The 57671-nt window shown below is 73.1% G+C and carries 53 protein-coding genes (2 of these 53 running past the window's edge); 32 read left to right on the top strand and 21 right to left on the bottom strand.

Annotated elements, in window-relative coordinates:
- Positions 1 to 598, top strand: the 3' end of a protein-coding gene (locus O7598_RS17480) for a helix-turn-helix transcriptional regulator (protein WP_269692402.1). It extends 2186 nt beyond the left edge of the window; 598 of the gene's 2784 nt are visible here — the last part of the coding sequence; its start codon lies off the left edge, out of view; it ends in the stop codon at positions 596 to 598.
- A 67-nt stretch (positions 599 to 665) separates the two neighbouring features.
- Here the strand turns inward: O7598_RS17480 and O7598_RS17475 are convergent, their stop codons facing one another.
- The 3 genes from O7598_RS17475 to O7598_RS17465 form a co-directional block, all read right to left on the bottom strand.
- Positions 666 to 1379: a 4'-phosphopantetheinyl transferase family protein gene (locus tag O7598_RS17475; RefSeq protein ID WP_269692401.1), complete on the bottom strand. Its 714-nt coding sequence runs from the start codon at positions 1377 to 1379 to the stop codon at positions 666 to 668.
- A 235-nt stretch (positions 1380 to 1614) separates the two neighbouring features.
- Positions 1615 to 2223 carry a DedA family protein gene (locus O7598_RS17470; protein ID WP_269692400.1) on the bottom strand — a complete coding sequence of 203 codons (609 nt, stop codon included), beginning with the start codon at positions 2221 to 2223 and terminating at the stop codon, positions 1615 to 1617.
- Positions 2220 to 2348 carry a hypothetical protein gene (locus O7598_RS17465; protein WP_269692399.1) on the bottom strand — a complete coding sequence of 43 codons (129 nt, stop codon included), beginning with the start codon at positions 2346 to 2348 and terminating at the stop codon, positions 2220 to 2222. Before O7598_RS17465 ends, O7598_RS17470 begins: the two co-directional genes overlap by 4 nt.
- 183 nt (positions 2349 to 2531) lie before the next feature.
- On the opposite strand from O7598_RS17465, the gene O7598_RS17460 reads away from it, so the two are divergent.
- From O7598_RS17460 to O7598_RS17440, 5 genes are all read left to right on the top strand, one after another.
- Positions 2532 to 3722, top strand: a complete 1191-nt coding sequence (locus O7598_RS17460) for a cellulose binding domain-containing protein (RefSeq protein ID WP_269692398.1) — start codon at positions 2532 to 2534, stop codon at positions 3720 to 3722.
- Between the two features lie 21 nt (positions 3723 to 3743).
- Entirely contained in the window at positions 3744 to 4871 is a 1128-nt protein-coding gene (locus O7598_RS17455; RefSeq protein WP_269692397.1) for a glycoside hydrolase family 53 protein, read from the top strand.
- A gap of 18 nt (positions 4872 to 4889) precedes the next feature.
- Positions 4890 to 5522 (top strand): M23 family metallopeptidase, encoded by a 633-nt coding sequence (locus tag O7598_RS17450; protein WP_269692396.1) that lies wholly within the window; start codon positions 4890 to 4892, stop codon positions 5520 to 5522.
- Between the two features lie 149 nt (positions 5523 to 5671).
- Positions 5672 to 7618 (top strand): elongation factor G, encoded by a 1947-nt coding sequence (locus O7598_RS17445; protein ID WP_269692395.1) that lies wholly within the window; start codon positions 5672 to 5674, stop codon positions 7616 to 7618.
- 94 nt (positions 7619 to 7712) lie between these two features.
- Positions 7713 to 8582 carry a hypothetical protein gene (locus O7598_RS17440; RefSeq protein ID WP_269692394.1) on the top strand — a complete coding sequence of 290 codons (870 nt, stop codon included), beginning with the start codon at positions 7713 to 7715 and terminating at the stop codon, positions 8580 to 8582.
- A gap of 20 nt (positions 8583 to 8602) precedes the next feature.
- Here O7598_RS17440 and O7598_RS17435 read toward each other — a convergent pair whose 3' ends face one another.
- Positions 8603 to 11200, bottom strand: coding sequence for an ABC transporter permease (locus tag O7598_RS17435; RefSeq protein ID WP_269692393.1), 2598 nt, complete (start codon positions 11198 to 11200; stop codon positions 8603 to 8605).
- Positions 11197 to 11985, bottom strand: a complete 789-nt coding sequence (locus O7598_RS17430) for an ABC transporter ATP-binding protein (protein ID WP_442929866.1) — start codon at positions 11983 to 11985, stop codon at positions 11197 to 11199. Before O7598_RS17430 ends, O7598_RS17435 begins: the two co-directional genes overlap by 4 nt.
- Before the next feature lie 111 nt (positions 11986 to 12096).
- Between O7598_RS17430 and O7598_RS17425 the strand changes: the two genes are divergently transcribed.
- Together O7598_RS17425 and O7598_RS17420 are read left to right on the top strand one after the other, a co-directional pair.
- Positions 12097 to 13290: a sensor histidine kinase gene (locus O7598_RS17425; protein WP_269692392.1), complete on the top strand. Its 1194-nt coding sequence runs from the start codon at positions 12097 to 12099 to the stop codon at positions 13288 to 13290.
- Positions 13278 to 13937 carry a response regulator gene (locus O7598_RS17420; protein ID WP_269692391.1) on the top strand — a complete coding sequence of 220 codons (660 nt, stop codon included), beginning with the start codon at positions 13278 to 13280 and terminating at the stop codon, positions 13935 to 13937. Before O7598_RS17425 ends, O7598_RS17420 begins: the two co-directional genes overlap by 13 nt.
- A gap of 57 nt (positions 13938 to 13994) precedes the next feature.
- On the opposite strand, the gene O7598_RS17415 is transcribed toward O7598_RS17420, so the two are convergent.
- The 3 genes from O7598_RS17415 to O7598_RS17405 form a co-directional block, all read right to left on the bottom strand.
- Entirely contained in the window at positions 13995 to 14276 is a 282-nt protein-coding gene (locus tag O7598_RS17415) for a hypothetical protein (protein WP_269692390.1), read from the bottom strand.
- Positions 14277 to 14337: 61 nt separating this feature from the next.
- Positions 14338 to 14781 carry an OsmC family protein gene (locus O7598_RS17410; protein ID WP_269692389.1) on the bottom strand — a complete coding sequence of 148 codons (444 nt, stop codon included), beginning with the start codon at positions 14779 to 14781 and terminating at the stop codon, positions 14338 to 14340.
- 101 nt (positions 14782 to 14882) lie between these two features.
- Positions 14883 to 16178: an alpha/beta hydrolase family protein gene (locus tag O7598_RS17405; protein ID WP_269692388.1), complete on the bottom strand. Its 1296-nt coding sequence runs from the start codon at positions 16176 to 16178 to the stop codon at positions 14883 to 14885.
- Positions 16179 to 16336: 158 nt separating this feature from the next.
- On the opposite strand from O7598_RS17405, the gene O7598_RS17400 reads away from it, so the two are divergent.
- Positions 16337 to 17185 carry a hypothetical protein gene (locus O7598_RS17400; RefSeq protein ID WP_269692387.1) on the top strand — a complete coding sequence of 283 codons (849 nt, stop codon included), beginning with the start codon at positions 16337 to 16339 and terminating at the stop codon, positions 17183 to 17185.
- A gap of 13 nt (positions 17186 to 17198) precedes the next feature.
- On the opposite strand, the gene O7598_RS17395 is transcribed toward O7598_RS17400, so the two are convergent.
- The 5 genes from O7598_RS17395 to O7598_RS17375 form a co-directional block, all read right to left on the bottom strand.
- Positions 17199 to 19169 carry an acyl-CoA dehydrogenase family protein gene (locus O7598_RS17395; RefSeq protein ID WP_269692386.1) on the bottom strand — a complete coding sequence of 657 codons (1971 nt, stop codon included), beginning with the start codon at positions 19167 to 19169 and terminating at the stop codon, positions 17199 to 17201.
- Positions 19170 to 19252: 83 nt separating this feature from the next.
- Entirely contained in the window at positions 19253 to 20665 is a 1413-nt protein-coding gene (locus O7598_RS17390) for an alpha/beta hydrolase (protein ID WP_269692385.1), read from the bottom strand.
- A gap of 151 nt (positions 20666 to 20816) precedes the next feature.
- Positions 20817 to 21491, bottom strand: a complete 675-nt coding sequence (locus O7598_RS17385; RefSeq protein WP_269692384.1) for an HAD family hydrolase — start codon at positions 21489 to 21491, stop codon at positions 20817 to 20819.
- Between the two features lie 98 nt (positions 21492 to 21589).
- Positions 21590 to 22879 (bottom strand): GAF domain-containing protein, encoded by a 1290-nt coding sequence (locus O7598_RS17380; RefSeq protein WP_269692383.1) that lies wholly within the window; start codon positions 22877 to 22879, stop codon positions 21590 to 21592.
- 68 nt (positions 22880 to 22947) lie between these two features.
- Positions 22948 to 23898, bottom strand: coding sequence for a hypothetical protein (locus tag O7598_RS17375; protein WP_269692382.1), 951 nt, complete (start codon positions 23896 to 23898; stop codon positions 22948 to 22950).
- 168 nt (positions 23899 to 24066) lie between these two features.
- Between O7598_RS17375 and O7598_RS17370 the strand changes: the two genes are divergently transcribed.
- Genes O7598_RS17370 through mnhG form a run of 6 tightly spaced genes read left to right on the top strand, consistent with a single transcriptional unit; the run spans position 24067 to position 30190 of the window.
- Complete coding sequence (locus O7598_RS17370) at positions 24067 to 26901, top strand: Na+/H+ antiporter subunit A (protein WP_269692381.1); 2835 nt, start codon at positions 24067 to 24069, stop codon at positions 26899 to 26901.
- Positions 26898 to 27359, top strand: a complete 462-nt coding sequence (locus O7598_RS17365) for a Na(+)/H(+) antiporter subunit C (RefSeq protein ID WP_269692380.1) — start codon at positions 26898 to 26900, stop codon at positions 27357 to 27359. The genes O7598_RS17370 and O7598_RS17365 overlap by 4 nt, the downstream gene beginning before the upstream one ends.
- Entirely contained in the window at positions 27356 to 28927 is a 1572-nt protein-coding gene (locus tag O7598_RS17360; protein ID WP_269692379.1) for a Na+/H+ antiporter subunit D, read from the top strand. Before O7598_RS17365 ends, O7598_RS17360 begins: the two co-directional genes overlap by 4 nt.
- Positions 28924 to 29526 (top strand): Na+/H+ antiporter subunit E, encoded by a 603-nt coding sequence (locus O7598_RS17355; protein ID WP_269692378.1) that lies wholly within the window; start codon positions 28924 to 28926, stop codon positions 29524 to 29526. Before O7598_RS17360 ends, O7598_RS17355 begins: the two co-directional genes overlap by 4 nt.
- Positions 29523 to 29786, top strand: coding sequence for a monovalent cation/H+ antiporter complex subunit F (locus O7598_RS17350; RefSeq protein ID WP_269692377.1), 264 nt, complete (start codon positions 29523 to 29525; stop codon positions 29784 to 29786). The genes O7598_RS17355 and O7598_RS17350 overlap by 4 nt, the downstream gene beginning before the upstream one ends.
- Entirely contained in the window at positions 29783 to 30190 is a 408-nt protein-coding gene (gene mnhG / locus O7598_RS17345; protein WP_269692376.1) for a monovalent cation/H(+) antiporter subunit G, read from the top strand. Before O7598_RS17350 ends, mnhG begins: the two co-directional genes overlap by 4 nt.
- A gap of 40 nt (positions 30191 to 30230) precedes the next feature.
- Here mnhG and O7598_RS17340 read toward each other — a convergent pair whose 3' ends face one another.
- On the bottom strand, positions 30231 to 30533 hold the full coding sequence (locus O7598_RS17340; protein WP_269692375.1) for a TraR/DksA family transcriptional regulator: 303 nt from the start codon (positions 30531 to 30533) through the stop codon (positions 30231 to 30233).
- Positions 30534 to 30776: 243 nt separating this feature from the next.
- Here O7598_RS17340 and O7598_RS17335 point away from each other — a divergent pair, with 243 nt between their 5' ends.
- Complete coding sequence (locus tag O7598_RS17335) at positions 30777 to 31007, top strand: potassium transporter TrkA (RefSeq protein ID WP_269692374.1); 231 nt, start codon at positions 30777 to 30779, stop codon at positions 31005 to 31007.
- A 6-nt stretch (positions 31008 to 31013) separates the two neighbouring features.
- On the opposite strand, the gene O7598_RS17330 is transcribed toward O7598_RS17335, so the two are convergent.
- The gene (locus tag O7598_RS17330; protein ID WP_269692373.1) at positions 31014 to 32231 is read right to left on the bottom strand and encodes a PucR family transcriptional regulator; all 1218 of its coding nucleotides are present in this window, start codon (positions 32229 to 32231) and stop codon (positions 31014 to 31016) included.
- Between the two features lie 127 nt (positions 32232 to 32358).
- Between O7598_RS17330 and O7598_RS17325 the strand changes: the two genes are divergently transcribed.
- Positions 32359 to 32547 (top strand): hypothetical protein, encoded by a 189-nt coding sequence (locus O7598_RS17325; protein ID WP_269692372.1) that lies wholly within the window; start codon positions 32359 to 32361, stop codon positions 32545 to 32547.
- A gap of 15 nt (positions 32548 to 32562) precedes the next feature.
- On the opposite strand, the gene O7598_RS17320 is transcribed toward O7598_RS17325, so the two are convergent.
- On the bottom strand, positions 32563 to 33606 hold the full coding sequence (locus tag O7598_RS17320) for a polyprenyl synthetase family protein (RefSeq protein ID WP_269692371.1): 1044 nt from the start codon (positions 33604 to 33606) through the stop codon (positions 32563 to 32565).
- A gap of 7 nt (positions 33607 to 33613) precedes the next feature.
- Positions 33614 to 34030, bottom strand: coding sequence for a hypothetical protein (locus O7598_RS17315; protein ID WP_269692370.1), 417 nt, complete (start codon positions 34028 to 34030; stop codon positions 33614 to 33616).
- A gap of 214 nt (positions 34031 to 34244) precedes the next feature.
- Between O7598_RS17315 and O7598_RS17310 the strand changes: the two genes are divergently transcribed.
- From O7598_RS17310 to O7598_RS17280, 7 genes are all read left to right on the top strand, one after another.
- Positions 34245 to 34535: a hypothetical protein gene (locus tag O7598_RS17310; RefSeq protein WP_269692369.1), complete on the top strand. Its 291-nt coding sequence runs from the start codon at positions 34245 to 34247 to the stop codon at positions 34533 to 34535.
- Between the two features lie 2 nt (positions 34536 to 34537).
- On the top strand, positions 34538 to 34999 hold the full coding sequence (locus O7598_RS17305) for a barstar family protein (protein WP_269692368.1): 462 nt from the start codon (positions 34538 to 34540) through the stop codon (positions 34997 to 34999).
- Positions 35000 to 35209: 210 nt separating this feature from the next.
- Positions 35210 to 36208, top strand: a complete 999-nt coding sequence (locus O7598_RS17300) for a hypothetical protein (protein ID WP_269692367.1) — start codon at positions 35210 to 35212, stop codon at positions 36206 to 36208.
- Positions 36209 to 36459: 251 nt separating this feature from the next.
- Complete coding sequence (locus O7598_RS17295) at positions 36460 to 38010, top strand: phenylacetate--CoA ligase family protein (protein ID WP_269692366.1); 1551 nt, start codon at positions 36460 to 36462, stop codon at positions 38008 to 38010.
- Between the two features lie 2 nt (positions 38011 to 38012).
- Positions 38013 to 38453, top strand: coding sequence for a DUF4188 domain-containing protein (locus O7598_RS17290; RefSeq protein ID WP_269692365.1), 441 nt, complete (start codon positions 38013 to 38015; stop codon positions 38451 to 38453).
- On the top strand, positions 38450 to 39532 hold the full coding sequence (locus O7598_RS17285; protein ID WP_269692364.1) for a GNAT family N-acetyltransferase: 1083 nt from the start codon (positions 38450 to 38452) through the stop codon (positions 39530 to 39532). The genes O7598_RS17290 and O7598_RS17285 overlap by 4 nt, the downstream gene beginning before the upstream one ends.
- A gap of 1 nt (position 39533) precedes the next feature.
- Positions 39534 to 40541 (top strand): nitroreductase, encoded by a 1008-nt coding sequence (locus O7598_RS17280; RefSeq protein ID WP_269692363.1) that lies wholly within the window; start codon positions 39534 to 39536, stop codon positions 40539 to 40541.
- 1 nt (position 40542) lies between these two features.
- Here the strand turns inward: O7598_RS17280 and O7598_RS17275 are convergent, their stop codons facing one another.
- The gene (locus O7598_RS17275) at positions 40543 to 41586 is read right to left on the bottom strand and encodes a LacI family DNA-binding transcriptional regulator (RefSeq protein WP_269692362.1); all 1044 of its coding nucleotides are present in this window, start codon (positions 41584 to 41586) and stop codon (positions 40543 to 40545) included.
- 414 nt (positions 41587 to 42000) lie between these two features.
- Here O7598_RS17275 and O7598_RS17270 point away from each other — a divergent pair, with 414 nt between their 5' ends.
- The 7 genes from O7598_RS17270 (at position 42001) to O7598_RS17240 (ending at position 54326) form a co-directional block, all read left to right on the top strand.
- Positions 42001 to 43389 (top strand): glycoside hydrolase family 43 protein, encoded by a 1389-nt coding sequence (locus tag O7598_RS17270; RefSeq protein WP_269692361.1) that lies wholly within the window; start codon positions 42001 to 42003, stop codon positions 43387 to 43389.
- A 15-nt stretch (positions 43390 to 43404) separates the two neighbouring features.
- Positions 43405 to 44769 (top strand): glycoside hydrolase family 43 protein, encoded by a 1365-nt coding sequence (locus O7598_RS17265; RefSeq protein ID WP_269692360.1) that lies wholly within the window; start codon positions 43405 to 43407, stop codon positions 44767 to 44769.
- A 38-nt stretch (positions 44770 to 44807) separates the two neighbouring features.
- Positions 44808 to 46130 carry a cellulose binding domain-containing protein gene (locus tag O7598_RS17260; protein WP_269692359.1) on the top strand — a complete coding sequence of 441 codons (1323 nt, stop codon included), beginning with the start codon at positions 44808 to 44810 and terminating at the stop codon, positions 46128 to 46130.
- 75 nt (positions 46131 to 46205) lie between these two features.
- Positions 46206 to 47504: a cellulose binding domain-containing protein gene (locus tag O7598_RS17255; protein ID WP_269692358.1), complete on the top strand. Its 1299-nt coding sequence runs from the start codon at positions 46206 to 46208 to the stop codon at positions 47502 to 47504.
- 22 nt (positions 47505 to 47526) lie between these two features.
- Complete coding sequence (locus O7598_RS17250) at positions 47527 to 50349, top strand: glycosyl hydrolase family 95 catalytic domain-containing protein (protein ID WP_269692357.1); 2823 nt, start codon at positions 47527 to 47529, stop codon at positions 50347 to 50349.
- Between the two features lie 108 nt (positions 50350 to 50457).
- Positions 50458 to 52101: a cellulose binding domain-containing protein gene (locus O7598_RS17245; protein ID WP_442929865.1), complete on the top strand. Its 1644-nt coding sequence runs from the start codon at positions 50458 to 50460 to the stop codon at positions 52099 to 52101.
- Between the two features lie 194 nt (positions 52102 to 52295).
- The gene (locus O7598_RS17240; protein ID WP_269692356.1) at positions 52296 to 54326 is read left to right on the top strand and encodes a family 43 glycosylhydrolase; all 2031 of its coding nucleotides are present in this window, start codon (positions 52296 to 52298) and stop codon (positions 54324 to 54326) included.
- Between the two features lie 59 nt (positions 54327 to 54385).
- Here the strand turns inward: O7598_RS17240 and O7598_RS17235 are convergent, their stop codons facing one another.
- Entirely contained in the window at positions 54386 to 55102 is a 717-nt protein-coding gene (locus O7598_RS17235; RefSeq protein WP_269692355.1) for a hypothetical protein, read from the bottom strand.
- Between the two features lie 73 nt (positions 55103 to 55175).
- Here O7598_RS17235 and O7598_RS17230 point away from each other — a divergent pair, with 73 nt between their 5' ends.
- Positions 55176 to 56003 (top strand): PIG-L family deacetylase, encoded by an 828-nt coding sequence (locus O7598_RS17230; RefSeq protein WP_269692354.1) that lies wholly within the window; start codon positions 55176 to 55178, stop codon positions 56001 to 56003.
- 18 nt (positions 56004 to 56021) lie between these two features.
- On the opposite strand, the gene O7598_RS17225 is transcribed toward O7598_RS17230, so the two are convergent.
- Together O7598_RS17225 and glnA are read right to left on the bottom strand one after the other, a co-directional pair.
- Positions 56022 to 57161, bottom strand: a complete 1140-nt coding sequence (locus O7598_RS17225) for a carboxylate-amine ligase (RefSeq protein ID WP_269692353.1) — start codon at positions 57159 to 57161, stop codon at positions 56022 to 56024.
- Between the two features lie 156 nt (positions 57162 to 57317).
- Positions 57318 to 57671 carry the end of a type I glutamate--ammonia ligase gene (glnA, locus tag O7598_RS17220; RefSeq protein WP_269692352.1) on the bottom strand. Its footprint extends 1071 nt past the window's final position, so only the last 354 of its 1425 coding nucleotides appear in the window; the start codon falls outside the window, past its right edge; it ends in the stop codon at positions 57318 to 57320.

Below are 57671 nucleotides of genomic sequence, written 5' to 3'. Positions count from 1 at the left end.
CGCCGAGGCCCTGCTGCGGATGGGCCGTCCCGGGCCGGCCCGCAAGCTCGTCGACGAGCAGCTCGCCCGCTGCGGCAAGGACGCGCCACGAGTGCACGGGATGGCGATGCGCCTGCTCGCCGCGACCAGCGAGCTGCGGCACCGCCCGATGTTCCTGCGCCAGGCCGTCGATCTGCAGACCGCCGGCGGCGACGAGTACGAGCTGGCCCGCGCCCTGGCCGACCTCACCGAGGCCTACCACGTGCTCGGGGAGTCCCGCCGCGCCGGCATGATCGCCCGCCGGGCCCGCGCGCTGGCCGACAAGGCCCAGGCCCAGCCGCTGCTCAAGATGCTCACCCGGGGAGGGAACTGGGACGAGTCCGAGTCGATCGCCCAGCCGCTGAACCCGGCCGGTGGCGCCGCCATGCTCAGCGACGCCGAGCACCGGGTCGCGGCCCTCGCGGCGGAGGGGTACACCAACCGCGAGATCTCGATGAAGCTCTACATCACCATCAGCACCGTCGAGCAGCACCTCACCCGTACCTATCGCAAGCTGAACGTGACCCGCCGCACCGACCTGCCGGCCAACCTCAACCTCGACTTCTCCGTCGCGGGCTGAACCGCGCGTACCACGACGACGGCCGCGCCCGGAGGGGCGCGGCCGTCGTGGTGTTCCCGGTGGTGGCTCAGGTGGACCGGCGGGTGGCGACCCGACGACCGACGGGGTGCGTCCGGGGGACGGTGGGAGCCAGCACGGTGATGGCGGTGATGATGAGGCCGTTGCGCACCAGCCAACGGCCGGAGAAGCCGGTCAGCTTGCGGCCCTGCACCCACGGCGCGGTGACCAGGAGGCCGGCGGTGAACGTGCCGGAGAGCGGGTCGAGCACCACCTTCGCGTCCTCGAAGTCCAGCCAGCGCCCGGTCAGCGGGAACCAGGCCTTGTAGACCGACTCCTTGGCGCTGAACAGCATCCGGTCCCACGACACGGCGGGGTGGTCGTGCTGGAGGACGGCGATGCGGTCGCGTTCCTCGGGCAGCGAGACGGCGGCCAGGATGCCGTTGGCGAGCGGCTCGTCCGGCTCGGCGTCGATGCCGACGGTGGTGACCCTCTCGCGCTCGGCGACCACGGCGCCGCGATAGCCGGCGCAGTGGGTGATGCTGCCGACCAGGCCCTCCGGCCACTGTGGCTCACCGCGGGCGCCGGGCAGGATCGGCGCGGGTGGCCGGCCCAGCCGGCCCATCGCCTGGCGGGCGCACCACCGCGCGGTGGTGAATTCGCGGCGTCGCTTGTCGACCGCCATCCGGATGACGGCCTCCTCGTCGTGGAAGAGGGTGGCGTCCGGGGGGTCCACGAACGTGTCGACGGCCGTCACCGCGGCCGGGAGAATGGACTCGATCATGGCTTCCTCCGTGCCGGAGAAACGGTTCCGGGGTCAGCGGCGCTCCGGCCGGCACGGAGGTGTGCCGGTTGCGGGATCGTGCTGACAGGTGTCACGCCTCGACACTATCGACGCTGGTGGCGCCGGGGAACGCGGCGCAGGCCATTCACGGGCCGCTCACGCCTGGCTAAGGGAGTGATGCCGCCGGCTAGGGGCCGGCGGCACCCGCCCACGGCCGGGCGCGCGACGGGCCGAGTCAGCGGACCCGGTCCGAGCGGCGGGTCAGCCGCCGCCCGGCGTAGGCGAGCGTGAGGAGGATCGCCGCGGCGACCAGGTACCACTGGAACCGGTGCAGGTCCACGACGAGCGCGCGCAGGTGGTCACCGGCCAGGTATCCGCCGGTGGTCCACAGCCCGACCCAGGCGGCGGCGCCGAGGGCGTTGTAGGTCACGAAGCGCCGCCAGGGCATGCCGGTGGTGCCGGCGACGACGCCGTTGAGCTGCCGCAGGCCGTCGACGAAACGGGCGGCGGCGACGAGTTTCGGGCCGTGGCGGCGCATCACCGCCTCCAGCCGGGCGAACCGGTCGGGGTCGAGACGCAGGCGGCGGCCGTGGCGCAGGACGAGCCGGCGACCGCCGAAGCGGCCGATCAGGTAGCCGACGCTGTCGCCGAGCACGGCGGCCAGGAACGCGGTGGCCGCCACGCCGACGACGCTCAGCCGGCCGTGGGCGGCGTATCCGGCGGCGAGGACGATCGCGGTCTGCCCGGGGGTGGGAACGCCGAAGCCCTCCACGCCCACGAGCAGGGCCACGCCCGGGTAGCCGTAGTGGGCGACCAGGTCGGTGAGGACATGGAACGGGCTCACCGGGCTGCCGTGCCGACCTCGCCGGCCCCGGCCCGGCGAGCGATCAGGCAGCCCGCCGCGACGCCGAACGGCGTCAGGACGCCCGGCAGCGCGGCGTGCGGACGGGTTCCGTGCGCCGGCGACACGATCAGCTCATTCCCGCCCCGGCGAGCAGTATGCCCGGCCGGACCCGGAAGATCGGCGGCGTTCGCGGTCGAGCCCTCGTAACCGCCCGCCGCTGACCGCCGCTGCGGGGGAGCGTCCGGCGGGGCCGACCGAGGCGTGAGATGCGTTGGCGATCATCGATGTGTTGGCGGCATCGTCGAGGCATGACAGGCGTCTCCCCGTCCTCGCCGATCCGCCGACTGCGACCCGGCCCGCTGGCCGCCGTCGCGCTGACGACGGCGGTGCTCGGCACCGCCCTGGGCGTCGCGCCCGCGGCCGGCGCGGGCACCGCGGCGCCCGCCGCGTACCCCGTGGTCGCCCCGGCGCCCGGCGGGGTCGCGGTGTCCGCCGCGGAGCCGAGCGGAACCGCGCCGCCGACGCCGACCGTGTCGCTCAGCACGCCGAACACCTCGCCCTTCCCGCCGAGCGCGCCCACGAACCTGACCGCCGGCCCGGTCCGGACCGGGTCGGTCACCCTCACCTGGACCGCCGCCAGGCCCGGTTGCTGCGCCGTCGTCGGCTACGACATCACCTACTACCAGGCGTTCGACGACGTCATCTACAGCGCCGCCGTCGGTGCCGTCACCACCACCACGATCACCAACTACCTCCAGCCCGGCCGGCAGTACTCGTTCCGGGTGGCCGCCCGCGACAGCCTCGGACACCGCTCGGCCTCGACGGACACGCTGACCGTGGTCACCCCGGTGACCGACACCGGCCCGGACACCACCCCGCCGAGCGCCCCGCAGAACCTGACCGTGGGCGAGGTGACCGCCTCGACCGCCAGGCTGTCCTGGTCGGCGTCGACGGACGACGTCGGCGTGGTCGGGTACAACGTCTACCGCTTCGACGGCTGGTTCTCCTCGACGCTGGTCGCCACCGTGCCGGGGACGACGTACACGGCGTCGCTGCCGCCGCCGACGCCGCTGACCAACCTGTACTACGTGCGGGCCCGGGACGCGGTGGGCAACGTGTCGATCGCGTCCAACACGGTCACCCTGCCCACCACGTCCACCCCGACGCCCCCGCCGCCGTCGACCTGCCGGGTGACCTACCGCAACCAGTCCGAGTGGCAGGGCGGTTTCGTGGCCACCGTGACGGTCCAGAACACCGGGTCGGCGCCGGTCGACGGCTGGACCGTGACCTTCGGCTTCCCCGGTGACCAGCAGGTCACCTCGGGCTGGAACGCCACCCTCGGCCAGACCGGCCCCACCGTCACCGCCCGCAACGTCGACTGGAACCGCGTCCTCGCGCCGAACGGCTCCGCGACCTTCGGCGTGCAGGGGCGGTGGAGCGCCAGCGACGCGCCGCCGACCGGCTTCTCGCTCAACGGCGCCGTCTGCGCCGTGGGCTGAGCGCTCGTGAGAAGGAGTCCCGTGAGCACACCCCCGCGCCGCCTTCGGGCCCTGATCGGGGCCGTCACGGCCGTCGTCCTCGCCGTACCCGCGATGCTCGGCGGCGCCCCCGCGCCCGCCGCGGCCGCGAACACGCTCGGCATGCGCGGCGCCGACATCTCCTCGTTGCAGCGCAGCCTGGACCTGGGCGCCCGCTACTACGACGCCGCCGGCGTCGCCCGTGACCCGCTGGACATCCTGAGGTCCGTCGGCGTCAACTACGTCCGGCTGCGCGTCTGGAACGACCCGGTCAGCGGTTACAACAACAAGAGCAGGCTGTTGGCCCAGGCGCGGGTGGCCAAGGCGAAGGGCCTGAAGGTGCTCGTCGACTTCCACTACTCCGACACCTGGGCCGACCCGGGCAAGCAGTACAAGCCGGCCGCCTGGGCCGGCCACGGCCTGAGCCAGTTGCGGACCGACGTGTACGCCTTCACCTACGACGTCTGCACCAGCCTCCGGGGGCAGGGCACGCCACCGGACAGCGTGCAGATCGGCAACGAGATCAACGTCGGGATGCTGTGGAACGAGGGCAAGGTCGTCAACAACGACTTCGCTCCGCTGGCCGGGCTGCTCAAGCAGGGCTACGACGCGACCAAGGCGTGCGGCAGCGGCATCCAGGTGATGATCCACACCGCGGACGCCGACAGCAACGCCAACGCCCGCTGGTTCTACGACGGCATCCGTGCCCAGGGCGTGCGGTGGGACATCACCGCGCTGTCCTACTACTGCATGTGGCACGGCACCCTGGCGAACCTCTACGACAACATCGTCGACCTGCGCGGCCGTTACGGCAAGCCGGTGGTGATCGTGGAGACCGCGTACCCCTTCACCCGGAACAACGCGGACAGCGAGCCGAACGCCATCGGCGACGCGACCTGCGACGGCATCGGCGCGACCTGGTCCGGGCAGGCCCAGGAGTTCGACTGGGTGCAGAACACGGCCCGCAACGCGGGAGCCGTCGGCGTCTTCTACTGGGAACCGACCTGGTACGCGGTCCGCGGCAACGGCTGGGACCCGGCGAACATCAACGGCACCGGGAACCAGTGGGACAACATGGCGGTCTTCGACTGGTCCGGGCGGGTGAACCCGGGCGTGCGCTGGACGCCCTGATCCACAGCCGCGCGTGTCATGCTTCCCACGGTGACCGCCGAGCCTCCTGAGCATCCCCGCCGCCGGGCGACCCGCGTGGCGTCGGCCGTCGGCGCCCTCGCGGCGCTGGCCGCCGGCGCGGCGATCGTGGTGCCGCTGCTGTCGCCACCGGGCCCACGGCCGGCGTTCCAGCTCCCGGTGGCCTGCGGCGAGACCTGGCGGCTGTCCACCTATCCCGGCCACGACGACTACGACGTCGACCTCTTCCCGACCACCGGTGCGGCGTGGGGGCGGCCGGTGCTGGCCTCCGCCGCCGGCACGGTCGACGTGGCCGGGATCAACGGCTCGCTCGGCGGTCGTACCCCGCAGGACCCCGACGGGCCGAAGGGCCGGGGCGGCGGCTACTGGGTCACGATCGACCACGGCGGGAAGTGGCAGACGCAGTACCTGCACCTGCTGGAGCCGCCGCTGGTCACCGCCGGCCAGCGGGTGGCCCGTGGCGAGCAGCTCGGGCGCGTCGGCAGCACCGGCAACTCCGGCGCCCCGCACCTGCACTACGAGCAGCGCCGCGGCCGGGCGAAGGTGGAGACCCACTTCGACGGCGTGCCGTCGGGCATCACGTCCGACGACCGCGAGTACACGGTCCGGCGCACCAGCGCGAACTGCCCGTAGGGCCGGTCGCCGGACGCCGAAATCGGTGGCGACGGTCGCCGTCGGCATGTGAACCTGGAGCCGACCACCACCACGAGGAGTGACGATGCGAGCAGATTCCACGCCCCGGACCCTGGACCGTCCTACCGTGGAGTTCTGCCTTGGCGTTGTTGAATCTCGGAATCGTCGCCCATGTTGACGCCGGAAAGACCAGCCTGACCGAACGGCTGCTCTACGAGGCCGGTGCCGTCGCCCACCTGGGCAGCGTCGACGCCGGCACCACACGGACCGACTCGATGGAGTTGGAGCGCCGGCGCGGCATCACCATCCGGGCCGCCGTCACCTCGATCACGATCGGCGACCTGCGCGTCAACCTGCTGGACACCCCCGGCCACCCCGACTTCATCGCGGAGGTCGAGCGGTCGCTGGCCGTGCTGGACGCCGCCGTGCTCGTGGTGTCGAGCGTCGAGGGCGTCCAGCCGCAGACCGTCGCCATCTGGCGGGCGTTGCGTCGCATCGGCGTACCGACGGTGTTCTTCCTCAACAAGGTGGACCGCCGCGGTGCCGACGTCGACCGGGTCACGGCCCAGGTGCGCCAGCGGCTCGGCGCCCGCCCGGTCGTGCTCACCACCGTCGCCGGTCAGGGCGCGGGCGACGCCCGGGTACGCGCCGTCGACCTCGACGCCGAACCGGTGGTGGAGGCCGTGGCGGAGATCGACGACGCGGTGGCGGCGCGATGGCTGACCGACGAGCCGGTGCGGGTGCGCGACGTCCGGCGCGCCATCCGGAACGCGGTACGCAACGGCGGGATCAGCCCGCTGGCGTGCGGTTCGGCGATCACCGGCGCCGGGGTACGGCAGCTGTGCCGCCTCCTCGCCGATCTGCTGCCGCGCGGCGAGGAGCGGGACGGCCCGCCGGCGGGGACGGTCTTCGCCGTCGACCGGGACGGCCAGGGCCGGCGGGCCTGGCTGCGGTTGTGGTCCGGGCAGCTGCGCGTGCGGGACCGGGTGCGCCTGGCCGGGACCCGCCCCCAGACGGTCACCCAGATCGCGGTCATCGAGCCGGACGGCGTCCTGGTGCGCCCCGCGGTGTCGGCCGGGCAGATCGCCGCGGTGCGCGGCCTGTCCGCCCGGATCGGCCAGCACATCGGGGACCCGCCGCGGCGGCACGCCTACCGGTTCCCGCCGCCGACCCGGCAGGCGGTCGTCGAGCCGGTCCAACCGGAGCAGCGCCTGGCGATGTTCGCCGGCCTGGCCGAGCTGGCCGACGAGGACCCGCTGGTGGACCTGCGGCTCGACGAGCAGCGGTCGGAGGCGGTGATCCGCCTGCACGGCGAGGTGCAGAAGGAGGTGCTGGCCGCCCTCATGGCGGACCGGTACGGCGTCCGGGTGCGCTTCTCCGGCACGCTGACGGCCTGCATCGAACGGGTCGCCGGCGTCGGCTGCGCCGAGGAGCGGGTGCGTGAGCGCGGCAACCCCTACCTGGCGGGCCTGGGGTTGCGCATCGAGGCCGCGCCGGTCGGGCACGGCGTCGAGTTCCGCGCCGGTGTCGAGCCCGGCCGCCTGCCGCCGGCCTTCGTCGCGGCCACCGAGGAGGGCGTACGGGCCGCGTTCCGGCAGGGCCGGCACGGCTGGCCGGTCACCGACTGCACGGTCACCATGACGGCCTCGACGTACTGGCCGCGACAGAGCAGGCCGCACCAGAAGTTCGACAAGTCCATCTCGACCGTGGCGGCGGACTTCCGCAACCTCGCCCCGGTCGTGGTGGCCGCGGCGCTGCGCGCGGCCGGCACCCGGGTGTGCCAGCCGATCGAGCGCTTCGACGTCAACCTTCCGCAGCACGCGGTGGAGGCGGTGATGGCGTTGCTCGGCCGGCGGGGAGCGGTCGTCCACCACACCGCCGTCGCCGGCGGGTACCTCGACGTGAGCGGCACCCTGCCGTCGGCGCGGATCCCGGAGGTGGTGGCCGCGCTTCCCGACCTCACCGGTGGTGAGGCCGTCCTGACCACCACCTTCGACCACTACGCGCCGGTCACCGGGGAGGAGCCGCCGACGCTGCCCCGGCGCGGGCCCGATCCCGGCGATCGGGAGGCGTGGTTCCGTGCCGTACCCCGATAGGCCGGTCGAGGGCGTCGTGCGTCGTCGACCCCAGGAGGAAGGGCCTGGTCAGGGGCGCGCGGCTCCCGGACCGGGCCGTGACATGATGGCGCCCATGGGAAAGCAGAAGCATGTCGGCGACGCGACCGGTGACGGCGCCGACGCGCGGCTCGCCCTCGCGCGGGATCCGGCCACGCCACAGATGACCCTCATCGATCTGGCGTCCGACGCGTCGGCCGAGGTCCGCAAGGCGGTCGCGACCCGCGCCGACGCGCCGGCGCAGGCGCTGCGACCGCTGACCCGGGACCACGACCGGCACGTCCGGGAGGCCGTGGCGAGAAACCCGTCGACCTCGGTCGGCAACCTCCTGCGACTGGTCAAGGACGCCGACCGGTGGGTCCGCTGGGCGGTCGCCGGCAACCCGGCCTGCGACGAGTCGGTTCGTCGGGTGATGGCGGAGGCCCCCGACAAGGAACTGCGCGGTCTCCTCGCGGAGACGCGCGAGCTGGAACCCGAGGTGGCCGCGCGGCTGGTCGACGACGTCTCACCGGAGGTACGGGAACGGCTCGCCACCCACACCCACGACCCCGACGTGATCACGGCCCTGATGGCCGATCGCACCGCACGCGTACGCAAGGGGCTCGCCCGTAACCCGCGCACCACCGCCGCCCAGCGCAGCGCGCTCGCCCGGGACCCGGTGGTGGACGTCCGCGTCGCGCTGGTGCTCGCGGTCGAGCTGGACGAGGCGGATCTGCGACGCCTGCTCGACGACCGCTCGGTGCAGGTCCGGACGGCGATGGCGCGGTCGGAGATGATCCCGCCGCACATCCGGCAGGAGCTCGGTCGCGATCCCGACGAGATGGTCGCCGGCGTCGCGCGGGACTTCCGCCCCGGGTCGGGAAACGCCCCGGTGGTACGGGCCGCGCGGGCGGGCCACCAGTCCTCCGGCAGCGGTCGGGGCCGGCCGGGCGGTGCCCGGCGCTGAGGAGGACGGGCGGGGCCGCCTCACTCGCGACCGCCGATCGCCTCGACCGGTGGGAGCCGCATCGTGATTCGGGTCGCTGTCGTCAGCGCACCCCAGGACAGCGTGGTCGTCAGCGCCACGATCGCGGCGAGGCCGCCGACCGGGATGCCGGGGACGGGCGACCTCGTCAGCGCGAGGCTGAAGCCAACCAGCGGCGCAACGGTTGCCAGCAACCCGAGCGTCAGCGCCGCGACGATCACGATCCGGGCCTCGCCGTTCATCATCGCCCGGACCTGGCGGGCGCCGGCGCCGACGAGTCGTAACATCGCGAACTCCCTAACCCTCGCCGTCGTCGCCATCACCAGCGTGTTGACCACGGTGATGGCGAGGTAACCCAGCAGCACGGCCTGGAACATCAGGTTGAGCGCCCAGTCGCCCGCACCGGCGACGCCGGGCGCGGTCGCGAACGCCTCGCGGCCCTCCACCCGCACTGTCGGAAACGGCCGTACGGCGTCGCGCAGCGCTTCGGCGAGCGCCGCCGCGCCTGTTCCGTCCGCGGCCCTGACCAGCACCGCGGTGTAGACCCGCGAGGTGGTGTGCGCGACGACGAGGTCGTGGGGCAGGGTGACGTCGCCGAAGCCCAAGCCGTTCTCGTAGATCGCCAGGACCCGTGGCCTGACCACGGTCCCGTCGCCGAGGTGCAGCTCGACCGTCCCGCCGACCTCTGCGTGGGTGGTCCGCGCCGCGATGCGGCTCAGCGCCACGGTCTCGCCCCGCAGGCCCGCGATGTCGCCCCGGAGCACCGCCAGGTCCATGCTCCGCGCGAGCCCGTCCGGGGTGACCCCCTGCGCCGCGTAGACCCTGGTGGTGACGCCGTCCTCGGCGGGAAACGTCACCAGCACCTGCGTCCGCGCCACGGGCGTCACCACGGCGACCCCGGCCGCGCCGCGCACCGCGTCCACGACCTGCGGCGCCATCCCGGAGGACGCGGTCAGCACGCGGTCGGCCCGCAGCCCGCCGTCCACCTGCCGCTGCGCGCCGGCGGTCGTCGTGGCGGCGCCGCACACCTGCATTGCGGCCAGGGCCACGCCCATGGCCAGCGGCGTGGTGGCCGCGCCGAGCCGCCGCCAGCCGGCTCGCGCGGCGGCCCCGGCAAGGTACCCGCCGGCCGAGGTCGGGGGGTTCAGCAGACGGCCGAACACGCGGAGGAGGCCACGCAGCAGCAGCGGTCCGAGACACCCGAGCGCCGCGACGAACACCAGCACCGCGCTCGCCGCGGTGTCGGGGACCGAGTCGCCGGCCGAGGCGACGTCAGCCACGGTCAGCAGCAGCCCCAGCGGGACGAGCAGGACGCCGACGAGCACCCGGAGGCGGCCGAGCCTCGGCGGTTCGGCCTCGGCCTCCCCGAGCGCCTCGACCGGGCTGAGCCGGGCCGCCCGGCGGGCGACCAGCCAGCCGGAGAGCCTCGCCCCGACCAGGCAGAGGAGCAGCGCGGCGAGGGTGGGCGCCGGGTGCACCCGCATCGGGAAGTCCGGCGGCATGGCGCCCGCGCGGACGAACACCTCGCGCATCCCGAACGCGAGCGCGATGCCGGGAACCGTGCCGACCAGGGCGCCCGCCAGCGCCACCAGTGTCATCTCGGCGCCGACCATCCGGCGGAGCTGACGGGGCGTCGCGCCGATCGCGCGCAGCAGCGCCAGTTCGCGGCGGCGCTGCCGCAACGACAGCCCCAGCGTGCTGCCCACCACGAACATCACGATCAGCACCATCGTGCCGCCGAAGGACGCCGCGGTCTCGACCACAAGCGTCCGGGCGTCGCCGACGTCCAGGAACTCCACGTCACCGCGCCCCGCGCCGGTGTGGACCACCGCCTGCGGCACGGCGGCGCCGATCCGTGCGGCGAGCGCCTCCGGTGTCACGCCGGGCGCGGCGAGCACGCCGACGGCGTCCACCCGGTGCGGACGCCCGGACAGCTCGCGCGCCCGGTCGTCGGTGAAGAAGACGGCGGACTGACGACGCAGCCCGTCCCCGGGTGGCTCGGCGACGCCCACCACCCGGTAGGACGACGGTACCGAGCCGGACACGATCCGCACGGTGGCGGCCGGCGCCACGCCGACGCGGTCGGCAAGCGCGGCGTCGAGCACCACTTCGTCGGGCCCGGCGGGCGCCCGGCCCCGGCCGATCCGGAACGGGCCGAGCGCCGCGGCCGACCAGCCGTGCCCGAGGAGTTCAGGGCCGCCGTCCACCGCGTCGCCCGGCACGTCGAGCCGGTCGATCGCCACGTTCACGTCGCCGATCGCGGACGCGACGCCGGGCACCGCGGCCACCGTGGCCACCGTGCCGGCGGGCAGCGTGACGCGCTCGCGGTAGCGGATCTCGGACGTCTCGTCCAGCCGGAAGGACTGCGGGGCGCCCAGGACCACCGCCGCGCCCGAGTACCGCTCGGGGGCCACGCCGGCGCCGAGGCCGGACATGAGCAGGGTGCCGCAGGCGGTGATCAGGGCCGAGCCCGCGAGGAGCGCGACGAAGGAGCCGGCGAAGCCGCCCCGGCGGCCCCGGACGGTGCTCCAGGCCAGTGACAGGTCGCGGGGCAGCGGCACCCCCACCAGACGGACCAGCCGTCGCACCCGGCGGATCACCCGGCGCTCCGCCGGGCCAGGCGCGCGGCGACCTGCTCCGGGGTGGGGCGGGTCAGCTCACCCGCGAGCCGGCCGTCGGCCAGGAAGACCACCGCATCGGCGTACGCGGCGGCGACCGGGTCGTGCGTGACCATCAGCACCGTCTGGCCCATGGCGTCCACCACCCGACGCAGCAACGCCAGGACCTGCGTGGCGGAGCGGGTGTCCAACGCGCCGGTCGGCTCGTCCGCGACCACCACGTCCGGGCGGGTGATCAACGCGCGGGCGATCGCCACCCGCTGCTGCTGGCCGCCCGACAGCTCGTGCGGGCGTCGGGAGTGGTGCTCGCCGAGACCGACCGCGGTGAGCACCTCCCGCAGGAACCCAGGATCGGCGCGGCGGTCCGCGAGTCGCAGCGGCAACGTCACGTTGCCCTCGACCGTCAGCGAGGCCAGCAGGTTGTACGCCTGGAAGACGAAACCGATCCGCTCCCGCCGCACCTCGGTGAGGCGGGACTCGCTCAGGCCGCCGAGTTCGAGGTCGCCCAGCCGGACCGAGCCCGAGGTCGGCCGGTCCAGGCCGGCCGCGCAGTTGAGCAGCGTGCTCTTGCCGGATCCGGACGGGCCCATCACCGCGGTGAACGTGCCGCGCGGGAACCCGACCGTCACCGCGTCCAGGGCGGGCACGGTGTTCCGCCCCGATCGGTACCGCTTGGACACCGACTCCAGGCGCACCGCGTACGCCGGGGTCCCGGTCGTCGCGGCCCGCGCGCCGCCGCCTTCCGACGGATCTCTCGTTGATCTCACGTCGTCCGACGGTAGGTCCGCCGGCGGCCCGGACCGATACCCCGTGCCACCGGACAGGAGGTACAGCCAGCTGTAGTGACGCGGTGGCCGGCAGCGGGCAGACTCGGCACCGTGCCGGAGTCGCGAGCTTCCCCGCAGGTGCCACGTGGGCGGTGGACGCGGACGCGTCGCGCCGCCGTCTACCTGGTGGGTTCGCTGTTCTCCGCCGTCGCCACGCTGCTCGCCCTGCCGCTGCTGTGCGTCCCACGACTGGCCCGGCTGTGGGCGGGGTGGCACCGGGACCGCGCGGGACGGCTGCTCGCGCCGGAGTCGGCACCGACGCCCGCCGGCCACCCGGCCGGCCACACCGCCCGCGCGCTGCTCTGGCTGCCGGTGAACGTGCTGACCGGGGTGGCGCTCGGCCTGACGGCGTTGCTGTGCGTCGGCAACATCGCGGTCGCGGTGATCGCGACACCCCTCTGGTGGGCGTTCAGTCCGCCGGAGCGGCCACGGCTCTTCGTCGACGTCCCGGTGACCGACTGGACGACCGCGCTCACCCTCGGTCCGTTGCAGATCGGTGTGCTCATCGCCGTGGCGTACCTCGTTCTCCCGCCGCTGGCCGACGCCCACGCCCGGATCTGTCTCGCGGTGGCCTCGCCGGGCCCGACGGACGAGCAGCTCGTCGAACGGGTCGCCGTGCTGACCCGCACCCGCGCGGACGTGCTCGACGCGCACGGCGCGGAGCTGCGCCGGATCGAACGCGACCTGCACGACGGCACCCAGGCCCGCCTCGTGGCCATCGCGATGCGGCTCGCCGTGGCGCGGCAGGCGTTCGCCGGCGAGACGCGCGACGATCAGCTCGTGGCGGAGCTGCTGCGGGACGCGCACGAGGGGACCGAGGAGGCGATGACCGAGCTGCGGGAGGTGATCCGGACGGTGTATCCGCCGATCCTCGCCGACCGGGGCCTCGACGGCGCGCTGACCGCCGTGACCGGCCGTTGCGGCGTGCCGACCCGGCTGGACATCGGCGACCTCGGGCGGGTCCCGGCGGCCACCGAGGCCATCATCTACTTCGCCGTCGCCGAGGCGCTCACCAACGTCACCAAGCACAGCCGGGCGAGCGCGGCCGGCGTACGGGTCCGGCGCGCGGCCGACCGGTTGTCGGTGGTGATCACCGACGACGGCGTCGGCGGCGCCGACGACCGACGGGGCACCGGCATCGCCGGGATCCGGCGTCGGGTGCTCGCCCTCGACGGCACCGTGGACCTCGACAGCCCGACCGGCGGCCCGACGACCGTCACCGTGGAGCTGCCGTGCGGGTGGTGATCGCCGAGGACAACGTCCTGCTCTCCACCGGCCTGGAGCTGTTGCTGGGCCGCGCGGGCTTCCAGATCGCGGCCGTCGTCGACGACGCGGCCGGCTTCCTCACGGCGGTACGCCGGCACCGACCCGACGTGACGATCGTCGACGTCCGGCTGCCGCCGTCCTTCCGCGACGAGGGGATCCGGGCCGCCCTGGAGGCCCGCCGTGAGCACCCCGGCCTGCCCGTCCTGGTGCTGTCGCAGTACGTCGAGCAGCAGTACGCCGCCGAGCTGCTGTCCACCTCCGGTGGCGGCGTCGGCTATCTCCTGAAGGACCGCGTCAGCCGGGTGGACGGCTTCGTCGACGCCCTGCGCCGGGTCGCCGACGGTGGCACCGCGATGGACCCGGAGGTCATCGCGCAGCTCGTGCACCGTGCGGGCGACCCGATCGCCGCCCTCACCGCCCGCGAACGAGAGGTGCTCGCGCTGATGGCGCAGGGACACGACAACACCGCCATCGCCCGGCACCTCGTCGTCACCGACAACGCCGTCCACAAGCACATCGGAAACATCTTCGCCAAGCTCGGCCTCGCCGTCACCGACAGTGGCCACCGCCGCGTCCTCGCGGTTCTCGCCTACCTGAACGCCGCAGGCGGTCCGCCCGGCGCCTGACCGGTCGGGCGGGCGGCACCCGGCCGTCGAACGGGCCGACGGAGGAGACCCCACGCCTCAGTCGTCCTCAAGGTGTCCGGTGACCGGGTCGACCTGGGCGAGGAAGTCACGGATGTTCGCCACGTGCTCGTCGAGCGACAGGTCCGGGGTCGGGCTCACCCCGAACCCGTAACCGGGGTCCGGCCCGTTGAGCCACGCGTAGTCGGTGCCGCCGAACTCGTCGGCGCGGATCGTGAACAGCTCGCCGTCGACGTCGAGCGTGACCGAGGCGGCGTCGACCGGGCCCTCGGGCGCGGGACACCTGCCGGGGACGGCCGGCGGCCCGCCGTCGCCGCTCACCCGGCACCCCTCGGCGCCGTCGAGCGGGTCGCCGACGGTCGGGTGCCGCCGCCCGTCGACATCAGTTCTCGGGAGGGCCGGCGACGTCGACGACCGTGACCGGGGTGCCCAGCTCGACCGTGCGGGAGACGGTGCAGAGCCGGTCGTGCGACTGGCGCAGTGACCGGGGCAGCGCCTCGCGCGCCCGGTCGCCGTCCGGTCCGTCGGGGAAGGTCACGGTGAACTCCACCCGGAGGTCCCGCATCCGGTTGCCACCCGACTCGTCCTTGATCTTGTCGCCGCTGACCACGATCGAGAACTGGGTCGGCTCGGCGCGGCGGCTGGTGATGTGGTCGACGTCGACGGCGGTGCACCCGCCGATGGCGGCCAGCAGCAGTTCCACCGGCGTGAAGCTGTCGCCCTGGCCCGAGCCCATGGAGAGGGATCCGCCGCGGGCGTTGCGGACGGTGTAGCTCGCCAGGGCGGTGCGCTCGATCTCCACCGAGCGGAAGGTGTCGTCACTCATGACAGCGAACTTACCGAGGCCCGCCGTCGGATGCCGTGACCGGCTCGGCGACCCGGCGCAGCACCGGGTCGCCGACCTTCCGGGCCGGTTGTGCTCCCAGGTCAACGGACGAAGACTAGGTCCGGGAGGCACCGGGACGGCCCGTCCAGCACACGACCGTCGCGACCCCGCAGCCACCTGTCGAAGAACGCGGCGACGAAGGTCTCCTCGGTGTGGACGGCCCGGGTCGGGTCGACGTCCCCGATCGCGGCGGTGACGAAGCTGTCGGGGAGGTCGAGCTGGCGGGCGATCTGGGGGAGCAGCGGCACGGTGTCCTTGTAGGAGTCCTCGCTCTTGGCCCCGGCGAGGTGCAGGTCGACGCGCCAGCCCGTGCTGTTGTTCCACAGCATCGACCACGACGGTGTCCGGTGGTGGTCGGTGCCGGAGTCGCCGACGAGCAGGAACGGTCGGTCCAGGCCCTGCCGGGCCACCGGCCACAGCCCGATCGGATCCGGGATGATCGGTGACTCGATGCTGCCCCCGAGGTCGACCGCGGCCCGGATGCGGGGCTCCTCGCGCATCGCCTGCAGGGCGGTGAGCCCGCCCGCGGACACGCCGAGCATCCCGGTCCGGCGCAGGTCCAGCGCGCCGGCCACGCCGGCGGGAAGTGCCCGTCCCTCCGCGTCCGGGTTCGTCCCGCGGTCCAGGGCCGCCAGCTCATCGAGCACGAAGCGGGTGTCGCCGAGCCGCACGTCGAACACCCGGGCCGCCAGCCGCTGGAAGTCGTCGGGCTGCTGGGCCTCCTCGAACAGCTGCGCCAACCGGCCGGTCACCACCCGGCCGCCCGGGAACTCCACCTCGGACGCCTCGTAGGTGTGGTCGACGGTCACCACCACGTACCCGCGGCTGGCCAGATCCTGCACCAGCGTGGTCGCCCAGGTCCTCGGGTCACCGGCGCCGGGGGAGTACAGCAGCACCGGGAACGGCCGGCGGTGCCGGGCCACCGGCGCGCCGCGGTGGCCGCCGGTCCGGGTCGCGGCGAAGTCCACCCGCCCGGCCGGGATGCCGTACAGGCCGGACGCGGCGCCGTCGGCGCCGCCGAAGTGCGCCGCCGCGCCCGGCGACATGTGCGGCGCCCGCGGGAGGGCGCCCACGTCCCGGGCCGGGTACCAGAGGCTGACCATCAGTTCGCGGTACGGCACGTCGTCCGTCCACTGGTCGGTGCGGGACCTGTCGACCAGGTGCAGTTCCGTCGTACCGACCGGGTACGGGCCGGTCGGCGCGGGCAGGGTCAGCCGAGCCGGTCGGTCGGTTCCCGGCGAGGCCGGTGGCGCGGCGGACGACGGCGTCGCGGCGGTGATCGTCACGGCGCCGACGAGCAGCGACGCGACCAGTGCTGAGCGGATTCTCCGGATCATGGACGACTCCTGGGTGACCGGGGGCCGCGCCGACCGGCGGCCCTTCACCGCTCCGACGCTAGGGGCGTCACGCGGCCGGAATAACGAGGCCAGCACCCAACTCCGGCCGGGGGAAAACCTCCGGCGTCGCGCTGGCGGTCGATGCCTACCCTGACCCCGTGACCTTCCTGACGGTCGTCGTCGCGATCACCGGATTCCTCGGATACGCGATGCTGGTGCTGGCGCCGGTCCTGCTCGCCCTGGCCGTATCGGAGGGGCGCCAGCACCGGTGGGTCCGCCGGCATCCCGTCTCCCCGTGTGCCGCGCTGCGCCCCGGGACCGGCCTGCCCCGGCGCTTCGCCGTGTACGGCGAGACCGTGCCCGGCCCGGACGGGACGGTCGTCGCGCCGCTGTCCGGCACCGAGGCGGTGTGGTTCCGCACGCTCGTGTACTCCACCCGCAGCGTCGGCGACCCCGGCCTCACCCACACCGAGATCCTCTGGGAACGATCGGCCGGCGACCCGTTCGGGGTGGCCGACCGCACCGGCACGGCCGCCGTGACGGCGAAGATGCTCCAGGCGTCCGTCACCGACCCCCGCCTGTCGATGTGGGCGAGCACCCGGCTGCCGGTGGCGCACGCCGGTCCCACGCCGGTGCGGACCGTCGTCAGCGAGGAGACCACGAGCCATCGCCGCAACGGCCGGTGGCTCCAGCACCTCGTCGACCGGGGAGTGGTCCCGGCGGACGCGGCGAGGCGCGTGGACGCGGTACGGGTGGTCGAACAGGTCGTGCCGGCCGGCGTCGGACTGCACGTGATCGGCGAGCCCGTGGTCCTCGACGGCGGGCTCGCCGCGCTCACCCTGCCCCGCACCGGCCGCTACCTCGTGCTGAGCCGCGAGCCGGCGGCGACCGAGCGGGCCCTCGCCGGCGACCGCACGTACGGCATGGGGTCTGCGCTCTGGGCCGCGCTGGCCGGCGTGGCCTTCCTCGCCGTGGTCTGGGCCGTCAGCCTCGCGGTGGGCCGGTGACGGCGCGGTCCGCTCAGGTCGCCGCGGCGTCGTGGACGGCCATGGTCTCCTGCCGCTCGGCCTCCTCGCGCAGGACGGCGCAGTGCAGCCAGGCGTCCGGGATCGCGAAGCCGTCCACGAGCGTCCGCAGGTGCGGGCGCAGCTCCTTCAGCAGGCCGTTCACCACCGCGGTGACCGCCTTGGCGCGGGCCGGGGTGAGTCGGCCGTGCTCCAGCAGCCAACCCTTGTCGGCCTCGATGACGCTGAGCGCGTAGAGGTCGCAGACGCGGGAGAGCAGCGCCCGCACCGCCGGGTCCGCCGTGGCGTCGATGCCGGCCACGAACGCCTCCAGCGTCACCCGGTCGACGTGCGCGGCGGCCACCGCGAGGACGTGGTCCTGCACGTCGTTGAAGATGTCGAAGGGCCGGTCCTTCTTCGTGGCGGCGCCGTTGCGCAGGCGGCGGACCGCACCGTCGAGGCGGTGCCGCTCGCGGTCCTCGAAGACGGTGAGCTGCCAGCCGCGGTCGGTGATCGCGACCTCCTCGTCTCGGCCGGGCACGGCGCTGACCAGCCGTTCGATGAGCGACCGCGCGGCGGTGCGTTCGAGCACCATGTCGCGGACCTGGTCGGCGACGAAGGAGGCGCGTCCCCAGCCGTCCAACGAGCCGAACTCGTCGCGGTGGCCGGTGAGCAGCCCCTTGGCCACCAACTGCAGCAGTACCGTGTTGTCGCCCTCGAACGTGGTGAACACGTCGGTGTCGGCCTTGAGGCTGGGCAGGCGGTTCTCGGCCAGGTAGCCGGCGCCGCCGCACGCCTCCCGGCACATCTGGATGGTGCGGGTCGCGTGCCAGGTCTGCGCGGCCTTCAGGCCGGCGGCCCGGGACTCCAACTCCCGCTGCCGGTGCTCGTCGACCGGCCCGTCGCCGCCCTGCACCTCGCTGAGCGCGGTGACCAGCTCCGCCTGGGCGAAGGTCAGCGCGTACGTGGTGGCCAGGGCGGGCAGCAGCTTGCGCTGGTGGGCCAGGTAGTCGTTGAGCAGCACCTCCCGGTCGGCGTCGGGGGTGCCGAACTGGCGGCGGACGTCGCCGTAGCGCACCGCGATGGTGAGCGCAGCCTTGGTGGCCGCCGAGGCGGCGCCGCCGACGCTCACCCGACCGCGGACCAGGGTGCCGAGCATGGTGAAGAAGCGCCGGGAGTCGTTCTCGATCGGGCTGCTGTAGGTGCCGTCCGCGGCGACCTGGGCGTAACGGTCGAGCAGCATGTCGCGCGGCACGCTCACGTGGTCGAAGCTGAGACGCCCGTTGTCCACGCCGAGCAGACCGGCCTTCGGCCCGGCGTCGCCGATGGTCACCCCGGGCATCGGTTCCCCCCGCTCGTCGCGGATCGGGACCAGCCAGGCGTGTACGCCGTGCCGCCGCCCGTCGACGATCAACTGGGCGAAGACCACCGCCATCCGGCCGTCGCGGGCCGCGTTGCCGATGTAGTCCTTGCGCGCCCCCTCGTGCGGGGTGTGCAGGTCGAACGTCTGCGTCTGCGGGTCGTACACGCAGGTGGTGCGCAGCTGCTGGACGTCCGAGCCGTGGCCGGTCTCGGTCATCGCGAAGCAGCCGAAGATCCGGCCCGCGATGATGTCGCGCAGGTAGGCGTCGTGGTGCCGGCGGGTGCCGAGGGCCGCGACCGCGCCGCCGAACAGGCCCCACTGCACGCCCGCCTTCACCATCAGCGACAGGTCGACCTGGGCCAGCATCTCGATGGCGACGATCGAGGCGCCGACGTCGGCGTCGCCGCCGTACTCCTTCGGGAAGCCACCGCCGATGCCCAGCTCGACCGGAAGTTCGCCGAGCAGGCGGCTGATCCGCTCGCGCGCCTGGTCGCCGGTCTCCCCGTAGACCGGCAGGAAACGCTCGTCGAGGTGCTCGCGGTGCGCGTCGCGGACCCGGGCCCACGGCCCGTCGAGCACGGCCCGTAGGCGTGCCGGGTCGACGGGGCCGGTCTCGCTGCTCATGGCTACCTCGGGAGACGACGTCATGGGTACTGCTCGTACCCGGTCAACGCCGTCGACCTGCCCCGGTGACGCGGTGAGAACGATCACGGCGACGCGGGGCAGCGGGTGCCCGGAGCGGGCAGGGCACCGTCGACGAGGTAGCGGTCCACCACGGCGGTGGTGCAGTCGGTGCGCTGGTAGGTGCCGTGGCCCCACCCGTCGTAGGTGACCAGCCGCCCGTGCCGGCCCAGTTGCCGCGCGACGTTCGTCGCCCAGGCATAGCCGGTGCGCGGGTCGTGGCGGGCGTTGAGCAGCAGCAGCGGGGTGCGGGTGTGCACGCGCAGCCGGTGCGGTGGGTTCCGGACCGGGGGCGGCCAGCCGAGGCAGGTCTGCACCGCCAGCAGCCCGGCGCCGTAGCGGACGTCGGGCGCGACGGCCGCCGCCTCGCGGACCAGGCCGGCGTACTCGTCGTAGTCGCGCACCGCGGCCGGCCAGTCCGCGCAGAACACGCCGACCGCTACCGGCAGCCTGACCTCGTCGGGCGGGTCCCCGGCGTCCATGTCCCGGATCTCCGCCGCCAGTTGCGGCCAGCGCGGGCCGGCCAGCATGCCGAGGGCCACGGCCGTGACGTCGAAGGAGGTACGCGGCGCGTACTCGCCCCGGTCCGCGCGGGCCAGCACGCCGGCCCAGACGGACCGGACGTCCCGGCCGTGCAGCGCGCACTCGGCCGACCGGTCGCACCAGGACACGAACTCGTCGAACGAGTCCTGCAGGGCGGCGGCCTGGGTGCGCACGAACGCCCGCACGTCGAGGCTGTGGTCGAACACGCCTTCGAGCACGACCGCGCGCACCCGGTCGGGGTAGCGCTCGGCGTACTGCTGGCCCAGCAGCGTCCCGTACGAGCTGCCGTGGAACGCCAGCCGCCGTTCGCCCAGCGCCCGCCGCAGCGCCTCCAGGTCGTGCACCGTGCTCAACGTGTCCGCGTGGTCGAAGACCGGACTGGTCGCACGGCACCGGTCCCACAGCGCCCGGTTGTCGGCGATCGCCGCGTCGAAGTCGGCCTGGTCGGCGAGCGGGATCGGTGGTCGGCGCAGCGCCGGGTCCGGCGCGCAGGCCGGTGCCGCGGTGCGGGCCACCGTACGCGGGTCGAAGCTGACCAGGTCGAACCGGTCGAGCAGCTCGTCGCTGAACCGGTCACCCTTGCGGATGCGTTCCACGCCTGAGTCACCCGGGCCGCCCGGCCCGAACACCAGCGTGCCCACCCGACGCTCCGGCACCCGCGCGGCCCGACGGGCCACGGCCAGCTCGAACGTCGGCCCGTGCGGGCGGGCCCAATCCACCGGAAGGCGCAGCCGGGCGCACCGCACCGCCGGGTCGAGCGGGACGTTCGGCAGGTCGTCCGGGCACTCGCCCCAGACCAGGGCCGGAGGCGGCGCCGGGTCGGCGCGCGCCGGCGCGGGTGCCCCGGCGAGGAGGACGAGCACGGCGACGGCCACTGCCGACAGACGACGGTTCACGGGGCCTCCCGAGGTCGGAACGTCAGTCCATCCTCGACCCGCATCTCGTCGGATTCCCATCGGCGATCCCCCGGAGGTGACCCTGAGGTTCCGCCCCGGACGCCCCGCTCAGCCGACCCTCAGTGAGCCTTTCCACGCACCGTGGTGCCTGTCAGGACGGAACCTGGGCAAGCCTGAGCACATGTTCGAAGCCGCGTTTCTGCGCGGGCGAATCCACCATGGGCAGGATCAGCGCTGGTATGCCGGCGGAAACCGATCCGCCGTCGCCGGCGGGATGATCACCGACCATCAGGGTCTGGCCCGGTGCGGCGTGGAGGGCTTCGAGTGCGGCGACCCAGATCCGAGGGTCCGGTTTGACGAAGCCGACCTCGTAGGACAGTACGAACGCATCGACATGGCCGTCGAGTCCGTGCCGCGCAAAGCATGTGCGGATGTCCCAGCCGACGTTGCTGACGACGCCGATGCGAACACCGCTGTCTCGCAGTGCGGACAGGGTGGCGACGGTGTCGGCGTAGGGCTCGATCGCTTCGGCGTGTGTTTCGTGCAGGACCGATGCCAGCGCCTGGTCCACCCCGGGAATCTGTTGCAGCACGGCGAGGATCGCCCGATCCCAGACTCGCGGATCCAGATCTCGGGCGATGTGGGCCGGATCCGTGGCTGTCTCCCGCAACAGGTCCGCGAAGTGGCCGGCGATACGGTGCGCCTCGCCGGCAGCCAATGTCCGGTCGATCGATGCCGCCGCGTTGCCCACCCAGCGCTGCGAGTCCTTGGCGAACAGAGTCCAGGCGAAGTCGAACAGCACTGTCGTCACGGGCTCGGCGGTCATCGCGTCACCCTAGATCAACACGACGAGTTCCGTGGGCCGCGACCTCCACCTCCAAGGCGACACTCGACCGCTACAACACGCCGGCGACGTAGCGCGGGTCAGCGGTTGAGGTAGGCGGCCAGACCGCCGAGTTCCTCGTTGGCGATGAAGACCGACCGCACGTTGATGATGGCCTCCTCGACGTGGAGGGGGCAGCCCCACGCGGAGTCGCCCCACGAGTCGGCGAGCTTGATCTCGGCCGCTGCCTCGCACCCGTCGGCGCCGCCGAGCTGACACCGCTCGGGGCGCGGCCTGGTCGCCTGCGCGGCGGCCGCGGCGCGTACCCGGGCGGTGATCTCCGCGGCGGTGGCGGCGCGCTGCTCGGCCTCGGCACGCAGTTCCCGCTCCGCCCGCACCACCTTGGCCAGCTCGTCGCGGGCGGCTCTGACCTCGGTGTCGACGGCGGCCTTCGCCAGCTCGACGTGGTGTCGTTCGATGGCCAGCGCCGCGGTGTCGGTGAAGATCCGCGCGAGGGCGACGTCCGTCTCCTGCGGCGCGCGCGGGGAGCGGTGGTACATGGCGAACGTGCCCAGCAGGACGCCGTCGCGGCCGAGGATCGGCGTCGACCAGCAGGCCCCGAGCCCGGCCCGTCCGGCCAGGTCCCGGAAGTCCGCCCAGAACGGGTCGGTGGCGATGTCGGTGACGACGACCGGTTCCCGCCGGTGCGCGGCGGTGCCGCAGGAGCCGACGCCCTCACCGGTGGCGATCCCGTCGATGGCCTGGTTGTAGAAGTCGGGCAGGCTGGGTGCGGCGCCGTGGCGCAGGTGCCGGCCGTCGGGGTCGGCGAGCAGGACGGAGACCAGCACCTCCTCCGGCGCGAGCTGCTCGATGCAGCGGGCCATCCCGTCGAGCACCTCGGCGAGCGGCGCCTGACGCGCGATCTGCTCCAGCAGGGCACGGTGTTCGGCCATCAGCCGTTGGGCGTGCTTCACCTGGGTGGTCTCCAGGCCGATCACCCGGATCCCGACGACCTCACCGGCGGCGTCCCGCCGCGGCTCGTAGGTGAAGTCGAAGAACGCCTCTCGCGCGTGCGTTCCGATGCCGAGCATCACCCGCACGTCCCGGCCGGTGTAGGGCTCGCCCGTGCGGTGGACCTGGTCCAGCAGGGCGATGAAGCCCTGATCGGCCAGCTCGGGCATCAGCTCCGCGAGCGGCACGCCGGTGCGGGCCCGGTCCTCGCCGACGGCGGCGAAGAACGCCTGGTTCGCGCTCTCCACGATGTGCGACGGCCCGGCGAGCGCCGCGAAGACGGCGGTGGACTGCCCGAAGAGCGAGCGCATGTCCTCGACATCCCGCCCGTCGACCACCGCATCCGCCGCGGTGGGCTGCCGGCCCTCAACCGTCGTCATGGTGGGGTCCGCCTCTCTGCCGATGGGTGGTGTCGAGTGTTCGTGGCGCGGCAAGCGTACGGGACGCCTCACGGCATCCGCGACGCGACGACGAGCACCGGGCCGACCCGCCGTCCGCCACCTGACGCGCGGGTCAGGCGTTGCGCCGCCGGCGCCGGGTCGTCGTCGCGGGCCACCTCGTCGAGTACGACACGGTCGTTCCCGAGCGCGTCGGGAACGACGGCGACGCGGTGGGACGCGATCCGGCCGGGCGTCACCGGCCCGGTCGTGGCGGACAGCCCGATCACCGGGCCCTCCGGTACGCCGGCGAACCCGGCCCGGCCCTCGGTCACGGCGACGAGGTCCGGTGAGCCGCAGCGCACCGCCTCCACCACCCCCGACCGGTCCACGTGCACGATGGTGGCGCGCAGGTGGCCGGCCGAGGCGCGGTCGCGTACCGCCCGGTCGAGCGCGTCGACGAGCTGCGGCAGCGACCGCCGGGGGCGGGTGGCGTGGCGGCGGAACGCCAGCTCGATCGCCCGCCGGCCGGCGGGCGTGGCCAGCGCGGGCCCGGTCACGGTGCCGACCAGGACGCGCAGGCCGCCGTCGCGCAGCGGTACGGCGGCGCCGACCTCGCCGGGCGTACCGCAGATCGCCAGCGCGGCGCGCCCCGGGCCCGCCGGCATGGCGAACACCGCGACGTCGGGCGGCGCGGCGGCGCGCGCGACGGCGGGGGACCGCCGGCGGCGCCGGGCCCAGGCGATGGCGGGCGCCGCGGCCAGCGCGAGCGCGGACGCGACCAGGGCGGACGGTTCGCTGCGGTGACCGGGAACGACGGGTACGACGACGGACGCCAGCACCAGCACACCGGCCCAGGCCGACACCAGCGCCGCCACCCGGGGGCGGGTCGAGACGCCGAGCAGCCCGGGCAGCAGCACCCAGCCGATCGGGGTGCTGATCTCGGCGACGCCCATCAGCATCGCGTTCCCGGTGGTGCCCGCGAGGGCGGTCCGCATCGACAGCAGGGCACCGGAACGCATCAGGCCGTCTCCTCGTCGTCGGGGCCGGCCAGCCTATCCGGGCAGCCTGGGTAACTACCCCGCCCGCCGGGCGCCGATGCGCCTGGCCGGGGTGACGTGCTCGGCGTGGTCGATCCCGCCGGCGCCGGTTAGGGTTGACTAACCCGGTGTCGATCTTGAGGAGGATGTGTGCTGCTTCTGGTGGCGGTTCATGCGCTCGCAGCCGTGGCCGCCCCGGCACTGGTACGCACCTTCGGACGGCGGGCGCTCTACCTGTTGGCAGCCGTTCCCGCCGCGGCCGGGATCTGGGCCCTCACCCGCACCGGCCCGGTCCGCTCGGGTTCGCCGGTCGTGGAGACGGTCACCTGGGTGCCGCAGCTCGGTCTGGACCTCGCCCTGCGGATGGGCACGCTTTCCTGGCTGATGGTGCTGCTGGTCGGCTTCGTCGGCGCCCTGGTGCTCGCCTACAGCGCCCGCTACTTCCGCTCCGACGACCCCGGCCTGGGCCGTTTCGCCGCCGTCTTCGTCGCGTTCGCCGGCGCGATGCTGGGCCTGGTGGTCTCCGACGACCTGCTGCTGCTCTACGTGTTCTGGGAACTGACCACCGTCTTCTCCTACCTGCTGATCGCCAGCGACCCCACCCGCCGGGCCAGCCGGCACGCCGCCATGCAGGCGCTGCTGGTGACCACGCTGGGCGGCCTGGCGATGCTCGCCGGTTTCGTGATGCTCGGGCAGCACGCCGGCTCCTACCGGTGGTCGGAGATCTCGCAGAACCTGCCCGACGGCGGCTACCTCACCGTGGCCCTGGTGCTGGTCCTGCTCGGCGTGACCAGCAAGTCGGCGATCTTCCCGTTCAGCTTCTGGTTGCCGCGCGCGATGGCCGCGCCCACGCCGGTCAGCGCCTACCTGCACGCCGCCGCCATGGTCAAGGCGGGCGTGTTCCTGGCCGCGTTGATGGGGCCGGCGGTCGGTCAGGCCACCGCGTGGCGGGCGGTCCTGCTGGCCGGCGGCCTGGTCACCATGTTTCTTGGCGGCTGGGCGGCGCTGCGGCAGACGGACCTGAAGCTGCTGCTGGCCTACGGCACGGTGAGCCAGCTGGGCCTGCTGATGGTGATCCTCGGCGCCGGCACCCGGGACACCGCGCTGGCCGGCGCCGCGATGGTCCTCGCGCACGCCCTGTTCAAGGCCACCCTGTTCCTGGTCGTCGGCGTCGTCGACCACGTCGCCGGCACCCGTGACCTGCGCGAGCTGAGCGGACTGGGCCGGCGGGCGCCGGCGCTGGCGGTGGTCGCCGGGCTCGCGGCGGCCTCGATGGCCGGGCTGCCGCCGCTTGTCGGCTTCGTCGCCAAGGAGGCGGCGCTGGAGGCGTTCCTGCACGGCGGCGCCGCCGACCTGGTGGTGCTCGCCGGGCTGGTGACCGGCTCGGCGCTGACCGTCGCCTACACGCTGCGCTTCCTCTGGGGCGCGTTCGCCGGCAAGCCCGGCGTGGCCGACACCCGGCCCGAGCCGCTCGACCCGGCGTTCGTCGCCCCGGCGGCGGTGCTGGCGGTCGCCGGACTCGCGGTCGGGGTGCTCGCCCCGGCCGTGGACCGGGTCCTCGCCCCCTACGCGGACCAGTACCCGAGCACCGAGCCCGGATACCACCTGGCGCTCTGGCACGGGCTGACCCCCGCCCTCGGCCTGTCCGCGCTGGCCGTCGCCGCCGGCGTCGGGCTGTTCCTGCTGCTGCACCGGCGCCGGCCGCGCCTGCTGCGGCTGCCCTTCGACGGCGCCACCGGCTACGACCGGATGGTCGGCGCCGTGGACCGCGCGGCCGTGGAGCTGACCGGCGCCACCCAGCGTGGCTCCCTGCCGTTCTACCTCGGCGTCATCCTGCTGGTGCTGGTCGTCCTGCCCGGCGGCGCGCTGCTGGTCGGCGTGCCGTGGCCGCAGCGCTACCAGCTGTGGGACACCCCGTTGCAGGCCGCCGCCGGGGCCGCCGTCGTGGTGGCGGCCGTGGCGGCCGCGCGGGCCCGGCGCCGGTTGACCGCGATGATCCTCGTCGGCGTCACCGGCTACGGCACGGCGCTGCTGTTCGTCCTGCACGGCGCGCCCGACCTGGCGCTGACGCAGTTCCTGGTGGAGACCGTCACCATCGTGATGTTCGTGCTGGTGCTGCGCCGGTTGCCGACGAAGTTCTCCGCCCGCCCGATGCGCTCCAGCCGCCGGGTCCGCGTCGCGCTCGGCGTGGCCGTGGGCGTGGTCACCGCCGGCATGGCGTACGTCTCGGCCGGTGCCCGGGTGGCGACGCCGATCTCGGTCGGCTTCCCCGAGGAGGCGGTGTCCTACGGCGGCGGCAAGAACGTCGTCAACGTGACGCTCGTCGACATCCGCGCCTGGGACACGATGGGCGAGATCGCGGTGCTGGTGGTGGCCGCGACCGGCGTGGCCAGCCTGATCTTCCGCCGCTCGCGCGCCCTGGACATGCGCAGCGGCATCCCCGGCGCCGGCCGGCAGAGCTCGGTGCGCCCGCGCTGGCTCACCAGCGGCGCCACCACCCGCGCCCAGTCGGTGATCCTGCAGGTCGTCACCCGGCTGCTGTTCCACGCCATCCTGCTCTTCTCGATCTACCTGCTCTTCTCCGGTCACAACCAGCCCGGTGGCGGGTTCGCCGCCGGCCTGGTCGCCGGCCTCGGGCTGGCCGTGCGTTACCTGGCGGGCGGGCGTACCGAACTCAACGGCGCGGCGCCGGTGGACGCCGGTCGGGTGCTCGGCGCGGGGCTGTTCGTCGCGGTCGGCACCGGGGTCGCCGCGATGCTGCTGGGCGGCGACTTCCTGCAGAGCGCGGCGCTCGACCTCCACCTGCCGGTGCTGGGGCACGTCCACTTCGTCACGTCGGTCTTCTTCGACGTCGGCGTCTACCTCATCGTGGTCGGTCTGGTGCTGGACATCCTGCGCAGCCTGGGCGCCGAGATGGACCGCCAGCAGGAGGTCGACGAGGGCGAGACCGCGCCGGACGACGTACGGGAAGAGGAGTTGGTGTGAGTCCGAACCTGGTCTACGTCGTGGTGGTCGGGGTCCTCTTCGCCGCCGGGGTCACGCTGCTGCTGGAGCGCAGCCTGACCCGGGTCCTGATGGGGGTCATCCTGCTCGGCAACGGCGCGAACCTGCTGCTGCTCACCGGCGGGCGGGCCGGCGGCCCGCCGATCGTCGGCACCACCGCCGAGGAGGAGATGGCCGACCCGCTGCCGCAGGCGATGGTGCTGACCGCCATCGTCATCACGCTCGGCATGACCGCGTTCCTGCTCGCCCTGGCCTACCGCAGCTGGCACCTCAACGGGCACGACGAGGTGCAGGACGACGTCGAGGACCGCCGCATCATGGTGCTGGCGGACCGGGACGAGGGCCCCGGCACCGCCGACCCCGAGACCGTCGACCCCCCACCGGCCCGCGCGGCGGACGGCCGGCGGGTCGCCGCCGGTGAGCCGGGGAGCGCCCGATGAGCTGGCTCGTCCCGCTGCCGGTGGTGATGCCGCTGTTCGGCGCCGCCCTGACGCTGCTGCTCGTCGGCCGGGCCCGCGCCCAACGGTGGGTCAGCATCACCGTGCTCGCCGCCACCGTCGCGGTCGCGGCGCTGCTGCTGGTCCGCTCCACGCTCGACGGCCCGCTGGTGGTCGAGGTGGGCGGCTGGGTGGCGCCGCTGGGCATCGTGCTCGTGGCCGACCAGCTCGCCGCGTTGATGCTGGTGGTGTCCGCCGCGGTCACGCTGTGCGTGCTGGTCTACTCCATCGGGCAGGGCATGGCCGACGGCAACGAGGAGACGCCGCTGTCGGTCTACCACCCCACCTACCTCGTGCTGACCGCCGGGGTGTGCAACGCGTTCCTCTCCGGCGACCTGTTCAACCTCTACGTCGGCTTCGAGATCCTGCTGGTGGCGAGCTACGTGCTGCTGACGCTGGGCAGCACGGAGAACCGGATCCGGGCCGGCACCACGTACGTCGTGGTCAGCCTGCTGTCGTCGTTGATCTTCCTGGTGGCGATCGGCCTGATCTACGCCGCCACCGGCACGCTCAACCTGGCCCAGCTGGTCGACCGGCTGGACGCGCTGCCGGACGACCTGCGGCTGGTCCTGCAGGGCATGCTGTTGCTGGCGTTCGGCATCAAGGCCGCGGTGTTCCCGCTGTCGGCCTGGCTGCCGGACAGTTATCCCACCGCGCCCGCGCCGGTCACCGCGGTCTTCGCCGGCCTGCTCACCAAGGTCGGCGTGTACGCGATCATCCGCACCGAGACGCTGCTGTTTCCCGGCGGCCGCACCGCCGACCTGCTGATGGTGATCGCGGCGCTGACCATGGTGGTCGGCATCCTCGGCGCGGTGGCGCAGTCGGACATCAAACGACTGTTGTCGTTCACGCTGGTCAGCCACATCGGCTACATGCTGTTCGGGGTCGGCCTGACCACCGCCATCGGCCTGTCGGCGGCGATCTTCTACGTGGTGCACCACATCACCATCCAGACCACCCTGTTCCTCGCCTCCGGCCTGGTCGAACGCCGTGGCGGCAGCACCGCGCTGGACCGTCTCGGCGGGCTGGCCCGGCTGTCGCCGGTGCTGGCGGTGCTGTTCTTCGTGCCCGCCCTCAACCTGGCCGGCATCCCGCCGTTCTCCGGGTTCCTCGGCAAGGTCGGTCTCGTCCAGGCCGGCGTGTCCGACGGCGGGGTCCTGGCCTGGGCGCTCGTCGCCGGCGGGCTGCTCACCAGCCTGCTCACCCTCTACGCCATCGCCCGGGTGTGGAACCTCGCGTTCTGGCGGGCCCCGCACCCGGACATGCCGGAACCCGGCGACGGCGTCCGGGCGGCGCGCACCGACGGCGCCGAGCAGCCGCACGACGACCCGGCTCCGGCCGGCGCGGCGCTGCCCCGGCTGATGACCGCGTCCACCGCCGCCCTGGTGGTGCTCGGTCTGGGGCTCACCGTAGTGGCCGGGCCGCTCTTCGACATCAGCACCGACGCGGCCGACGACCTGCTGCGCCGCGCCCCGTACGTCGAGGCCGTGTTCCCCGGGGGTGCGCCGTGACGACCCATCCGCGTGACCCGCTGACCCGCCGCGTCCGGTGGCGTAACCGGGCCGTCGCCGCGACCGGCCTGGTCACCGTCTGGGTGCTGCTGTGGGGCACCTTCAGCTGGGCGAACGTGATCGGCGGTCTGGTGGTCGCGGCAGTGCTGCTGGTGGTCTTCCCGCTGCCGCCGGTGACGTTCGCCGGGCGGATCCGAGCGGTCCCGCTGCTGCGGTTCCTGGCGCGCTTCCTGTGGGACCTCGTGGTCGCGTCCGCGCAGGTCGCCTGGCTGGCGGTCCGGTTCGGGCACACCCCGCGCGGCGCGATCATCGCGGTGCCGCTGCGGGTGAACACCGACCTCAACCTCACCCTCACCGCCGAGGCGCTGTCGCTGGTGCCCGGCAGCCTCATCCTGGAGGCCGACCGGGCGACCGGCACGCTCTACGTGCACGTCATCGGCGTCCGCACGCTCGACGAGGTGGAGCGGTTCCGGCGCGGCGTGCGGGAGCTGGAGGAGCGCATCGTCGCCGCCGTCGGCTCGGCCGAGGAGCTGAGCCGATTCCGCCAACCCGACCCCACCGGCCCCGAGCCGGTCGACCTGGAAGGGGCACCGACATGACAGTCGTCGCCGTGATCGTCACCGCGCTGCTCACCGTGGCCGGTGGACTGACCCTCGTCCGCATCATCCGCGGGCCGTCGATCCTCGACCGGGCCGTCGCCACCGACGTGCTGCTCGCGGTGGCGGTCGCGGCCATCGCCACCGAGGCGGCCTACAGCCGGGACGCCACCGCGCTGCCGGTGCTGGTGGTCCTCGCCGTCGTCGGTTTCGTCGGTTCGGTGAGCGTCGCGCGGTTCGCGGCGCGGAGAGACCCGAAATGACGCTCGACGGCGTCCTGGACACCGTCGCCGGTGTCTGTCTCGTCGCGGGCGCGCTGCTCAGCCTCGCCGCCGGCGTCGCCCTGATCCGCTTCCCGGACGTGCTGTCCCGGATGCACGCCGCGGCCAAGCCCCAGGTGCTCGGGCTGCTGCTGGTCCTGCTCGGGTGCGCGTTGCGGCTGCGCAGCGGCGTGGACGTCACCACGCTCGTGCTGGTGGGCATGTTCCAGCTGGCCACCGCGCCGGTCGCGGCGCACATGGTCGGCCGGGCCGCCTACCCGCACGACGACATCCGGCGGGACCTGCTGCTCACCGACGAACTCGCCGGCGACCTCGACCGGATCCGGGCCGACCGCGAGGACCCGGCGGGGACGTCGGAGAACGTACCGGCGCCCCGGCCGTCCTGACCGGACCCCGGAAGGTCGCGCGCCGCCGGGGTCAGCGGTGTCACTGGCAGGGTACGCAGAACCGGGCGGCGGGACGGATCTCCAGCCGTCCCGCGGGAATGTCGTGGCCGCAGCGCTCGCAGACGCCGTACGTGCCCTCGGACATCCGCTTCAACGCCTGCGCGGTGTCCGCGGCGCCGTCCCGGGCCGCCTCGATCAGCCGGCGCAGGGTGTCCGGGTCGTGTCCGCCGTGCCCCGGCTGCCGTGCGGCCGGCGTCAGCTCCGTGAGCTGGTCGGTGTAGTCGGCGAGCTGCCGTTCCAACAACCCGCGCAGCGTCTCGCGGTCGTCCAGGGTGTGCGTCATCGTCGGTGGTCCTTTCCGGGGGCACCTCTTCGGGATCTCCAGCGTCGCCGGCAGGGCGACGATCGGCATTGCCTGTGGCCGGCCAACAAGGGGCCGCCAGATTGCCGGCGACCGGAGAGGCCGCTTTCTCACTCCGTGGCTATGGTTGGTGGCATGCGGCACCGCCAGCACCACCCGCCCACGCTGCCGTAGCGCCGGCCCGCTCCCGGCCGGCTCTGCGCAGCCGTCACCGAAGGAGTCTCCGTGGTCATCGAACGCACGCACCTGCCGGGCGTCGGCGTACGCCACGCCTTCACCACCGAACAGGGCCGCCGGATCGCGGTCATCGCGCACCGGGTCGGTGGACGCCAGGACGTCGTCCACGACGATCCGCACGACCCCGACGGCACGGTCGGCCTCGCCCTCACCCCGGCCGAGGCGTCCGCCCTGGCCACGCTGCTGGGTTTCCCGGAGCTGGTGGCCGCCCCCGACTGACGGGAGTCAGTCCGGCAGCGCCCGGCGCGGCCAGCCCAGGGCCCGCGCGCCGAGCACGGCGGCGTGCAGGGTGAACCTGTCCCGCGGCTCCGCGGGGTCGTGGCCGCTCAGCGTCCGGATCCGGTCGAGCCGGTAGGTGACGGTGCGGACGGACACGTGCAGGCGGCGAGCCGCCTCGGTGGCGACCTCGCCGCACGCGAAGTATTCGGCCAGGGTGTCCACCAGCGGCTCGGCGCCGCCCCGGGCCCCGCCCAACGGCGTCAGCACCGCCCGCACGAGGTCGACCATCGCCGGCTGGTCCCGCAGCAGGACACGGTAGATGAGCAGGTCGTGGGCGTCGATCACCGGCGCGTCGGTGTGCAGCCGGCGAGCCGTGGCGAGGGCCTCCCGGGCCTCCTCGTAGGAGCGGGCGATGCCGTACAGCCCGGGGTGCGGGCGGCCGACCACCACCTGCCACGGCCGGCCCCGCGCCAGGCGGTCCAACTCGCCGTGCATGAGTCTGCCGAGGTCGTCCGTCGGCCCGCCGCGACCGGGCCGCACCGGTTCCGCCGGCGCGATCACCACCAGCAGCCCTTCCTTCGTCGCCACCAGCACGTCCCGGTCGCCCAACCGGTCGAAGATGACCCGTTCCAGGGCGCTGATCGCCGGCTCGGCGTCGGGCAACCGGTGGCTCGGCGCGGCGAGCGCGACCTGATGGACACGGGCGAGATCCAACCCGAACGGCTCGGCCCGCTCCACCAACCCGCCCAGGTCGGAGTCGCCGCGAAGCAGGTCATCGACGAGCTCGCGGCGCAGCGACTCCTCGTGGCGCACCAGCTCCCGGCGGGCCACCGCGTAACCCTCGGCGAGCGTGGCGACGGCGGCGTCGACGACGTGCAGGACCGCGTCCGCCGCGGCACGGACCGTCTCGCTGTCGGAGGAGCGGTCCAGGTGCGGCAGGTGCCGCCACAGCCGCCGCGCCGCGGACAGGTAGAGGCGTACCGCCCGGCCGGCCGACACGCCCTGCTCGGCCGCGCGCCGGCCGAGCACCCCGACCGCGTCCAGCTCACCGCGGCGCGGGCGGCGACCGGTCACCGCCGCGTCCCGGAGCAGTCGGAGATAGTCGCCGAGCAACTCCACCGGTACGCCGTCCGCGTCGGCGCTCGCCGCGCGGGCCACCTCCGCCAGCCACTGGTCGTCGCCGCGCGCTCCGGCCGGGTCCGGCCGGGGGACGCTCTCGGTCATCACGGTCTCCCGGTGCGGGGCCGGCACGGACGCCGACCCGATCCACCCAGGTTAGGTGGCCTCTTGAGGGCCGTGAGGGGCAGTGGGCGGGACCCGATCGCTCGCACCGGTCTGATCGAATGGCCCGGTGACCCCGCAACGCGTTCTCGCCGTCGTCCTGTTCGTGCTGGCCTTCCTGGCCCTGGCCGCGACACGCGCCTTCCCGTTCGTCGATGATCTCTCCGGCGTCGCGAAGTCCGCGGTCGCGGTCGTCGGCGCCGCGTGTCTGCTGGCGGGCGTCGCGCTCTGGATGCGCAAGCCGCCGGAGCCGCGATAGCCGCGATCCGGTTCGCTAGCGGTTGCGCTCCACCACGTAGTCGGTCAGGTCGAGCAGGAAGCGACCGTCGTCGGTGTCGGCCGCGGCGCCCAGCGCCCGCTCCGCCTCGTGCCGGGCGGCCGCCGCGAGTTCCCGGGCGCTGCGCCGGGCGGACTCCACGCAGTCGTACGCGAGCAGCCTCCCGTGCAGCCAGCGCACCTCGGTCGCGGTGCGCTGCGCGCGGGTCCGGCTCAGGAAGACCATGAGCCGTTCACGCTCGTCCGGTGTGCACCGCCGCATGAAGTCGATCAGGATGAGCGTCCGCTTGCCCTCCCACAGGTCGCCCGCGATCTCCTTGCCGTAGCGGGCGTAGTCCCCGGTCAGGTTGAGCGCGTCGTCCTGGATCTGGAACGCGGCGCCCAGGTACCAGCCGTAGCGGTCCAGGACGTCGACCGCGTTCTCCCGGCCGGTGGCGACGAGGATGCCGGTCCGGCACGGGTAGATGCAGGTGTACCAGGAGGTCTTCTTCAGGCACATCCGGTAGTAGTCGTCGGCGACCAGGTCGCACACGTTGTCCCGGATCCAGCCGATCTCGATGGCCTGCCCCTCCAGCGAGTGGCGCATCATCAGCTCGGTCTCGGTGAACAGCCGCCAGGCGATCCCGGAGCCGAGCGCCGCCCGGTTCGCGGCGAGCCGCCGCAACGCCAGCAGGTTCGTCATGTTGCCGACGTTCAGTGCCACGCCGACCCCGTACTCGGCGTGCAGGGTCGCCGCGCCGCGCCGCTGCTCGCTCTCGTCCTGGATGTCGTCGTGGATGAGGAAGGCGTTGTGGAACAGCTCGACGGTCACGGCGGCGTTGAGCCCCACCGCCGGCGCGCCGCCGAACGCCCGGCAGGTGGCGAGGCACATCGCGGCACGCAGCCCCTTGCCCCACCGTCGCGGATACTCCGCGACCAGGTCGTAGAGGTATCGCGGGCCGCCCTCGGGCACGTCGTCGAGCAGGGCGTCGAGGGCGAGCCCGCGGTAGCGCTCCAGCATGGCCTCCACGGACCCGCCGGCCACCCCGGCGGTCGGCGCCATCGCGCGGCTACCGGTTCGTCCGGGTCGGGCCGTCCGGGGTCGGCGACGTCAGCCGGTCCGCGAGCCCGTTGGCCACGTCGGGCGCCAGCCGGGCGAGATTGAGTACGGTGTCCAGCGCGTCGTGCGCGTCGGAGGTGTACCGGCGGATCACCTCGCCGCGCTGGTCGTCGGCCATCTTCAACTGCCCGACCACGGTGTCGATCAGGCTGTGCCCGTCGGTGCGGACCCGCGCGACCAACTCGTCGAACGCCTCCGGGTCCACCCGGCGGCTCTCGCTCAGTTTCTCCTCGAGCCGCCGGGCGCCGGCCAGCCCCGCCGCGAGTTCCTCCTCCAGGACGGTGGCCGCGTGGGTCACCGTCTCGGAAGTCTCCTCGGCCACCTTCTCGAAGCGCTCGTTGGTGCGCTCACGCTCGCTGTCTGTCATGGCCGAAGTGTCATCGGGCCTCCGGCGGCACGCCAGGGGAGTGTCGCCATGGTGACTCAGCGTGTCCGTTCGGGGTCGACGATCGGACGGTTCGGGCTGATACCTTCAGCCGTCCCGACGAGCACGGGACCGATGTCCGGCCCGCGGACAGCCGGGCCGGAACCCCCAGTGCGACGTGACGGCGACTCATGGAAGGGCGGCGACGGTGGTGGACGTGACGATCGAGTTCGTCGGTGGCGACGCCGAGATCAACAGCTCGTTCCGGGAGCGGCTGTCCGGCGCCGGACGTGTCGCTGCGAACGGCGGCTCGGTCGTGGCGGTGCGGGGCTGGGCCGACTGCGAACGGATCGGTGCGCAGCTCGTCCACTTCATCGCGGGCAGAAGCGAGGCGTTCAAGCTCCGTATCGACGGCCCGGGCGCGGATTTCCTCGTCCACGAGGTGCGGATGGTGGCGGACGCCGGGTCGATGACGAGCTTCCTCGCCTCGAGTGCCTACCTCCAGTGACCATGTGGACGAATTCCGCACCTCCGGTCCAGGTGCTTGCCCGCACCACGCTGCTCCACGTCACAGACGTCGTGCCGCCCTCCGGTGAGGTCGCCGTGGCCCGGCTGGACGGTGCGGCGATGACGGACGTCGACGGCGTGTTCGAGCAGTTCGCCGACGCGCTGCGGTTCCCGAGCTACTTCGGATGGAACTGGCCGGCGCTGGCGGACTGCCTCCAGGACCTGCACTGGTTGGCGGCCCGCCGCTTTCTCGTTCTCATCGAGAACACCTCCCGGATTCTGCGGGAGAACGAGACCCGGCGAGAGGTCCTCTTCGGCATCCTCACCGCCGCCGGTCGACACTGGGCCGACTCCTACGACGCGCGTTACCGCGGCATGGGGCCGTTCTTCCACGTCGTCCTCCTGTGCGAGGAGGACGAGGTCGGATCGTTGAGGCAGGAGGTCGAGGCCGCGTCGAGGCGGTGACGCCGCCTCCTTCCCGGCCCACCCGCTTCGCCGATCTTGGAGTTGTGGCATCTCACCTATCTCTACGGAAGGGGCATATCTTGGCACCACAGGTCCAAGATCGGCGGGGCTCTGGAGCGGCACGCGTCGTCCTCGGCGCGTGGCGGCGGGCAAACCGGTGGAGGCTTTTGGACCGGTAGGGAACCATGTCGGCATGAGGCGGGACCGGGTATGAGGCTGCCGCTCCAGGGTGGGCTGCCGCCGGTGGAGACGCCGTCCGGGGCCGTGGTGGAGATCGCCTGCGACGAGTCGGGGTTCTCCGGCACCAACCTGCTCGACCCCGCCACCCCCGTGATCGCGCACGCGAGCGTCGACCTGGCCGTCGATGAGGCGGCCGGGCTCGTCGCGACGCTGCGTTCCGGCTTCCGGTTCTCACCGCAGGAGTTCAAGTCACGGCAGTTCCTCCGCCGGCCCGAGGCGGCCGAGGCGCGGGAGTGGTTCCTCACGGCGTTGCGCGGGCGGGCACACGTACACCTGGTCGACAAGCAGTTGTTCCTGGCCACCCGCGTCGTCGACCTGCTGTTGGGCGAGCCGTCCTACCTGGCCGGCACCCGGCTGGTCGGTGAGCGCCGTGCCGACGCCCGCGCGCTCCATCGGGCCGGACGTGCGGCCGGCCCCGACTGGGATACCTTCCTGGCGGCGTTCGTCGAGATGCTGCGGACCAAGCGGCGGGACCGGTCCGGCGACGGCAGCATCGACCGATTCATCGCGGCCCGGGACGCGCTGTTGCGGCACGCGCCGGCCGACGCCGTCCTGCAAGCGCTCGATCGGCCTCGGGTGGCCGATGTGCAGGCCCGGCTCTACGCCGAGGACCGGTCGATCCCGCCGCCGCTGGAGCCGATGCTGCCGGCGCTGGCCGAGACCGTCCTGTTCTGGAGTGCCGGACGGCACCGGGTGCTGGTGACGCACGACGAGCAGAGCGCGCTGACCGCCGACCGGCTGCGCCGCCTCCAGCGGGCACTGGGCGAGCACGCCGGGCTGCCGGCCGGGGAGTCGCCCCTGGCCGGGCTGGTGATGACCGACTCCCGGGACGACCCGCGGGTCCAGGTTGCCGACCTGCTCGCAGGGATAGCTCGACGGACGCCGGGCGCTGTCGACGACGGCCCGCTCCAGCCGATGCCGTCTCCAGCCGGCTCACCCGATGGAGTCGCGGCCGAGCCTCGATGCTGAGGTTCAGCCGCTGCTTCCGCCCGACGGTGTCGAAGAGCCTCGCCAGGTACGGCAGAGATCTTGGAAGATTCGGGCCCCTCTGAGGGCCTTCTCCTTCCAGGATCTGCCGTACCTGGGGCGATGCGTGAGTGAGACGAGAAAGCCATGCCGGAGCGGTGACCCCCGCCTAGCGCCGCTGGGTACGCGTACTCAGCACGAGTCCCGTCTCGTGGCTCAGGTGTCGGCGGACCGGCGTCGGCAGGATCCTTGTCATGGCCGAGACGCTGCACCGACCCGCCGCCCTGCGTACCGTCGAGACACCCTTGACCGGGGAGGCCGCCGGCCGCGCGGTCGCCGCGCTGGTCCGGCTGGTCGGCCGGCACCCCGCCGGCTGGCGTTGGCTGGCCCGGCGGCACCACCCGGTCCTGGACCGGCTGGCCGAGGCGAACGCGCGGTCGGTCTGCGTGCGGGCCGCCCGGCGGGTGCCGGCCTACCGGGCGTTCCTGCGGGCCCGCCCGGCGGGTGTCGGCCGCCGGCTGCGGGACTTCCCGGAGACCGACAAGCTGGGGTACGTGGTGGGCCACGACGCCGCCGCGCGGTGCTGGCACGGGCGCCTGCCGCTGCGAGGGGTGGTGGTCGACGAGTCGGCCGGGTCGTCGGGGCGGCCGTTCAACTGGCCGCGCGGCGAGCGGGAATTGCGGGCGGTGCACCGGGACATCGTCGGCTACACCGGGCTGGCGTTCCCGATGCGCCGGCCGTTCGTGATCAACGCGTACTCGATGGGCGCCTGGGCGACCGGGACCACGACCGGCGCGGCGATGGCCCGGGTGGCGGTGGTGAAGAACACCGGCCCGGACCTCGGCAAGATCATCGACACGTTGCGGGAGTTCGGGCCGGAGTTCGACTACCTGGTGACCGCGTACCCGCCGTTCCTCAAGCACCTGCGGGACCGGTTGGACGCCGAGGACTTCCCGTGGGCGCGTTACCGGATCTTCGGCAGTTGCGGCGGGGAGGGGATGACCGAGGCGCTGCGCGACTACCTGGAGCAGCGGTTCGTCCGGGTGCGTTCGGCGTACGGGGCGTCGGACCTGACCATCGGCATCGGCGCGGAGACCCGGTTCACGGTGTGGCTGCGGCGCCGGCTGCGCACCGACGCGGCGCTGCGCGCGGAGCTGCTCGGCGCCGGTGAGCAGCGGCTGCCGATGGTGTTCCAGTACAACCCGTTCGCCACCTGGCTGGAGACCAACGAGCGGCGGGAACTGGTCTGTACCGTGGGTAGCCCGGACGTGCTCCAGCCCCGGCTGCGCTACAACGTGGGCGACGAGGCGCTGCTGGTGTCGTACCGGCGGATCGCCGAGCTGGCCGCGGCCGATCCGGTGCGCGCGGCCGAGTTCCGCACCGCGACCGCCGACGAGCGGATGACGCTGCCGGTGCTGCTGCTGTTCGGCCGGCGCGACTCCACGGTGTCCTACCTGGGCGCGAACCTCTACCCGCAGGACGTCGAGTACGGCCTCTACACCGGCAACCCGCACGCGGCCGCGATCAGCCGGTTCTGCCTCGCGCTGGTCGAGGACGAGGCGCTGGAGACCCGGCCGGTGATCCACGTGGAGCTGCGCGGCCCGCTGGCCGCCGCCGACCGCGCGGCGCTCGCGACCGCGTGCCGCGACGGGGTACGCCGGCACCTCGCCTCGGTGTCGCGCGACTTCGCGCAGTCCCTGGTGGAGGACCCGACCGCTGGTGACCTGCGGATGGAGCTGCACGACCCGGGCACCGGCCCGTTCGCCGGCCCGCAGAAGATCAAGAACGCCTACCTGGTGAGGTGACCATGCGTACCCGAGATTTCTCCCTGGCCCCGGCGCAGGCCCGCGCCGGCGCGATGTTCATCGGCGGCACCCGGTACGCGAGCCCGCTGGTGCTGCTGCGGCTGGCCCCGGACTGGTTCCGGATGGTGCGGGACATGCGCCGGATGTCCGGCTACCGCTGGCACACCGTCTACTGGCAGTTCCCGCTGACGTTGGGCACTGTCGCGTTCTTCGCCGACCGGGACGCGATGCTGCGCTTCGCGCGCACCCGGCACCACCGCCGGCTGATGGCGTGGCTGACCGACGGCAACCGCAACGCGACAGCCGGCTTCATCAGGCTCTACACCGCCGACCCGGACGGCTACTCCAACGGCGCGTGGCGGGCCGAGGACGGCGCGATGGGCCACATCGAGGAGTTCACCCCGCTGGGCGCGGAGACGACCGGACCGGCGGTGCGCCGGTGAGCGGCCACCGGTTCGAGCGGGTCACCGGCCGGAGCGCCCTGCGCGACTTCCTCACGCTCACCGACCGGCTCTACGCAAACGAGCCCCGGTACGTGCCGACGCCCCGCCAGCAGATCCGCCGCTGGTGGCGCGACGGCGTGCCGATGTACGTGCTGCGCGACGCCACCGGCGCGGTGGTCGGGCGGACCACAGTGCACACCGACGCGGACCTGGACGCCAAGCTGGGCCGCCGGTGCCAGCTGTTCGGGCTGACCGAGTTCACCGCGCCGGCCGCCCGGGGACTGTTCGACGCGATCGACGCGCACGCCGGCGCGGACCGGGACCTGCTGTTCGGGCCGGTGGCGCTGCTGCCCAACCAGGCCGGCGGTGTGATCACCGACGGCTACGACGACCGGGGTTTCGTCGACAGCGCCTGGAACCCGCCGCACTATCCGGCCGCCTACGAGGCATCCGGCTTCACCCGACGGTTCGTCTCGGACACCTGGATCTGTCCGGTGCCGACCCCGGACGGGTCGCCGCCCGCGCTCGGTACGCAGCCCGACGGCGCACGGCTGGAGCTGCACCGGGGTGACGTGCGGCGGCTCGACGAGCAGCTCGACCTGCTGCGCGGGATGCTGAACGACTCCTTCGCGCAGCTCGGCTACTACACCGCGATCTCGGAGGCGCAGCTGCGCCGGCAGACCGACGGGTTGGCCCACCTGTTGGACTCCTCGCTGCTGTTGTACCTGACCCGGGACGGGCGGCCGGTCGGGTTCGTGCTCTGCGTGCCGGACATCAGCGAGTTCCTGGTCCGGGTGCGCGGCGACCTCAACCCGGTCAACCAGGTGCGGTTGCTGGCCACCCGACGCCGGTACCGCCGGGAGGCGGTGCTGATCGTCAAGGGCGTACGGCCGGAGTTCCAGGGGCGCGGCTACCAGCGGCTGCTCTCCGCGCACCTGCACCACCACCTGCACGCCGGCGGTTACACGACGCTGCGCAGCACGTACGTCGGGCGGGACAACCCGGCGTCCGCGGCGCAGTACCGGCGGCTCGGCGGCCGACCGCTGCACGGCTACACGTTCTACGCCAGGGAGCGCTGACATGGACCTCGCCGCGTTCCGCGAGCTGGAGCCGCTGTGCTGGCGGGCCCCGAGCGCCCACAACACGCAGCCGTGGCGGCTGCGCTACGAACGCTGGGCGGTCACCGTCGGCTGGGACCCGGCCGACGCGTTGCCGGCCGGCGACCCGACCGGTCGCGACCTTCGGCTGTCGCTCGGCGCGTTCGTGGAGACCTGCCTGATCGTCGCCGCCGACGCGGGGCTGCGACTGGACTGGGCCGCCGACCACGACGAGTCCGACCACCGGGTGGGCCGGTTGCGGCCGGCACGACAGCCGTACCGGACGCCGTTCCGCACCGGCGACGTGTGGGACCGGCGTACCCACCGGGGCCGGTTCACCGGCGGCCCGGACGCCGGTGTGCTGACCGCCGTCGACGACGTGGCCCGGCGCGGCGGCGGCGCGGTCCATGTCGTGCCGGCGACCGGCCGGCTCGGCGCGCTGCTGCGCGCCGCCGACCGCGCGGTGTACGCGGACCCGGCGGTCGCGGCCGAGCTGCGCCGTTGGCTGCGCCTGGACCCGGCGCGGCCGGAGTACCGGACGGACGGGCTCAGCGACCGGTGCCTCGGGCTGTCCCGGCCGGCCGCCGCGGGGCTGCGGACGGCGCTGGCCGCCTATCCGGTGCTGCGCCCGTTGGGGCTGCCGCGGCTGCTCGCCGCCGGTGACGACCCGCTGGCGCGCGGCGGCACGGTGCTGGCGCTGGTCGCGCCGCCCGACCTGGACGCGGCCGGGCAGGTCGAGTTCGGGCGGGTGCTGATGCGGATGTGGCTGACCCTGCACGCGGCCGGTCTGGCCGCGCACCCGTTGAGCCAGCTCGTCGACGTCGGCGCCACCCGGGACGCGATCGGCGAGTTGCTGGACGTGGCGCCGGGGCGGATCGTGCACGTGACCCGGGTGGGCCGGCCGGTGGCGCCGGCGCCCCGTTCGGCCCGGCGGGTCGAGCGCGCCGGCGGGGGAGTGGGGAGGCGGTCGGTGGCGGCGTGGGCGGTGTAGGTCAGCCGCGGGCCGGTGGGGGCGCGGTGCTGCCCCGCACGATGAGGGTGGTGCCGAGCTCGTACCGTTCCTGGTCCAGGGCGCGGCCGTCGGCCATGGCCAGGGCGAGTCGAGCGGCGGTGGCGCCGATCTCGGCGAACGGCTGCCGCACCGTGGTCAGCGGCGGCGCCAGCCAGGCCGCCTGTTCGACGTCGTCGAAGCCGACCACGCTGAGGTCGTCCGGTATCCGCAGGCCGGCGTCGCGCGCCGCCGCGTACACGCCCATCGCCTGGAGGTCGTCGCCGCAGACGACCGCCGTCGGCGGGTCGGGCCGGGCGAGCAGTTGGGCACCGAGGTCGCGGCCCTCCTCGAAGGTGTACTCACCCCGGCGTTCGAGGCTCTCGACGAACGGGACACCTGCGTAGTCCAGCGCCGCGCGGAAGCCGTCCACGCGGGCGCGCGCGGACAGGTCCCGGACCGGCCCGGTGAGCAGGCCGATCCGGCGGTGGCCGAGGTCGAGGAGATGCCGGGTGGCGGAGAGCGCGCCGCTCCAGTTGTTGGACCCGACGGCGGGCGTGGGGTAGAGGGCGCCGATCGGGTCGATGGTGACCAGCGGAATCCCGTCGGCCGCGAACCGTTCGCCGTCCTCGGCGCTGACCAGGGAGAACACGGTGATGACGGCGGCCGGCTGCCGCGCCAGCAGTTGCTCCGCCCAGGGTTGTCCCGCCGACACGAGCCGGTCAACGTCGGTGAAGCCGACCGTGTGGTCGTGGGCGTCGGCGACCTCGTGGACGCCGCGCAGGACCGGCATGGCGATGGACGACAGCATCTGGGGTATCACCACCTCGACGCAGGGTGCCGCGCCGGTGGTCTGTCGCCGCCGGTAGCCGTGGTCGCGGAGCAACGCCTCCACCCGCTGCCGGGTCTGTTCGCCCACTCCGCGCCGGCCGTTGAGGACCTTCGAGACGGTGGGCGGGGAAACCCCGGCGAGCTCGGCGATCGTGGCGATGGGCAGGTCACCGCGCCGGGGCTTGCGGGGGTGCGGCCGCGGTTCTTCTTGGATCACGAGGAAAGTCTATGGGCGGGTGGCCGTGCCCAGCCCCGGCGGCCCGCGCCCGGGCGCGAAAGGTTATCGATAACATTTCGCGCCGTGCGGCGGTAGGGCCCGCTGCGGCAGCACGGGGGGAACTTTCGCGAAAACTGATCGGCACATCTTGACGTCCGGGCTTTCATCTATGAGAGTCCATATAGGCAGATGTGGTGCACGATCGGGAGCTCGGGCGCCGGCAGGCTCGCCGCATGTGAGCGTGGGAACGCGTGGGCAGCGTTCTGTTAACGCTAACAGCAGTCCTGCCGCCAATCCTCGTACGTCGACGACGGTCGACCCCGCGCTGTCCCCACGTGGCCCTGTCCCACCTCCACCGACCGCACGTCCGATCAACCACGCCCACCAGCGTGGCGGCAGAAGGGTTTCGCACCAGTGGCGATCAGTCGACGAGCACTCATCAAGGCCGCTGCCGCGTCCGGCGCGCTCACCGCCGCGTCGGTGACCGGCCTACCCGGCATCGCGTGGGCGGCCAACAGCGCGTACGCCATGACCTACTTCACCGAGACGCCGAACTTCCAGGGCGCGGACTACGGCCTGCACCTGGCGGTGAGCCGGGACGGCCTGAACTGGACGCCGCTGAACCAGAACAACCCGGTGGTCACCCCGACACAGGGGCAGTTGGGGCTGCGGGACCCGTTCGTGTTCCGCAAGCAGGACGGCACGTTCGTCGTCCTGGCCACCGATCTCAAGGGCACCAACTTCGGCCAGAACAGTCAGTACCTGCACGTGTGGGACTCGACCAACCTGACCAGCTTCACCGGCTACCGCCGGATCCGCATGCACACGCTGCCCAACTCGCACACCTGGGCGCCGACCGCGTTCTGGGACGCCAACCGCGGCCAGTACGGCATCGTCTACTCCTGCAACAGCGGCGGCGACGTACTGATGGTCAACTACACCAGCGACTTCGTCACCGTCGGCGCGCAGCAGGTGTTCTTCAGCCCCGGCTTCGGCGTGCTCGACGGCGACATCGTCGTCGACGGCGGCACCACCTACCTCTACTACAAGAACCTCTCCACCGGCCTGCTGCACGGCGCCCGCTCCTCGACCGGCGCGCCGAACAGCTTCACCACCTACACCAGCGGCCTGCGGCAGGGCAACGCCATCGAGGCGCCGCTGCTGGTCAAGAACAACGACGGCAGCGGCTGGCGGCTGTGGGGCGACTCGTTCAGCCCGGTCAACGCCGACTACTACATCTGGTCCACCTCCAGCATCGGCGGCAACTCGTGGACCGCGCTCAACCAGCGCGACTACACCCCGCCGCTGAACGCCAAGCACGGCTCGATCGTCGGCATCAGCGACGCCGAGTACAACGCGACGGTCTCCCGGTGGGGCACCCCGAACTGGGTCCGGCTCAAGTCGTCGAACCTCCCCGACTACGTGGTGCGGCACAGCAACGGCGTCGGCCGCCTCGACGCGTACCCGTTCGACCCGTACCAGGACCAGATGTGGCGGATGGTGTCCGGCCTGGCCGACTCCGCCGGCGTCTCGCTCGAGTCGGTGAACCGGCCGGGCAGCTTCCTGCGGCACTACAGCTACGCGCTCCGCCTCGACCCGAACGACGGGTCGGCGACGTTCCGCGCGGACGCCACCTTCCACCGGACGGCGGGCCTGGCCGACGGCGCGTGGACGTCGTTCCGCTCCCACAACTACCCGGACCGCTACCTGCGGCACGCCAACTACCTGCTGCGGATCGACCCGCTCAGCTCCGGTTCGAGCCTGAGCGACAGGCAGGACGCCACCTTCCGCATCACGCCCTGACCACCGGAGGTCTTCATGATCAGAACGCTCCTGCGACGCGGTGCCGCGCTGCTGGCGAGCCTGCTCTGCGTGGTCGTGCTGACCCCGGCAGCCGCCCACGCGGACAACCCCATCGTGCAGACCATCTACACGGCCGACCCGGCGGCGCTCGTGCACAACGGCCGGGTCTACCTCTACACCGGCCACGACGAGGACGGCTCGACCTACTTCACCATGAAGGAGTGGCGGGTCTACTCGTCGGCCGACATGGTCAACTGGACCGACCACGGCGTGCCGATGAACCTGGCCACCTTCAGCTGGGCCAGCGCCGACGCCTGGGCCGGCCAGACCGTCTACCGCAACGGCCGCTTCTACTGGTACGTCCCGGTCAAGAACCGGGCCACCGGCCGGATGGCGATCGGCGTCGCGGTCTCCGACAGCCCCACCGGCCCGTTCCGCGACGCCATCGGCCGGCCACTGGTGGAGAACGGTGAGATCGACCCGCACGCGTTCGTCGACGACACCGGGCAGGCGTACCTGTACTGGGGGAACCCGAACCTCTGGTACGTGCGGCTGAACGCCGACATGGTGTCGTACTCCGGCGGCCCGACCCAGATCCCGCTGACCACCGCGGGCTTCGGCGCCCGCAGCGGGAACACCAGCCGCCCCACGCTGTACGAGGAAGCGCCCTGGGTCTACAAGCGCAACGGCACCTACTACAACATCTTCGCGGCCGAGTGCTGCTCGGAGTTCATCGCCTACTCCACCGCCCCCGGTCCGACCGGGCCGTGGACCTATCGCGGGACGATCATGCCCCGACAGGGCGCCAGCTTCACCAACCACCCCGCGATCATCGAATTCAACGGGGGCTCGTACTTCTTCTACCACAACGGCGCCCTGCCGGGCGGCGGCGGCTTCACCCGGTCGGTGGCGGTGGAGAAGTTCACCTACCGGTCCGACGGCACCATCCCGACGATCAACATGACGACCGCGGGCGCGCCGCAGGTCGGCACGCTCAACCCGTACGTGCGCCAGGAGGCGGAGACGATCGCCTGGTCCGTCGGGGTGGAGACGGAACCGTCCAGCGAGGGCGGGATGAACGTCGGCTGGATCGAGAACGGCGACCACATCAAGGTCAAGGGCGTCGCGTTCGGCGCCGGCGCCACCACGTTCACCGCCCGGGTCGCGTCGGCGTCCGGCGGGGGCCGGATCGAGGTGCGGCTGGGCAGCGCCACCGGCGCGGTCGTGGGCACCTGCACCGTCGCGGGCACCGGCGGCTGGCAGACGTGGACCACCGTCAGCTGCCCGGTCAGCGGCGCCACCGGAACGCAGGACGTGTTCCTGCGCTTCGCCGGCGGCAGCGGCTACCTGCTCAACGTCAACTGGTGGCAGTTCCGCTAGACCGGGCCCGCCCCCACCACATTCCGAGGAGACACCAGATGTCGAGACGCAGAACGAGATTCGGGCCGGTCGCGGCCGCCATCCTGCTCGCCGTGGGCGTGGGCGCCGCGATGGTCGGCGGCGGGCTCGGCAGCATCGCCCGGGCCGCGGACGTCGGGACGGCGGCCGCGACGGCCGGCTGCGGTAAGGCCCCGACGCTGGCCAGCGGTACGCAGACCATCACCAGCAACGGCAAGAACCGCACGTTCATCCTGCGGGTGCCCGACGGCTACGACGTCAACCGGCAGTACCGACTGGTCCTCGGCTTCCACTGGGTCGGCGGCACCGCCACCGACGTCGCCACCGGCCAGACCGTGCAACGCGACGTCTGGTCCTACTACGGGTTGCAGCGGCTGGCGAACAACAGCACGATCTTCGTCGCCCCGCAGGGCCTGAACAACGGCTGGGGCAACGCCGGCGGGGAGGACATCACCTTCGTCGACGACATCCTGCGCCGCGTGGAGGGTGGCCTGTGCGTGGACACCAGCCAGCGCTTCGCGCTCGGGTTCAGCTACGGCGGCGCGATGAGCTACGCGGTCGCCTGCGCCCGGCCCACCGTGTTCCGGGCGGTGGCGGTCTACTCCGGCGGCCAACTCAGCGGATGCAGCGGCGGCACCCAGCCGATCGCGTACTTCGCCGCGCACGGCCTGCGTGACGGCGTGCTCGGCATCGCCGGCGGACGGACCATGCGCGACCGGTTCGTCCGCAACAACGGCTGCACCGCGCAGAACCCGCCCGAGCCGAGCCAGGGCAGCCTGACCCACCGCACCACCACCTACGGGGGATGCCGGGCGGGCTACCCGGTGGTCTGGGCGGCCTTCGACGAGGGGCACATCGCCGCCCCGCAGGACGGCGCGCCCGGCGACAGCGGCTCGCGCACCTGGCTGCCGGCGGAGACGTGGCAGTTCTTCACCCAGTTCCAGAGCACGACACCGCCACCCACCACCCCCGGGCCCACCACCCCCGGCCCGACCACGCCGGCCCCGACCACGCCGCCGCCGACCGGCGGCGCCTGCAAGGTCACCGCGACGGTCAACGCCTGGAACACCGGCCTGACCGAGGACCTCACCGTCACCAACACCGGAAGCACCGCGATCAACGGCTGGTCGCTGGTCTTCACCCTGCCAGGCGGGCAGAGCATCACCTCCGGCTGGAACGCCACCTACTCGCCCGGTTCCGGCCAGGTGACCGCCCGCAACGTCGCCTACAACTCCAGCATCGCGCCCGGAGCCTCGGTCAGCCTCGGCTTCCAGGCCGACCACACCGGCAACACCGCCGCGCCGGCGGCGTTCACCCTCAACGGCGCCACCTGCACCAGGTAGCCACCGCACCTCCTCGCGGGCGGGTCGACCGGCCCGCCCGCGACCAGGCCCCACCACCGACAGAGGAGTCACGTCATGGCACGACGATCGTCCATCGCCGGCGCGCTGGCGACCGCGGCGGTGCTCGTCGCGGCGCTTGCCGGCGCCGCACTGAGCAGCAACCCCGGCGCGGCGTCCGCCGCCGAGGTCAGCCCGCTGGCGGCCACCGCCGGCTGCGGCAAGGCCCCCACCCTGGGCAACGGCACGTACACCATCACCAGCAGCGGGAAGAACCGCAGCTTCATCCTGAAGCTGCCCGACGGATACGACCGGAACCGCCAGTACCGGCTGGTCTTCGGATTCCACTGGTGGGGCGGCACCGCCGTGGACGTGGCGACCGGCCAGACCGTGCAGCGCGACGTGTGGTCCTACTACGGCCTGCTGCGGCTGTCGAACAACAGCACGATCTTCGTGGCGCCGCAGGGCATCAGCAACGGCTGGGCCAACTCCGGCGGCGAGGACGTCACGTTCGTCGACGACATGCTCCGCCGCATCGAGGGCGACCTGTGCGTCGACACCACGCAGCGGTTCTCCGTCGGCTTCAGCTACGGCGGCGGGATGAGCTACGCCCTGGCCTGTGCCCGGCCGAACGTCTTCCGCGCGGTCGCGGTCCAGTCCTCACCCGGCACGCTCAGCGGATGCAGCGGCGGCACCCAGCCGATCGCCTACCTCGGGGTGCACGGCATCGGTGACAACATCGCCAGCGGACGCGCGTTGCGGGACCGCTTCGTCGCCAACAACGGCTGCACCGCGGCGAGCCCGCCGGAGCCGAGGTCCGGCAGCCTGACCCACACCGTCTACACCTACTCCGGCTGCCGGCCCGGCTACCCGGTGGCGTGGGCGGCGTTCGACGGCGGTCACATCGCCGCCCCGCAGGACGGCGCCGGCGGCGACAGCGGCTCCCGAACCTGGGTCCCGGCCGAGGTGTGGAAGTTCTTCACCCAGTTCGCCGGCACCACGCCGACCCCGTCGCCCACGGCCTCACCGACCTCGTCACCGACGGCCTCACCGACCGCGTCGCCGACGAACCCGCCGCCGTCGGGCGGTTGCGCCGCCACCTACCGGACCACCACCGAGTGGCCGGGCGGCTTCCAGGGCGAGGTCACGGTGACCGCCGGCGCCGCTGCCATCAGCGGATGGCGGGTCAGTTGGACGCTTGCCAACGGGCAGAGCATCACCCAGCTCTGGGGCGGGCGCAACGCGCCCTCCGGCAGCACCCAGAACGTCTCCAACGAGGCGTGGAACGGCAGCTTGGCGGCGGGCGCGTCCACCACGTTCGGCTTCACCGCCAACGGCTCGGCGACGACGCCGTCGCTGACCTGCACCCGCCTCTGACCCGCCCGGCCTGGAGAAGCCCATGTCCGACATGACGCGAAGAAACCTGCTCAAGGCCGGCGCGGCCGGGGCCGGCGCCGCCATGGTGCCGGTCGCCTGGAGCGCGACCGCGCGCGCCGGCTCGGCGGCACCGCCACAGGTGCTGGCCGCCGACGACCTGGCGCTCTGGTACGACGAGGGGGCCGGCGCCGACTGGCTCCGCGCGCTGCCGATCGGCAACGGGCGGCTCGGCGCGATGGTGTTCGGCAACATCGACACCGAACGGCTCCAGCTCAACGAGGACACCGTCTGGGCCGGCGGCCCGTACGACTCGGCCAACACCCGGGGCGCGGCCAACCTGGCCGAGATCCGGCGGCGGGTCTTCGCCGACCAGTGGACCTCGGCGCAGGACCTGATCAACCAGACCATGATGGGCACTCCCGGTGGCCAGCTCGCCTATCAGACGGTGGGCAACCTCCGGCTCGCCTTCGGTTCCGCCAGTGGGGCCACCCAGCACAACCGGACCCTCGACCTGACCACCGCGACGGCGACCACGACCTACGTGCTCAACGGTGTACGGCACCAGCGGGAGGTCTTCGCCAGCGCGCCGGACCAGGTGATCGTGGTCCGGCTGACCGCCGACCGGGCCAACTCGATCACGTTCTCCGCCACCTTCGACAGCCCGCAACGCACCACCGTGTCGAGCCCGGACTCGGCCACCATCGGGCTCGACGGCATCTCCGGCAGCATGGAGGGCGTCAACGGCTCGGTGCGGTTCCTGGCCCTGGCCAACGCCGCGACGACCGGCGGCACGGTCAGCAGCTCCGGCGGCACCCTGCGGGTCTCCGGCGCGACGAGCGTGACCGTCCTGATCTCGATCGGCTCCAGCTATGTCAACTACCGCACGGTCAACGGCGACTACCAGGGCATCGCCCGCAACCGGCTCAACGCCGCCAAGAGCGTCGCCGTCGACCAGTTGCGCAGCCGCCACGTCGCCGACTACCAGGCGCTGTTCAACCGGGTGAGCATCAACCTGGGCCGGACGGCCGCCGCCGACCAGCCGACCGACGTGCGGATCGCGCAGCACGCCAGCAGCAACGACCCGCAGTTCGCCGCGTTGCTGTTCCAGTTCGGGCGCTACTTGCTGATCTCCTCCTCCCGCCCCGGCACCCAGCCGGCGAACCTCCAGGGCATCTGGAACGACTCGCTGACCCCGTCCTGGGACTCGAAGTACACGATCAACGCCAACCTGCCGATGAACTACTGGCCGGCCGACACCACGAACCTGTCCGAGTGCTACCTGCCGGTCTTCGACCTGGTCAAGGACCTGACGGTGACCGGCGCGCGGGTCGCGCAGGCCCAGTACGGCGCCGGCGGCTGGGTCGCCCACCACAACACCGATGCGTGGCGGGGCGCCTCGGTCGTCGACGGGGCGCTGTGGGGCATGTGGCAGACCGGCGGGGCCTGGCTGAGCACGCTCATCTGGGACCACTACCAGTTCACCGGCGACCTCGGCTTCCTCCAGGCGAACTACCCGGCCCTCAAGGGCGCCGCCCAGTTCTTCCTGGACACCCTGGTCGTGCACCCGACGCTCAACTACCTGGTGACGAACCCGTCGAACTCCCCGGAGCTGCCGCACCACGCGAACGCCAGCGTCTGCGCCGGCCCCACCATGGACAACCAGATCCTGCGGGACCTGTTCGACGCCGCGGCCCGGGCGAGCGAGGTCCTGGGCGTCGACACCACGTTCCGGTCGCAGGTGCGCACCGCGAAGGACCGGCTGCCCCCGAGCAAGGTCGGCTCCCGGGGCAACGTGCAGGAGTGGCTCGCCGACTGGGTCGAGACCGAACGCACCCACCGGCACGTCTCCCACCTCTACGGCCTGCACCCCAGCAACCAGATCACCAAGCGGGGCACGCCGGCGCTGCACGAGGCCGCCCGCAGGACGCTGGAGCTGCGCGGTGACGACGGCACCGGCTGGTCCCTGGCCTGGAAAATCAACTACTGGGCGCGGTTGGAGGACGGCGCCCGCGCCCACAAGCTGTTCCGCGACCTGGTACGCACCGACCGGCTTGCGCCGAACATGTTCGACCTGCACCCGCCGTTCCAGATCGACGGCAACTTCGGCGCCACCTCCGGCATCGCCGAGATGCTGCTGCACAGCCACACCGGCGAGCTGAACGTGTTGCCGGCGCTGCCGAGCGCGTGGCCCACCGGGCAGGTCGCGGGTCTTCGCGGTCGCGGCGGATACACGGTCGGCCTGTCCTGGAGCAACGGTCAGATCGACGAGATCGGCATCCGCGCCGACCGCGACGGCACGCTCCGGATGCGCTCGCGGCTGTTCACCGGCGGGTTCGCGCTCGTCGACACCACCGACGGCAGCACGCCGGCCACCACCCGGCCGGAGACGGACGTCGTCCAGCTCACGGTGCGCGCCGGCCACACCTACCGGGCGGCCCGGCCCGGCGTGACGCCGTCACCGACCCTGACCGCCACGCCCAGCCCCACGCCCACGCCGAGCACGTCACCGACGCCGACGCCGACCACCAGTTCCCCGGCGCCGTCCGGCGCGCGGGCGACGTACGCGGTGACCGGCTCGTGGTCGGGCGGCTTCCAGGGCGAGGTCACCGTCACCGCGGGCGCGACAGCCATCCGGGGCTGGACGGTCTCCTGGACGTTCCCGAACGGGCAGACCATCAACCAGATCTGGGGCGGCTCGCACACCCAGAGCGGAGCGAACGTGACCGTGCGCAACGTCGACTACAACGGCGCGCTGGCCGCGGGCGCCTCCACCACGTTCGGCTTCATCGGCACGGTCAACGGCGCCAACAACCCGCCGACGAACCTCACCTGCACGACGACCTGATCCGGCACCGGGTGCGCGCCCGCGCGTCGAGCCGCCTTCCGCCCGCCCGGGCCGGGCGCGCGCCCGCCGACCGCTCAGGGACGTCCCTCTCTCGGAAGGGATCGAGACATGAGACATGTTGCTCGCCGGCACCGGATCCTGGTCACGCTGGTGGCGGGACTGCTGGTCGCGGCGGGGGCCGCGGCCGTGGTGCGCGCGCCCGACGCGATGGCGCTCGACAACGGTGTGGCGCGTACGCCGCCGATGGGTTGGAACAGTTGGAACACGTTCGGGTGCAACATCAGCGAGTCGTTGATCCGGCAGATGACCGACGCGATGGTCAGTTCCGGGATGCGTGACGCGGGTTACCAGTACGTGGTGGTGGACGACTGTTGGATGAACCCGAACCGGGATGCGGCGGGGAACCTGCAGGGCGATCCGAGCCGGTTCCCGTCGGGGATGAAGGCCCTTGGTGACTACATCCACGCGCGGGGGTTGAAGTTCGGCATCTACCAGGGTCCGTTGACCAAGACGTGTGCGCAGTACTTCAACAGTTATCCCGGCTCGACCGGGGCGCAGGGTCACGAGGTGCAGGACGCGCGGCAGTTCGCCGCGTGGGGGGTGGACTACCTGAAGTACGACTGGTGCTCGCCCAGCGGGTCGATTGATGATCAGGTGCGGGTGTTCAACCTGATGCGTGACGCGCTGGCCGCGTCGGGTCGGCCGATCGTGTACAGCATCAACTCCAACAGCGTGCACGCCAAGACCGGCCCGCAGCGTGACTGGGGTGATGTGGCGAACATGTGGCGCACCACCGAGGACATCACCAACACCTGGAACAGCGGGCAGACCAACGGCTACCCGATGGGTATCCAGAACATCGTCGACGTCACCGTGCCGCTGGCCGCACGCGCGAGGCCCGGCGCGTTCAACGACATGGACATGTTGGAGGTCGGGCGCGGTGGGATGACCGACACCGAGATGCGCAGCCACTTCGCGCTGTGGGCGGTCATGGCCTCGCCGCTGATCGCCGGCAACGACCTGCGCTCGATGAACGCGGCGACCCAGACGATCCTGAAGAACGCCAACCTCATCGCCATCAGCCAGGACCCCCTGGCCCGGCAAGCCGCCCAGGTGTCCTTCGACGGCACCCGCCGGGTGCTGGCCAAGCCGCTGGCCAACGGCGACGTCGCGGTCGCGCTGTTCAACCAGGGCAGCGCCACCACCACGGTCTCCACCACGGCGGCGGCGGTGGGCAAGAGCGGCAGCTCGTTCACGCTGCGCGACGCGTGGACCGACGCCACCTCCACCAGCACCGGCGCCATCTCCGCCAGCGTGCCCGCGCACGGCACCGTCGTCTACCGGGTCAGCGGCGGATCCGGCAGCCCGACCCCGACCCCGACGACGCCGACCCCCACGCCGACCCCGACCACCAGCACCCCGCCGCCGGCCGCCTCCTGCCAGGTGACCTACGCGATCACGAGCCAGTGGCAGGACGGGTTCCAGGGCGACGTCACCGTCCGCAACACCGGCACCACGCCGGTCAACGGGTGGAACCTGCGCTGGTCCTTCGTCAACGGCCAGCAGATCAACCAGGCGTGGGGCGCCACCTACACCCAGAGCGGCACGCAGGTCACCGCCACGAACGCGGCCTGGAACGGGACCGTCAGCCCCGGCGGCACCGTGACCTTCGGATTCATCGCGAGCTGGTCCGGCGCCAACGCCAAGCCGACCGCGTTCACCCTCAACGGTCAGGCGTGCGGCGTCACCTGAGCCGGTTCGGCACGAGCAGCACGGGCGCGGGCCCCGACCGCGGTGACCGGGGCCCGCGCCGCAGACCCGTCCGTCATGGGAGGCAGCGTGACCAGGATGACGCTCGAGGTGGGGAAGTACTCGTCGACGACGGTCACCGACGACGGCGCCACCGACACCCGCATTCCGACCGACGTACCTGTCCGGAGGTTGCTGTGAAACACACCCGCTATCGGCTCGGCCTGGCGGCCGTGACCGCCGTCCTCGTCACCGGCGCCGGAGGGCTCGTCTCCGCCTCGGCGTCGGCCGCCGCCGGCTGCTCGGTCACCTACACGGTGACCAGCCAGTGGTCCGGCGGATTCGGCGCCGACGTGACAGTGAAGAACCTCGGCGACCCGGTCGACGGCTGGCGGCTCACCTGGTCCTTCGTCGCCGGTCAGACCGTCTCCCAGATCTGGAACGGCGCCGTCACGCAGTCCGGCGCCCAGGTGACCGTCGCCGACGCCGGCTACAACGCCGGCATCCCGACCGGCGGAAGCGCCGCCTTCGGCTTCAACGGCACCTGGACCACGACAAACCCGGTGCCCACGAGCTTCGCCCTGAACGGCGTCACCTGCACCGGGTCGGTCACCCCCACCACCGGCGGGCCCGCTCCCACCACCACCGCGCCGCCGACGACCCCCGCGCCCACCACGCCGCCGCCGACCACGCCACCGCCCACGACCGGGCCCTGGCCGCCGTCGTCGACCTTCACCAACCCGGTGCTGTGGCAGGACTTCGCGGACATCGACATCATCCGGGTCGGCGACGCCTACTACTACTCGGCGTCGACCATGCACTACTCGCCCGGGGCGCCGATCCTGCGCTCCTACGACCTGGTCAACTGGGAGTTCGTCGGGCACTCGGTGCCGAACCTCGACTTCGAGTCGAACAACTACAACCTGACCGGCGGCCGGGCGTACGTGAAGGGGATCTGGGCCTCGGCGTTCAACTACCGGCCCAGCAACAAGACCTTCTACTGGATCGGCTGCACCGAGTTCAACCGCACCTACGTCTACACCGCCACCTCGGTGGAGGGCCCCTGGCAGAAGCGGTCTCGGATCAACAACTGCTACTACGACGCCGGTCTGCTCGTCGACGACAACGACACCATGTACGTGGCGTACGGCAGCACCAACATCAGCGTCGCCCAGCTCTCCGCCGACGGCCTGTCCCAGGTGCGCGCCCAGCAGGTGTGGACCTCGCCGTCCAACATCGGCTACATCGAGGGCGCCCGGTTCTACAAGCGCAACGGCTACTACTACATCTGGCTGACCAAGCCCGCCAACGGTCAGTACGTGCTGCGCTCGCGCAGCCCCTTCGGCCCGTACGAGACGAAGGAGGTGCTGCTGAACCTGCCCGGCCCGATCCAGGGCGAGCCGGGTTCCGTGCCGCACCAGGGCGGGATCGTGCAGACCCAGAACGGCGACTGGTACTACATGGCGTTCATCGACGCCTACCCCGGCGGCCGGATCCCCACCCTGGCCCCGATCACCTGGAACGCGGACTGGCCGGTGCTGCAGACCGTCAACGGGCGCTGGGGGGCCAGCTACCCGTACCCGAACGTGCCCCGCCCCCCACGCCAGGTCAAGCCGATGATCGGCGCCGACACGTTCACCGGGCCGACCCTCGGCCCGCAGTGGGAGTGGAACCACAACCCGGACAACACCCGCTGGTCGGCGAACAACGGCCTGCGGTTGCAGACCGCCACCGTGACCAACGACCTCTACCAGGCGCGGAACACGCTGACCCACCGCATCCAGGGGCCGTCCTCGACCGCGACGATCGAGTTGGACCACTCCGCCATGGCCAACGGTGACCGGGCCGGCCTGGCCCTGCTGCGCGACTCGTCGGCCTGGATCGGCCTGCGCCGCGACAACGGCACCACCCGGGTCGTGATGACCAACGGGCTGACCATGAACAGCAGCTGGCAGACCACCGGCACCGGCGCCGAACAGGCCAGCGCCGCGGTCAGCGGCAGCCGGATCTGGCTCCGCGTCAACGCCGACGTCAGACCGGGCGCGGGTCGGCAGGCCCGCTTCTCCTACAGCACCGACGGCACGAACTTCGTCGGTCTCGGCCCCGCGTTCACCCTCAACCACGCCTGGCAGTTCTTCATGGCCTACCGGTTCGCCATGTTCAACTACGCCACCCAGGCGCTGGGCGGCGCGGTCACCGTACGCAAGTTCGACCTGACCACGCCCTGACCCGAGCGGTACGGGCCGGTGCGGACGGCGTAGCCCCGCACCGGCCCGACCGGCACGGGTCAGGCCAGCAGCGTCTCGCGCAGCCGCGCACCCAGGTTGATCCGGCCGACCACCCGGGGGCCGGCCGGGTCGTACACGTCGATGCTGTGGTTGCGGCGCATCATCTCCCGCACCGCCGGCGGCAGCCGGGGCGGGTCGTCCATCGCGGCGAGGACCTGTGCGGCGGCGTACGTCAGCCGTTCGACCAGTGTGGTGCCGTCGGTGTCCACCCGCACCCGACCGAACTCCCAGCCGGCGGTGGTGAGGTCGAGCACCTCGAACAGGCGGACCACGAACGGCTGCGGGTCGGTCACCCGGTCGAGGCGCTTCGCCCGGCCGCCGACCACCGTGGCGGCGGCCGTCACCTGCGCGTACGGGTGCAGCCCGCTGGGCAGCGCGCCGAGCGGCCAGCGCAGCGACGGACCGGCCTCCTTCCACAGGGGCCGGTAGTTGCGGCGGTGCACCAGCAGCCGCCGGCCGGTACGCCGGAATACCTCCTGGGCCTGGAACTGCAGGTCGGCGTGCGCCTCCTCGGCGGCCTCGCACACGATCCCGGCGGCCACCACGAGACCGTCGTCGTCGGACAGCAGCCGGCTGATCGCGTCGACCTGCTCGGGGAACCGGATCCGGGCGTGCGCGCCGTAGGAGTGCCGGACGTCGCGCAGCAGCTCCTGCTGGCGTCCCGGGTCGAGTTCGACCGCACCGTCGCCGCCCAGCAACCGCCGGAGCCAACCCATCGTGCCTCGCTTCCGTCGCCGTCTGCGGACCGGGCAATGCTAGTGCGTCGGTGGATGCTCGTATGGTGACGGGGTGGCTGAGCGATCCCTGACCCTGATGGCGGTGCACGCGCACCCCGACGACGAGGCGACAAGCACCGGCGGCATCCTCGCCCGCTATGCGGCCGAGGGCGTCACGACGGTGCTCGTGACCTGCACGGACGGCCGGTGCGGCGACGGGCCCGGCGGCGTCAAGCCGGGCGACGACGGGCACGACCCGCAGGCCGTGGTGGCGATGCGCCAGGCGGAGCTGGTGGCCAGTTGCGAGGCGTTGAAGGTGACCCACCTGGAGACGCTCGACTACGCCGACTCCGGGATGATGGGCTGGGCGACGAACGACGCGCCCGGCGCGTTCTGGAACACGCCGGTGGCCGAGGCGGCCGACCGGCTGGCCGAGCTGATCCGGCGTTACCGCCCCGACGTGGTCGTCACCTACGACGAGAACGGCTTCTACGGCCACCCGGACCACATCCAGGCGCACCGCATCACGATGGCCGCGGTCGAGCGCACCGGCATCCCGGCGAAGGTCTACTGGACGACCGTGCCGCAGAGCGCGTTCCAGGAGTTCGGCAAGGTCATGCAGGAGATCGGGGTGGAGTTCCCCGAGCCGGACGCCGCCGACGAGATGCCGGCGCTGGGCCTGCCCGACGACGAGATCACCACCTGGGTGGACACCCGCGCCCAGGGCGGGCAGAAGTTCGCCTCCCTGGCGGCGCACGCCAGCCAGGCGGAGAACATCTTCTTCCTGCGCCTGGGGGAGGAGCGGTTCACCGAGCTGATGGGGATGGAGACGTTCGTGCGGGTGCGCGACAGTACCGGCGCGCCGACCCCGGAGGACGACCTGTTCGCCGGGCTGCGCTGAGGGCACCGGCCGGCCCGGTCAGGCCGCGACGGTCTGCGCGGCCAGGTGCGCCAGCACGGCGCGCACGTCGCCGCCGGTGTCGGCCATGATCCGGCGTTGCCGGGTGGCGCCGGTGCCGGTGCGGCGCAGCCGGTCCACCTCGCGCAGCACCAGGTCCAGGTCCCCGTGCCGGCGCAGCGCGGGCGCGACGGTGACGATCAGGTCGTCGACGAGGTCCCACGCCGGCCGGGGCCGCCCGGTCCGCAGGTCGACCAGCTCGCCGTCGACCCCGTCGTGGGCGGCCCGCCAGTGCGCGGCGGCGACCAGGCAGTCGCGGCCGCGCGGAGCGGGCGTGCCGGCGCGCACCTCGTCGATCATGGTGGCGACCAGGGCTCGGACCAGCCCGGCGACCAGCACGGTGTCGTCGACGGTGGGGCAGACGTCGCCGACCCGGACCTCCACCGTCGGGTAGGTCGCCGACGGCCGCGCGTACCAGTAGACCATCGCGGCATCGAGCATGATCCCGGCGGTGATCAGGGCGTCCACGGTGGCGTCGTAGTCGGCGGCGGAGTCGAAGTGCGGCGTCGGCCCGATGCTGGGCCAGCGTTCCAGCTGCATCGACCGCCAGCTCGCGTGCCCGGTGTCCCGGCCGTCGTGCAGCGGCGAGTTCGTGGTGAGCGCCTGCACCACCGGCAGCCACGGACGGAGGTGGTTGCAGACCTGGACGGCGAGTTCCCGGTCGGGCACCCCGATGTGGACGTGACAGCCGCAGACCGCCGGGTCGTGCGCGACCGGCCCGAACCGGCGGGACATGTCGTGGTAGCGCTGCTCGTCGGGGACCGTGCGGTGGGCCTCGCAGACCGGGGTGGCGCCGACCGCGACGAGCCGCGCCCCGACGGCGTCGGCCGCGCGGGCGGCGGCGCGGCGCAGCGCGACGAGATGGTCCCGCAGCGCCGCGAGGTCGGGGCTGACCGGGGTCACCATCTCCACCATGCTGTGCCGGAACTCCTGCCGGCTCTGCTCGCGGGCGGTCCCGGAGAGCGCGTCACGGACCCGGTCGGCGACCGGCATGCTCTCCCCGGTCACCGGGTCCAGGAGCAGGAACTCCTCCTCCACCCCGAGGGTGAGGGTGGTGGGGGTCGCCGGGGTCGAGGTGGCGGTGGCGGGCCGCGGCCTCACCGGCGACCTCCGCGTCGCACGGGTCCGTTCGGCGCGTGGTCGCTCAGCGGGGTCATGCCCTGACGGTACGAGGCCGGCACTCTTTGAGCTGCCGTTTTCCGTCGACCACCGCCCCGGCGGGCGATGGCGGGGGCGGTGGTCGACGGAAGCCGTGCGTCAGCAGTCGTAGTACATGGCGAATTCGTGCGGAGTGGGCCGCAGGCGCACCGGGTCGACCTCGTTGGCGTTCTTCCAGTCGATCCAGGTGGAGATCAGGTCGTCGGTGAAGACGCCGCCGTCGAGCAGGTAGTCGTGGTCGGCCTGGAGCGCCTCCAGCGCGTGCGACAGCGAGCCGGGGACCTGCTTGACGTCGCCCCACTCCTCCGGGGGCAGGTCGTAGAGGTCCTTGTCGATCGGGGCCGGCGGCTCGATCTTGCTCTTGATGCCGTCCAGGCCGGCCATGAGCATGGCCGAGAAGGCGAGGTAGACGTTGGCCGACGGGTCGGGGACGCGGAACTCGACGCGCTTGGC

Origin of the sequence: Micromonospora sp. WMMC241 (assembly GCF_027460165.1) — a bacterium.
Taxonomy (GTDB): Bacteria; Actinomycetota; Actinomycetes; order Mycobacteriales; family Micromonosporaceae; genus Micromonospora; species Micromonospora humi.
This window is presented reverse-complemented; position numbering and strand designations above follow the sequence as displayed.

Bases quoted from the DNA above. Each gene is read 5' to 3' on its own strand.
- O7598_RS17290 (WP_269692365.1), top strand. From the start codon at position 38,013: ATGCGTACCCGAGATTTCTCCCTGGCCCCGGCGCAGGCCCGCGCCGGC.
- mnhG (WP_269692376.1), top strand. From the start codon at position 29,783: ATGACGCTCGACGGCGTCCTGGACACCGTCGCCGGTGTCTGTCTCGTC.
- O7598_RS17440 (WP_269692394.1), top strand. From the start codon at position 7,713: ATGGGAAAGCAGAAGCATGTCGGCGACGCGACCGGTGACGGCGCCGAC.
- O7598_RS17450 (WP_269692396.1), top strand. From the start codon at position 4,890: ATGCTTCCCACGGTGACCGCCGAGCCTCCTGAGCATCCCCGCCGCCGG.
- O7598_RS17315 (WP_269692370.1), bottom strand. From the start codon at position 34,030: ATGACAGACAGCGAGCGTGAGCGCACCAACGAGCGCTTCGAGAAGGTG.
- O7598_RS17235 (WP_269692355.1), bottom strand. From the start codon at position 55,102: ATGGGTTGGCTCCGGCGGTTGCTGGGCGGCGACGGTGCGGTCGAACTC.
- O7598_RS17395 (WP_269692386.1), bottom strand. From the start codon at position 19,169: ATGAGCAGCGAGACCGGCCCCGTCGACCCGGCACGCCTACGGGCCGTG.
- O7598_RS17255 (WP_269692358.1), top strand. From the start codon at position 46,206: ATGGCACGACGATCGTCCATCGCCGGCGCGCTGGCGACCGCGGCGGTG.
- O7598_RS17320 (WP_269692371.1), bottom strand. From the start codon at position 33,606: ATGGCGCCGACCGCCGGGGTGGCCGGCGGGTCCGTGGAGGCCATGCTG.
- O7598_RS17405 (WP_269692388.1), bottom strand. From the start codon at position 16,178: ATGATCCGGAGAATCCGCTCAGCACTGGTCGCGTCGCTGCTCGTCGGC.
- O7598_RS17350 (WP_269692377.1), top strand. From the start codon at position 29,523: ATGACAGTCGTCGCCGTGATCGTCACCGCGCTGCTCACCGTGGCCGGT.
- O7598_RS17245 (WP_442929865.1), top strand. From the start codon at position 50,458: ATGAGACATGTTGCTCGCCGGCACCGGATCCTGGTCACGCTGGTGGCG.
- O7598_RS17280 (WP_269692363.1), top strand. From the start codon at position 39,534: ATGGACCTCGCCGCGTTCCGCGAGCTGGAGCCGCTGTGCTGGCGGGCC.
- O7598_RS17260 (WP_269692359.1), top strand. From the start codon at position 44,808: ATGTCGAGACGCAGAACGAGATTCGGGCCGGTCGCGGCCGCCATCCTG.
- O7598_RS17380 (WP_269692383.1), bottom strand. From the start codon at position 22,879: ATGACGACGGTTGAGGGCCGGCAGCCCACCGCGGCGGATGCGGTGGTC.
- O7598_RS17410 (WP_269692389.1), bottom strand. From the start codon at position 14,781: ATGAGTGACGACACCTTCCGCTCGGTGGAGATCGAGCGCACCGCCCTG.
- O7598_RS17375 (WP_269692382.1), bottom strand. From the start codon at position 23,898: ATGCGTTCCGGTGCCCTGCTGTCGATGCGGACCGCCCTCGCGGGCACC.
- O7598_RS17295 (WP_269692366.1), top strand. From the start codon at position 36,460: ATGGCCGAGACGCTGCACCGACCCGCCGCCCTGCGTACCGTCGAGACA.
- O7598_RS17385 (WP_269692384.1), bottom strand. From the start codon at position 21,491: ATGACCGCCGAGCCCGTGACGACAGTGCTGTTCGACTTCGCCTGGACT.
- O7598_RS17460 (WP_269692398.1), top strand. From the start codon at position 2,532: ATGACAGGCGTCTCCCCGTCCTCGCCGATCCGCCGACTGCGACCCGGC.
- O7598_RS17360 (WP_269692379.1), top strand. From the start codon at position 27,356: ATGAGCTGGCTCGTCCCGCTGCCGGTGGTGATGCCGCTGTTCGGCGCC.
- O7598_RS17330 (WP_269692373.1), bottom strand. From the start codon at position 32,231: ATGACCGAGAGCGTCCCCCGGCCGGACCCGGCCGGAGCGCGCGGCGAC.
- O7598_RS17300 (WP_269692367.1), top strand. From the start codon at position 35,210: ATGAGGCTGCCGCTCCAGGGTGGGCTGCCGCCGGTGGAGACGCCGTCC.
- O7598_RS17305 (WP_269692368.1), top strand. From the start codon at position 34,538: ATGTGGACGAATTCCGCACCTCCGGTCCAGGTGCTTGCCCGCACCACG.
- O7598_RS17340 (WP_269692375.1), bottom strand. From the start codon at position 30,533: ATGACGCACACCCTGGACGACCGCGAGACGCTGCGCGGGTTGTTGGAA.
- O7598_RS17475 (WP_269692401.1), bottom strand. From the start codon at position 1,379: ATGATCGAGTCCATTCTCCCGGCCGCGGTGACGGCCGTCGACACGTTC.
- O7598_RS17250 (WP_269692357.1), top strand. From the start codon at position 47,527: ATGTCCGACATGACGCGAAGAAACCTGCTCAAGGCCGGCGCGGCCGGG.
- O7598_RS17265 (WP_269692360.1), top strand. From the start codon at position 43,405: ATGATCAGAACGCTCCTGCGACGCGGTGCCGCGCTGCTGGCGAGCCTG.